The following is a 57,097-nucleotide window of genomic DNA, read 5'->3' on the forward strand; positions in this document are numbered from 1 at the left end:
TTGCGGCTGGCCTCGCTTTGACGTATCAGCGACAGCAGACGCTGCTGACGCTTGCCGTAGTCGCTGAACGCGTTGGCGGACTCTTCCAGTGCCAGCAGCACCTGTTGCTCATAGTTGGCCAAGGCACCCTCGGCATCGGCCTTGGCTCCGCGCAGGCGGGCCCGCACGCTGCCCAGGTCGAAAGCGGCCCAGGTGATGCTGGGGCCAAGCGCCCAGGCATTGGCGGCGGACGAGCCGATCTGCGAGCCGCGCGCGGCGGTGAAACCGAGGAAACCGCTGAGGCTGACCCGCGGGAACAGGTCGGCAGTGGCCACCCCGACGTTGGCCGTGGCGGCGGCCAGCTGGCGCTCGGCGCTGCGGATGTCCGGGCGGCGGCGCAGCAGCTCACCCGGGTCACCCACCGGCAATGCCTTGACGATGGCCGGCAGTGACTTGGGCGAGAGGTCGACGCTCAAGGCATCCGGGCGCTGGCCCAGCAGGGTGGCGATGCGGTTGCGCGCCCGGACCTGCTCGGCCTGCAGTTCTGGTACGGTCGCCTCGACCCCAGCCAGACGTGCATCGGCGCGCACCACGTCCAGTTCGTTGCCGACCCCGGCGTCGCGCAGGGTTTCGGTGATGTTGCGCGACTCCTGCTGGGTCTTGAGGTTGGCCAGGGCGATCTTCTCGCGCAGTTGCGCGCCGCGCAGTTGGCCATAGGCATCGACCAACTCGGCGATCAGGCTGACCTGCAACTGCTGAAGGTCGGCCTGGGCCGCCGCTTCCTGGGCTTCGCTGGCCTCGATCTGACGCTGGATACGGCCGAACAGGTCAAGCTCCCAGGCCATGTCCAGGCCCAGGTCGTAGCGCTCGCTGTTGACCCGCTGTTCGGTCTCGCCAGGAATCTGGCCCTTGCCGATGTCGCTGCTGACGCGGCTGGTGACCACCGGCAACTGGTCGTTCGAGGCATCCTCACGGATGGCCCGTGCCGACTTGAGCCGGGCGAAGGCCACGCGCAGGTCGCGGTTGCCATCCAGCGAGGCCTGCACCAGTTGGTTCAGCACCGGGTCGTCGAACTGCTTCCACCACAGGCTTTCAAAGCGGCTGCGGTCAAACGCCTGGGCTTGCATCTGGCTGTCCAGCTGCGCAGGTTCGGTGTCCGGCGTCTTGTAGTCCGGGCCCACCGCACAGGCCGCCAGGGCCAGTGCCAGCAGGCTGGGCGTCAGGGGTTTGAGCAGGTTCATGCGTGGCTCTCCAACGATTGCACGTGCGCGGCCTTGCGGGCCTGGCGACGTTCGACGAAACGGCGGATCAGGAAGAAGAACACCGGGGTCAGGAACAAGCCGAACACGGTCACCCCGATCATCCCCGAGAACACCGCGACACCCATGGCGTGGCGCATTTCCGAACCGGCACCGGAGGAGAACACCAGCGGCACCACACCCATGATGAAGGCAATCGAGGTCATCAGAATCGGCCGCAGACGCAGGCGGCAGGCTTCCAGTACCGCAGCCAGCGGGTCGAGGCCCTTGGCCTGTTCATCCTTGGCGAATTCGACGATCAGAATCGCGTTCTTGCACGCCAGGCCCACCAGTACGATCAAGCCGATCTGGGTGAAGATGTTGTTGTCGCCACCCGAGACGATCACCCCGGTGATGGCCGACAGCAGGGTCATCGGCACGATCAGGATCACCGCCAGCGGCAGGCTCCAGCTTTCGTACTGGGCGGCCAGCACCAGGAACGCCAGCAGTACGCACAGCGGGAACACCAGCAGTGCGGTATTGCCCGAGAGGATCTGCTGGTAGGTCAGGTCGGTCCACTCGAAGGTCATGCCGTTGGGCAATTCCTCTTTCAGCAGTTTCTCGATGGCGGCTTCGGCCTGGCCGGAGCTGTAGCCCGGGGCTGCCGCGCCGTTGATTTCCGCGGTGATGAAGCCGTTGTAGTGCATCACGCGATCAGGTCCGGAGGTATCGCTGACCTTGAGGAAGGTCGCCAACGGAATCATCTCGCCCAGGTTGTTGCGCACCTTCAACTGGCCGATCTGCTCGGCATCGAGGCGGAACTGCTGCTCGGCCTGGACGTTGACCTGGTAGGTGCGGCCAAAGCGGTTGAAGTCGTTGGTGTACAGCGAGCCCAGGTAAACCTGCAGGGTGTCGAAGATATCGGTGATCGCCACGCCATGGGTCTTGGCCTTTTCCCGGTCGATGGCGGCATCGACCTGCGGCACGTTGACCTGGTAGCTGGTGAACAGGCCTGCCAGCTCTGGCACGTTGTGGCTCTTGGCGATGATGTTCTGGGTTTCTTTGTACAGCGCTTCGTAGCCCAGGTTGCCGCGGTCCTCGATCTGCAGGCGGAAGCCGCCAATGGTGCCAAGGCCTTGTACCGGCGGTGGCGGGAAGATCGCGATGTAGGCGTCCTGGATGTCGGCGAACTGGGCGTTGAGCGCGGCGGCGATGGCCGCTGCCGACTGGCTCGGGTCCTTGCGCTCATCGAACGGCTTGAGCGGAGTGAACACGATGCCGCTGTTGGGGCTGTTGGTGAAACCGTTGATCGACAGGCCCGGGAAGGCTACCGAGTCGGCAACGCCGGGTTGCTTCAGGGCGATTTCACTCATGCGCTTGATCACCGCCTCGGTACGGTCGAGGCTGGCGGCGTCAGGCAGCTGGGCGAAGGCCACCAGGTACTGCTTGTCCTGGGCCGGCACGAAACCGGTCGGGGTGGACGAGAAGCCCAGGTAGGTCAGGCCCATCAGGCCGGCATAGACGAACAGGGCGATGCCGCTGGAGCGGATGACTCGGCGCACACCACCCACGTAGCGGTGGCTGGCACGGTCGAAGAAGCGGTTGAACGGGGCGAACAGCCAGCTGCCCAGCAGTTTATCCAGGAACCGCGAGAACCGGTCCTTGGGTGCGTGATGGTCCTTGAGCAGCACTGCAGCCAGCGCAGGCGACAGGGTCAGCGAGTTGAACGCCGAGATCACGGTGGAGATGGCGATGGTCAGGGCGAACTGCTTGTAGAACTGCCCGGTAAGGCCGGAAATGAACGCAGCAGGGACAAACACCGCGCACAGCACCAGGGCGGTGGCAATGATCGGTCCGGTCACTTCGCCCATGGCTTTTTGCGTAGCCTCGAGCGGTTTAAGGCCAAGCCCGATATTACGCTCGACGTTCTCCACCACGACGATGGCGTCGTCCACCACGATACCGATGGCCAATACCAGCCCGAACAGCGACAGGGCATTGAGCGAGAAGCCGAACAGGTGCATGACCGCGAAGGTACCGATCAGCGACACCGGTACGGCCAGCAGCGGGATGATCGAGGCGCGCCAGGTCTGCAGGAACAGGATCACCACCAGTACCACCAGCACCAGCGCTTCGAACAGGGTGTGCACCACCGCTTCGATGGAGCCACGCACGAAGATGGTCGGGTCATAGACGATGCTGTAGTCCATCCCTTCGGGGAAGTCCTTTTTCAGCTCGGCCATTTTCGCCCGCACTTCGTCGGAGATTTCGATGGCGTTGGAACCAGGGCGCTGGAAGATCGGGATGGCCACTGCCGGCTGGTTGTTCAGCAGCGAGCGCAGGGCATATTGGCTGGAACCCAGCTCGACCCGGGCGATGTCCTTGAGGCGCGTGATTTCGCCATCGGCACCGGCGCGGATGATGATGTTCTCGAATTCTTCCTCGTTGACCAGGCGGCCCTGGGTGTTGATCGACAGCTGGAAGCTGGTGCTACCGGGGGCGGGCGGGGCGCCCAGCTGGCCGGCGGCCACCTGGCGGTTCTGCTCGCGAATGGCGGCCACCACATCACTGGCGGTCAGGTTGCGCGAAGCGGTCTTGTTCGGGTCCAGCCATACCCGCAGCGAGTAGTCGCCCATGCCGAACAGTTGCACGTCGCCCACGCCGCCCAGGCGCGCCAGCTCGTCCTTGATGTTGAGGATGGCGTAGTTGGACAGGTAGAGCATGTCGTAGCGGTTGTCCGGCGAGGTCAGGTGCACGACCATGGTCAGGTCGGGCGAGGCCTTGTCGACGGTGATGCCGATACGGGTCACTTCCTCAGGCAGCTTGGGCTGAGTGCGGGTGACGCGGTTCTGTACCTGCACCTGGGCATTGTCCAGGTCGGTGCCCAGGGCGAAGGTGATGGTCAGGGTCAGCTTGCCATCGGCGGTGGACTGCGAGGACATGTACAGCATGTTCTCGACACCGGTAATGGCCTGCTCCAGCGGTGCGGCGACGGTTTCGCCGATCACCTTGGGGTTGGCGCCGGGGAAGTTGGCGCGCACCACCACGGTAGGCGGTACCACTTCCGGGTATTCGCTGATCGGCAGCTGGAACAGCGAGATCGAACCCGCGATCAGCAGCACCAGCGACAGCACGGCGGCGAAGATCGGCCGGGTAATGAAGAATTTCGAAAAGTTCATCGGTGTGATCCCTTAACCGCGTGGCGCCTGGGCGCTGGCGACTTTCTCAGTGGAGCCCGCTACCTTCTGCGCCGAGTTGCTGGCCTCGAGGGCCTGGCGCTGCTGGGCGAGGGCGGCGAGGGTCTGTTCGCTGGCCATGGCGGTTTCTTCCGGCGTCACGGGCGAGCCCGGGCGAACACGCTGCAGGCCCTTGACCACGATGCGGTCGTCTTTGCCCAGGCCGCTGCGCACGATGCGCAGGCCTTCGAGCTTCGGCCCCAGCTCCACCGGGCGGTAGGTGGCCTTGTTGTCCTTGTCCATGACCAGCACGAACTTCTTGCCAAGGTCGGTGCCCACGGCTTCGTCGTTGATCAGCACGGCGTCGTACTGGGCGCTGCCGACCAGCTTCAGGCGCGCGTACAGGCCAGGGGTGAACTGCCCGTCGCGGTTGTCGAACACAGCGCGGCCACGGATGGTGCCGGTGCGCGGGTTGACCTGGTTGTCGACGAAGTTCATCTGGCCCAGGTGCGGGTTGCCGGTTTCGTTGGTCAGGCCCAGGTACACCGGGGTGCTCTGGCCGCGCTGGCCTTCACGGGCCAGCTGGGTGTACTTGAGGTACACGCGCTCGTCGGCATCGAAGTAGGCATACACCTTGTCGGTGGAGACCACGCTGGTCAGCGGCGTGACATCGGCAGTGACGATGTTGCCAGCGGTGAACTGGGCGCGGCTGACGCGGCCGCCGATTGGCGCGGTGACGCGGGTGAAGCTCAGGTTCAGGCGGGCCAGGTCCAGTTGCGCCTGAATGGCATCGACCCCGGCACGGGCTTCGGCGGCGGCGCTGCTGCGCGACTCGGCCAGTTCGGCGGAGATCGCGTTGCTGTCGCGCAGACGCTCGCCACGGCGGGCTTCGTTGGCACTGCGAATGGCGGTGGCCTTGGCTTGTTGTAGCTGGGCTTCGAGGCGGCGGACTTCAGCCTGGAACGGGCGTGGGTCGATCTGGAACAGCAGGTCGCCTTTCTTGACCTGGGCACCTTCGGTGAAGGCCACCAGGTCGATCTGGCCAGAGACCCGAGGACGAACTTCGACGGTCTCCGGCGCTTCGAGGCGGCCGGTGAACTCGTCCCATTCGTTGATCGGCTGCTCGATTACCTTGGCAACGCTGACCTTGGGTGCGGCGGGGGCCTGCACGGCGTCCGGGGTTCGACCGCATGCGCTGAGCACCACCACTGCCAGGGCAGCGAGGGGAAAGCGCAAGGGTTTGAGTGATTGTTCCATGGAGAACTCCGCCAATGTATTAGTAGTGGGCGGAGTGTGAGTGTCTTGCGCGTGACGCACGAATCGAACGGAGCGAAGGTTATTATCACGCGCAATGATATGTCGGGGTTAATCATCGATGCGGGGCATGATCAGAGCCAGGCGGCATCCCAGTGGGGGTACTCTGCCACCGTGTCGGCAAGGCCCGCCCTCAATGGGTTGGCCACGATGTAGCGGGCGACGTCCTTGATGTTCTCCTCACGACGTACTGCCCGGTCGTGGTATCCCTTTTGCCACAATGCTCCGCGGCGTTCCAGGGCGGTATTCACCAGATGAGTCGAGCGGTATTTGACCTGCCGCATCAGGGCGTCCAGCGATGCATTCTGCAGTTCTACCAGCCAGTGGAGGTGGTCGGGCATCACGACCCAGGCGAGTGATTTCGCCATGGTGTGCTCATGGGCTAGACGTAGTTGAGAAACCAGAATTCGTGCCGTGCGCAGATCGCGGAAAACAGGTTCGCGGTTTCTGACCGTCGTGGTCAGCAAATAGAGTTGGCCTGATATGGAGGTTCGGCCAATGCGTAAACGATGTGAGGCTGGGCTATCCATAGCACGCTCCTTGAGGGGACGTACTCAAGGTAGCTGCGTGGCTGGAGTTGGTCTGGTGGACATTGGAACAGTTTGTGTCGTGCACTCTGCGAGCGCTGCGCGCTCGATCGCAGGCTTCGCCAGCTCCCACGACTACCCCCGTGGGAGCTGGCGAAGCCTGCGATGGGGCGCAACGCGCCCCCAGCTTGTCTAGATCAGCACCCGGAACCCATGGGTACCATCCCGCTCCAACTGCGCGATCAGGCCGAACTCCCAATCCAGATACCCTTGCATGGCTTCGCGCGGGTTATCGGTGCCTTCATAAGGCCGACGGTAGCGATCGGTGCGTGGCACTGCCAGGTGGGTCTCGCCACTTTCCAGCGGCTTGCCCGCAGTAATCCAGCTTGCGGTGCCCCCGGCCAGAAGAAACACGGGCGTCTGGGTCAATGCTTGCAGGTCGACAGCCGCGAAACGCGCCAGCAGGCTGCTGCCGCAGGTCAATACGTAACGTTCGGCGACAGGCAAGCGCTCCAGCACCTGAGGCAGTTGAGCCCGGATGGCCCAGTGCGCGCCGGGGATATGCCGTTTGACGTAGTTGGCGCTGGCGGTAAAGTCCAGCACCACGGTCCCCGGCGCTTCAAGCCAGCCCTGCAACTGCTCGACACCGATTTCCGTCACCTGCGCGAGTGCTGGCAATGGGGCATTCCATTCGCCCGCTTCGCTGAAGTCCGCCGCTGTGAGCCCATCCAGTACCGCCACCTGCCAACCCATCTGGGCCAGCCAGGATGCACTCATGTTCGCCCGCACACCGTCGTCATCGATCAGCACGATACGTGCACCGCGCACGCTGGCCACATGGTCGGTCTCTTGTACCAATTGCCCACCGGGTACCGAGCGGCTTCCAGGCACATGGCCCTTGGCATATTCCTCGGGGGTGCGTACATCGAACAGGTAGCTAGTGCGGCTGGCTTCGGCCTGCCAACCCTGCAGCCCCGCACGATCAAGACGCAGCACGCCAGCCTTGTCGGCCACCTTGCGCGCGCGTTCCGTGGCGGCTGCGCGGTTGTTGTCGCTGACCTCGGTGAAACGGCGCTCCTGCCCATGGGCCAGTTGCTGCCCGGCCAGGGTCCAGCCAATGGTGCCATTGCGCAGCGCGGCCACCGGGTTGGGGATGCCGGCATTGACCAGCGACTGGGTGCCGATGATGCTGCGAGTGCGCCCGGCGCAGTTGACGATGACCTGTGTAGCCGGGTTCGGCGCCAGTTCGGCCACACGCAGCACCAGTTCGGCACCCGGCACGCTGATACCGCCGGGAATGCTCATGGTCTGGTATTCATCGAAGCGACGGGCGTCGAGCACCACGACGTCGGCCTTGTCATCGAGCAACGCCTGCACCTGTTCGGCGGCCAGCGATGGGGTATGGCGCACGCTCTCGACCAACTCGCCAAAGGCCTTGCTCGGCACGTTGACGTCGCGGAACAGTTCGCCGCCTGCGGCGCGCCAGCCGGCCAGGCCGTCCTGCAGCAGCGCTACATCGCTGTAGCCCAACGCCAGCAAGCGCTGAGCTGCCTGGGCAGCCAACCCTTCGCCGTCGTCGTACAGGGTGATGGCGGTATCACGGCGCGGTACGCGGGCGTATATCTCCAGTTCCAGTTTCGACAACGCAATGTTGGCGGCGAACAACGGATGCGCCTGGGCGAACGGGTCTTCTTCACGGACATCGATCAGCGCCAGTTCCTCATGGGCCAGCAAGGCCCGACGGATATCCTGGAAGGTACGGCTGGTCACAGTGCTCATGGGGCAGGGTTCTCTTTGGACAGGTCCCAGATATTGGGCAAAAGGGTGTTGGAATAACCGGAGATGAAGGCTTTTTCGCTGCCGTCGGCCAGGTAGACGGCACGGTGCACGGCACCGATGTTGGCGCCATAGACATGGATGCTGATCGACACCCTGTCGTCGAAGGCATTGCTCACCTGGTGGATGTCACCGATGCGTGGCGACACCGCTTCGACGTGCCCTGGAGCGAGGCGCACCGGCTCGCCCGCAGGCACCAGCGCGCCTTGTTCGGTGCGGGCGAAACCTTGGGAGTACTCGGCGCCGCGCAACATGCCGATCAGGCCCCATACCCGGTGGTCGTGGATCGGGGTCTGCTGCCCAGGCCCCCAGACGAAGCTGACGATGGAAAAGCGCTGACGCGAGTCGCAGTGCAGCAGGTACTGCTGGTAGCGGGCAGGGTCCGGTTGGGCCAGTGCTTCGGGCAGCCAGTCGTCGTGAGCGACCAGGCTGCGCAGCAGGCTTTGGCCTTGGTCGAGGAGGGTGGCCTCGTCGGTTTCCCGGTCCAGCAGGTCGGAAAGTTCGCCGATGAACAGGCGCAGGCGGTCATGGCGCAGCGGTTGGCTCATGGTAAAGGCTCGTTTGACGGTTCTGGTTAACCCTAGCAAAACCAATGAATATTCTCAAAATGCAAAATATTCATAAGCTAATATGCGATAACTGTATTTAACGGGTGCGTCTCGAAGGCATTAGGTTATGCCTAAAATGCATTTCACAGGGTCAGTTTCAGTCGTTAGCTTATAAGCAGGCTTCTATTTAGATTCAAAACACATAATCAATTTGCGAGACCGCACGGGCGGATCGATATGCCATGCCGTGCCCCAAGGGCACCTGGAGACGAACGTGCGATACCTCAAACACCTGGCCGCCGGTGTGCTGGCCACTACCTTGAGCCTGGCCGCCAGCGCGCAAACCCTGGTGGTCGGTGACCAGAGCTTCAATGCCCGCTCAGTGATGGAAGCCGCCGGTGTGCTCGACGGCCTGCCCTACACCCTTGAATGGAAGCAGTTCACCGCCGGCTCGCCGGTGGCCGAGGCGTTGAACGTCGGCAGCCTGGACGTCGGCCTGCTGGGCGATGCGCCGCCATTGTTCCTTGGTGCCTTGGGTGCGCCGATCAAAGTCATCGCGGTGAGCCGACAGAACCTGGAGGGGGTGGCGATCCTGGCGCGCAAGGACTCGAACATCCACAGCCTGGCCGACCTGCGTGGCAAACGCGCGGCAATCTGGAAGGGCTCGTGGAGCCAGCAGCTGTTGTTCAGCGCCTTGGACAAAGCCAAGGTGCCCCGCGACGCGCTTGAGCTGCGCTACCTCAGCGCACTGGATGCCTCCCACGCCCTGGACGGCGGCTCGGTTGACGTGATCGCCACCTGGGAACCCTACGTCACCCAGCAAGAACGCCAAGGGGCGCGGGTGCTGGCTACTGCTGAAGGGCTGATTCCGGCGCAGAGTTTCGTGGTGGCCAATGCCAAGTCGGTCGAGGCCAAGCGCGCGCAGATCGCCGACTTTCTGCAGCGCCTGAAGAAAGCCCGCGAATGGGCTCTGGGCGACCCGGCCAACACCGAGGCTTATGCCGATGATTGGGCCAAGCGTACCCGCGCCGACCGCGATATCGCCCGCGCGTGGTTCGCCCGCGCCCGCACCGATCTGGCGCCGCTGAACCCGCAGGTGGTGGTCGATGCCCAGAAGACCGTGGACTTCTTCGCAGGGCTCGGGCTGATCAAGGCGTACCCCGCCGCGACCCTGTTCGACACCTCGTTCTCTGCCGCCCTGCAGTCGCCGACCACGGCACAGGCCCTCAACCCGTAACTGCAAGGAGGGGAGCCCCATGAGCAAAAGACAGATCAAACTGGGCGCGCTGACCATGGGCTGCGGCGGCCCTGGGCGGCACAACCTGTGGCTGGACCCGCAGCTGCCAGCCGATGCCAGCGTCAACATCGACTGGTACATCGATATTGCCCGTCAGGCCGAGGCCGCGCTGTTCGACCTGATGTTCATCGTCGACAGCCAGTTCATCACCCCCGGTTCGCCGTCGCACTACCTCAATCGCCTGGAACCGCTGACCCTGTTGTCGGCACTGGCGGTGAGCACGCGCCACATCGGCCTGGTCGGTACCCTGACCACGTCCTACAACGCGCCTTACAACGTGGCCCGGCGCCTGGCGTCGCTGGACCTCATCAGCAAAGGCCGCGCTGGCTGGAACGTGGTCACCAGTGGCGATGCCGGTACCGCCGGCAATTATGGTCGCGACGAGCACTACGATTACGACACCCGCTACGCCCGGGCCCAGGAGCACGTCCAGGTGGTGCAGGGTCTTTGGCACTCCTACGAGGACAACGCGTTTCCCCGCGACCGCGCCACGGGTCAGTTCCTCGACCCGTCCAGGCTGCATGCGCTCAACCACAAGGGCGAGCATTTTCAGGTGGTGGGGCCGTTGAACATCCAGCGCTCGCCTCAGGGCCAACCGGTGATATTCCAGGCCGGCGACTCTCGACAAGGCCGCGACCTGGGCGCTGCCACTGCCGATGTGGTGTTCACCCACGCTGCCAGCATCGAGCAGGGGCAGGCGTTCTATCAGGATGTGAAGGGGCGGGCAGCGCGCCTGGGGCGTGACCCGGAGCAGTTGCTGGTGTTGCCGGGTGCTGAGATTTACGTCGGCGATAGCGACGATCACGCCCGCGAGATCGAGCGGCATTACCACCAGCAGGACCACAGCTTCGAGCTGGCACTCAAGGAGTTCGGGCGTAACTTTGGCTGGCACGACTTCAGCCAGTACGACCTGGATGCGCCGTTTCCGCAGGAAAGCCTGGAGTATGCGCGCAGCAGCTTCTTCACCAATGCCAAGCGCATTGCCGACCAGGCACGGGAGAAGGGCTTTACCTTGCGCCAGGCTGTGGAGTTCGGCCGCCAGTTAAGGCCGGGGGCGTTCGTGGGGTCGGCTGAAACCGTGGCGGCGAAGATGACCGAGTGGTTCGAGGCGAGGGCGCTGGATGGGTTCAATATCTACATTGGGCACCCGGGGCAGTTCAAGCGCTTTACCCAGGAGGTGATACCGCTGTTGCAGGAGCGCGGGGTATACCGCACTGAATATGAAGGCACCACATTGCGTGAGAGCCTGGGGTTGCAGATTCCGCGTTTTGGCCGATGAGGTGGCTGCCATGAGGGATGTAGTGGCTGTGAGATCGAGCGCCGCCCGCGCGGCGCATCGCGAGCAAGGCTCGCTCCTACGTCTGTTTCGGGCCAGTTATTCCTGCAGGAAATGCGCGCGACCGCCTTGTTTGCACGGCTCGATTTCGCGTCGTGCAATCAAGGCGGTCGCGCGCGCCTGTCACAGGCGTTATTGGCCGTAAACAGACGTAGGAGCGAGCCTTGCTCGCGATGCGCCGCGCGGGCGGCGCTCGGTCTCGCGAACACTGAAAATGCAAAGGCGAACGCTCTCAGAACGCCCCTCTCACAATCAATGCGGCGCGCGCACAATGGTCTTGAGCAAGTCTTCCGGGCTGATATGCCCCACCACCTGAGCCACCGCGCTGCCCGGTGTCGGCAGGTCGATGATGTGCGACTTCATCTTGCCGATCACATGCATCTCGCATGGCTTGCAGTCGAACTTCAGGGTCAGCACTTCATCCCCCTGAATCAGCTGCATCGGCGCTACCTTGGTCCGCACGCCGGTCACACCCTTGGCCTGTTTAGGGCACAGGTTGAACGAGAAGCGCAGGCAGTGCTTGGTGATCATCACCGGCACTTCGCCGTGTTCTTCGTGGGCCTCGTAGGCCGCATCGATCAATTGCACGCCATGGCGATGATAGAAGTCGCGAGCCTTCTGGTTGTACACGTTGGCCAGGAACGACAGGTGCGACTCCGGGTACACCGGTGGCGGGTTGGTTTCCGCCTTGCGCCCACCACGGGGGTGAGCCTTGACCCGCGCTTCGGTCAGCGCCTCGATGGCTTCGCGGCGCAGGGCCTTGAGCTGCGAGTTGGGAATGAAATAGGCCTGCGGCGCATCCAGCTCGATGGCATCGGCGTGGTACTGGGTAGTGCCCAGCTGGCCGAGCAGGTCGTGCAGTTGCTCCAGCGCCTGCTGCGGCTTGTTGGCCTCACCGAACGGGCCGTCCAGCGCCACTTGCACGCTCACGCCTTCTTCGCTGCTGACGGTCAGCACCAGGCGCTGCTCACGCAGTACGGCGTGCCACTCGACGCCCACACGGCGCTCGGACGAAGTGCGCAGCAGGGCCTGTTGCCAGTTGTGGTCCAGGTTGCGCGACAGCGGATGGTTCGGGCGCAGCTTGTGCAGGCCTTCGGGCATTTCGTTGGGTTCGACGCGGTAGCGGTAGCGCTTCTGGCCGTCTTCTTCGAATTCGCCACGTGGCTCGGCGATGTTGGCGCGGAAACCCACCACCTCACGCTTGACCAGCACATTGAGGCCGTCGCCGTTGGTCAGCGGCACCTCGGTGACCACCTGCATGTCGCGCTTGCCGACTTTCTCCACCACGCCCACCGGCAGGCCGGTGAAGGTCGGCGAGTCGAAGGCACCGATGTCGACCTTGCGGTCGGTGACGAAGTAGTCGGTGCTGCCGCGGTGGAAGGTCTTGTCCGGGTCGGGTACGAAGAAGTGCTGGGTGCGGCCGCTGGAGGCCCGCGCCAGGTCCGGGCGGTCTTCGAGAATGGCGTCGAGCTCTTTGCGGTAGTGGGCGGTGATGTTCTTCACATAGCCCATGTCCTTGTAGCGGCCCTCGATCTTGAACGAACGCACGCCGGCGTCCACCAGGTCGCGCAGGTTGGCGGTCTGGTTGTTGTCCTTCATCGACAGCAGGTGCTTCTCGAAGGCTACCACGCGGCCCTGATCGTCCTTGAGGGTATACGGCAGGCGGCAGGCCTGGGAGCAGTCGCCACGGTTGGCGCTACGGCCAGTCTGAGCGTGGGAAATGTTGCACTGGCCGGAGAACGCCACGCACAGCGCGCCATGGATGAAGAACTCGATGGCCGCGTCGGTTTCGGCGGCGATGGCGCGAATCTGCTGCAGGTTCAGCTCACGGGCCAGCACCAGTTGCGAGAAACCGGCCTGGTCGAGGAACTTGGCCCGCTCCAGGGTGCGGATGTCGGTCTGGGTACTGGCGTGCAGCTCGATGGGCGGAATGTCCAGCTCCATCACCCCCAGATCCTGGACGATCAGCGCGTCGACGCCGGCGTCATACAGCTGGTGGATCAGCTTGCGTGCAGGCTCCAGCTCGTTGTCGTGGAGGATTGTGTTGATGGTGGTGAACACCCGCGCATGGTAGCGCCGGGCGAATTCCACCAGCTCGGCGATATCGCCGACTTCGTTGCAGGCATTGTGGCGCGCGCCGAAGCTCGGGCCGCCGATGTAGATGGCGTCAGCGCCGTGCAGGATGGCTTCGCGGGCAATGGCCACGTCGCGGGCAGGGCTGAGCAGTTCCAGGTGATTCTTTGGAAGGGACATGTCGTTATAGTCGGGCTGTCACGGTCAAGGCGGGCATTGTAGCGGTGAAATGGGTTGGCGGCATCCTTGGGCTGCTCAGTGGGGGAAAAAGGCACCACGCCCCTTGTAGAAGCCGGCTCCTGCAAGGGCCGTGGTGCTTGTGGTCTCGCTGATCAGCGCTTGGCCGCCATTGCCGTCACTTCAACGCGCATGTTCGGAAACGCCAATGCCGCCACACCCACGGCAGCCCGTACCGGCCAAGGCTTGCTGAAGAAGCGCTGATACACCTCGTTGAACGCCGGGCGGTCAGCCATATCGGTGAGGTAGATGGTCAGGTGCATGACGCGGTCCATGCCGCTGCCAGCTTTTTCCAGCGCGTCTTTCAGCGCCTGCAGGGTGCTTTCGCTCTGTGCGGTGATGTCGGCGTCGTTATCGGCCGGAATCTGCGTGGTCACCAGAATGCCATTGAACTCGGCCACGTCGGAGGAAATGGAATCGGCGTCAGCGTCCGGGGTGTAGATGAGGTCTGCCATGGGATATTTGCCTTGCAACGGAAGGAAAGCGGCAAGCCTACGCGAGCGCGTCGGGCGGGTCGAGCGACACCGTTGAGCCAGCATGCGTTGTAATGCCGGGCGCTGGCCGTCAGAATCGCGCCCGATTGTTGAGCTAGGGGCTTCACGTTGAACGAACAGACTTTGTCGATGCGCCTGGAGCGTGTCGCGGCCCATGTGCCGCAAGGCGCACGGCTGGCCGATATCGGCTCGGACCATGGCTACCTGCCCGTGGCGCTGATGCTGCGGGGCGTCATCGAAGCCGGGGTGGCCGGTGAGGTGGCGCAGACGCCTTTCGCCTCGGCCCAGCGCAAGGTGCGCAAGAACGGCCTGGACGGCCGCATCACCGTTCGCCTGGCCAATGGCCTGGCTGCCATCGAGCCCTCCGACCGGGTTACCACCGTCAGTATTTGCGGCATGGGCGGTGAAACGATTCGCGACATTCTCGAACAGGGCAAGGCACGCTTGCAGGGCGTGACGCGGCTCGTTCTGCAGCCCAATGGCGATGAGCGGGAACTGCGTGAATGGCTGATGGACAACGGTTACCGGATCTGCAGCGAAGAACTGCTGCGGGAAAACCGTTTCGATTATGAAATCATCGTCGCCGAGCCTTGCGAGGCCGTGAGCTACACCGCCGAACAGCTTTACTTCGGTCCGCTGCTGCTGCAGGAAAAAAGCCCGGCGTTTGTCACCAAGTGGCAGCGCATGTTGCGTCAAAAACAGCAGACGCTGGCCAATTTCGAACGCGCCCGAGACGCGATACCGCAAGAAAAGACCCGCGAATTCAACCGGCAGGTCGCCTGGATCACCCAGGTGCTGGCCTGAATCACTGCTGCGAGCAGTTACCCATTTCCCGGTAGGCGACCTCGTGGGTCTGGCCCTGGTGGTCGACGTACTTCATGTGCGCGGTGCCTACCTGGCAGTCGGCGGCGTTGCTGGCCGGGGTGATGGAGATGACCTTTGCCACATCCAGCGGCATGCCGTACTCGTAGGCATCGTTGCTGGCCGACGGCTGGCTGGAGGCCTGATCGGCGAAGGCACCGAACGAGGTGAGGGCAGCGGACAGGGCAATAAAAGCAATCGAACGTTTCATGGCAGGCTCCTTCTTCAATGTTTTACCAATGATGTATTCATTGGTGATCCACAATAAATGGCCTAATTCGTGATAGATTCCTGCCTGGGATGTACGAATAAGACCGAGAAAGGAGCTGAAGCCCATGGACATGCTGCACGCCATGCGCACCTTCGCCCGGGTGGTGGAGTGCGGCAGCTTTGCCGCCGCCGCCAATGCCCTGGATATTTCCGCGGCGCAGGTGTCGCGGATCGTTGCCGAGCTGGAAAACCAGTTGCAGACCCGCCTGCTGCACCGCACCACCCGCCGCCTGCGCATGAGCGAGGCGGGCGAGCGGTTCCTTGAACGTTCGCGGCATATCCTGTCGTTGACCGACGAGGCGATGGATGAGGCCCGTGGTGCCCACCTGAACCCGCGTGGGCGCTTGCGCTTCCACTGCACCCATGGTCTGGGCTTGCTGATGATGCCGCTGGTGGCGCGCTACAACGCCGCGTGCCCGGAAGTGGTGATGGAACTGACCCTGTCGCAGCGCAACCCCGACCCCCTCGACGAAGGCCATGACGTGGTCATCACCATCGGCAAGGGCCTGCCGGATTCGCAGTTGATCGCCATCCCGCTGGGCAGCATCTACAGCATCCTCTGCGCGTCACCCGAGTATCTGGCCCGCAATGGTGTGCCGACCAAGCCAGAAGACCTGAACGAGCACGAATGCCTGCGCATGGTCGACCCGCTGTTCGAAGAAGACTGGTCATTCGAGCAGGATCAGGGGAAAAGTGTGATCGTGCCCCAGGATACCTTCCTCACCAATGTCGCCGACGCCATGCTCAAGGCCACTGAACTGGGCATGGGCGTGGGGTTGCTGCCGTATTATTCTGCCAGCCATGCCATCGAGGAAGGGCGCCTGTGCCGCTTGTTGGCACCGCATCGGCTGCGCCAGCGTGAAATCTACGCGATCTACCCGTCGCGGCATTATCTCGACGCCAAGGTGCGCACCTGGCTGGACTTCCTGAAGGAACAGTTACCGGTGCTGTTCGAGGCCCATCAACGGGTGGTGGACGATTCAAAATACTGGCGCTGACTACGCTCTTTGGGACGCGACTGTCTTGTGTTGCCTGCACTGGCCTCATCGCCGGCAAGCCGGCTCCCACAGGGACCGCGACGACCTCAAGTCCACCGCAGCACCTGTAGCAGCCGGCTTGCCGGTGATAGGGCCCGATCGAATCAATGCCCATACCGCCCGACCAGGCTCTGCGCCCCCAGCGCATGCCCCTGCAGGGCCTCCAGCAACCCCTGTCGATCCAGGCCCTCGGCCAGACTGCCCGGTGGCAGGTCGGTGGCGATGAGGGTCAACGCATAATGATGCGGATTGTCCCCGGCAGGCGGGCACGGTCCACGATAGGCGAGGGCGCCACGGGAGTTACGCCCCACCGTCACGGCCTGGGTAGTCTGCCCGGCCGCGCCTTGTTCCAGGCCGTCGAGGGCGGGGTCGATGTTGTAGGCCACCCAGTGCACCACGCCAAGGCCCTTGCCGCCATCGGGGTCGAACATCACCAGGGCCAGCGAGCGCGTGCCTTCGGGCAGGTTTTCCCAGCTCAGCTGTGGCGTGCGTTCTTCGCCACTGCCGCAGGCCGGGTCGGGGCCGACCTGGGAGAGGGCGATCATGCCGCCATCGGTGAACGAGGACGAACTGATCGACAGCGCCCCGGTGTTGCCGGGGGCTGCCAATGCCGAACAGGGAAGCAGGGCTGCGAACAGCCAGGGCTTGAGGTTCATGGCCACTCCTTAGCGATAGAGTGGCCGGCAGTTTAGTACAGCGTTGCACTCAGTGGGCCTGGGCTTCGGCCTTCTGCTTGGCGGCGAGCGGCTCCAGCGGCGGATGCTCCTGTGCCGCGTGCATCAAGTCTTCGGTCACGCGCAACTCCGCACCGGTTGGCGAAAAGGTCGTCGCTGCGGCGAACGGCGCTGGGTGTTGTGGAGCCGGGCGCTTGCCCCGGCGCCACAGGAAGAAGCACACCATGGCCAGGTTGATGACCGCGAAGGCCCAGAACAGCCCGACCTCGCCGAGGGATGTCATTACCGGCGAAATGGCCAGCGGGGCCAGGGCCGAGCCCAACGAGTTGATCAGCAGCAGGCCCTGGATCATCGGCACCAGTGCATCGGACGGCGCCCGGTCGGCAGCGTGGCTGACCGCCACCGGATACACCGCGAATACACCGCCGCCGAGCAGGAACAGCATCACCGGCAGCAGCACCGACTGCGACGGCAGCAGCACGATCACCACCGACAGCACCGTGCACAGCAAGGCCAGGGCGATCAGCACGTCCTGGCGGTCCTTGCGGTCGGACCAGCGGCCCACCGGGTACTGCAGCAGCATCGCACCCAGAATCACCCAGGCCATCATGTTGCCGACCTCGCCCACGCCCAGGCCGATACGCTGCAGGTACAGCGGCAGCAAGGTATAGACGCCGGCAATCGCCGCGCCCGAGCCGAAGCAGCCGACCAGCCCGGTGGGGGCCACGCCCAGCAATTGGCGCGGCTTGAGTGGCTCGACCTGCTCCAGCAACGGCGACACCTGCGGCAGAATCACGATCGGCATCACCGACAACGCAGCAAGCATGCCCGCGACCATGAATGGCGCCGTATCGCCCCAACCGGTGATTTCACCCAGGGCCGCCTGGGCCAGCACACCGGCACCGTAGAAGGCGATCATGTAAAGCGCCAGCAGACGCCCGCGGATCTTCGCGTCACCCGCCATCAGCAACCAGCTTTCGATGACCAGGAACACCCCGACCGTCGCCCAGCCGTTGATCAGACGCAGCGCGATCCACCAGGTGGTGTCGTAGCACAGCCCCTGCAGCAATATGGTCGCGGCGATCAGCGAAGCGAAGCTGCTGTAGGCGCGGATATGGCCAATACGCAGGATCAACCGGTCGTTGAAGATTGCGCCAAGGGTCAGGCCGACGAAGTACGCCGAGGAGACGATACCGATCATCGACGGTGATTCGCCGGCGGCGCCCAGGCGCAGAGTGGTCAGGGAAGACAGAAAACCGTTGCCCAGGGCAATGATGAACAGCCCGAGCAGGGGTGCCAGCGCCATGGCCAGCAAACGCGGAGACATACGTACCTCAAGGTGAGTGAGCGAAAGTGACGGCCTTTTCGGACGCGCACGCGACCACGGCCGGGAACGGCCAGCGGGTTGCACGGGTGTGCCTTCGTGGATGCGACCTGGGCAAGACTCAACCGCTGGACCTTGGCAAAGGAAGGTCGGGCGGGGTCGGTTGAGCCTATTTCACATGTGCGGCCATGTGTGCAGGCACGGACTCTGTCATTGCTGCCGGTTGCCACCGTTCAAGGCGACGGGCGAAAAGGAGGCGCGATTCTAAGGCCTGCGAAGGTTTTGCCCAAGTGCCTGCCGCCTGCGGCATAATGCCGCCTTTGGCCCCAGGATATTGCCCGCCGTGTCGAACGAACCCCGCAATGAGCTGTTGATCCAGGGCCCGGTCGGGCAGATCCAGTTGCTGATCGACTACCCGGACGCACCGGCCAAAGGGGTGGTGGTGCTCAGCCATCCGCAGCCACTGTTGGGTGGCAGCCCTCGTCATATCGTGCCGCTGACCCTGGCCCGGCGGCTGTGTGCGGCAGGTTGGCAAGTGGTGCGCCCTTGCTATCGCGGCGTCGGCAAAACCGAAGGCGAACACGCGGACGGTATCGGTGAATGCGACGACACCCTGGCCGTGATTCGCCATGTGCAGGGCCACTTCCCAGAGTTGCCCCTGGCACTGGTCGGGTTCTCTTTCGGCGCCTACGTTCACGCTCGGGCCGTGTGTGCCCTGGCCGAGCCGCCCTGCGCGGTGGCACTGCTCGGCCTGCCAGTCGGCGATGTGCCGGGTGGGCGCTACTACGAACCGTTGCCGTTGCCTGGCGATGTGCTGTTGCTGCATGGCGAGCAGGACGAGATGGCGCCACTGGCCAACCTGCTTGATTGGGCCCGGCCCAGGCAGCGCGCGGTGACGCTGTACAGCGGGGCCAACCACTTTTTCAAAGGTTGCCTGGAGAGCGCGGCGCAGCAGGTGATTGCTCATCTTGCGTCACGCCTCTGAGGGCACATGGCAGCTCCACGGAGGGCAGGGTAGATGTTCGCTTCGTTGTTCGCGGTACTGGCACCGGTTTTCATCGTCGCCGGTATCGGCTATGCCTGGGCCCGCAAAGGTCTGAGCTACCCCACAGAATTCATCGCCAGCCTGGTGATGACCGTCGGCACGCCGTCGTTGGTGTTGTCGACCCTGAGCCGCACCGAACTGGACCCGACGGCGTTCACCAGCATGGCCTTGGGTTGCCTGTTGTGCATGGTTGGCATGGTCGTGGTCGGCTTGCTGGTGTGCCGCATCTTTGGCCAGCACTGGCGTGTGCTGCTACCGGCGTTCATGTTTCCCAACACCGGCAACATGGGGCTGCCGATCAGTCTGTATGCCTTCGGCGAGCATGGCCTGGCGCTGGCCGTGGCGTTCTTCCTGACCCTGTCGATCTTCCAGTTCACCCTGGGCATGGCCATTTCCGGCACGGCGGCGTCACCCAAGGCGCTGCTTCGCAACCCCATCGTCATCAGCCTGGCCGGGGCGATGCCGATCATCTTTTTCGATGTGGAGCTGCCGCGCTGGCTGGCCAATACGGCGGACTTGCTGGGTGGCATGACCATCCCGCTGATGCTGCTGACCCTGGGGGTATCGCTGGCCAGCATTCGCCTGCGCCACGTTGGCAGCGGCATGCTGCTGGGAGGCCTGCGCATCGTGCTGGGTGCCGGGGTGGGGTGGGCAGTTGGCGCGCTGCTGGGCATGGAGACGTTGGAGCGGGCGGTGCTGATGGTGCAGTCGGCCATGCCGGTGGCGGTGTTCAACTACCTGATGGCGGTGCGGGCCAATCGCTCGCCAGAGCAGGTGGCGAACCTGGTGATGTGTTCGACCGTGCTGTCGTTTGCCTGGTTGCCGCTGGTGTTGGCGTGGTGGCTGTGATCCTGCACTGGCCTTATCGCCGGCAAGCCGGCTCCTACAGGTAATGCGGTGATCTTGAGGTCATCGCGGTCCATGTGGGAGCCGGCTTGCCGGCGATGAGGCCAGTGCAGGCAAGCATCATTTGTCGAACAACCGCTCGTGCACCCAACCCTGGTTGGTCAGTACCATCACCCGTTTTTCCTGGGCCGGCGTCTCGTTGGTCGCCAGCGCCTGATCCAGGCCACGAATGTTGGCCCTGACCTCGTCATTCGTTGCCCACGCCGGCAATCCGGTGATCTTGTAGGCATAGGTCACGTTGGAAACAGTGCGCCCCATCTCCTCGCCCGGCTCGCTGAACTGTTCGATGGCGGTGACCTGGGCCTTGCCGAAGCACAGCCCGCCGCTGGTCTTGCCACTGATCAGCCGCTGGGCGTCGGCTTTGTAGTACTTGCGGCCTTCTTCGGTGAGGTCGTAGGCGTAGTAGATGTCGGTGCGGGCAGGCTGCCACAAGCGCTCAGGCACTTGCGTGCGGGAAATTTCCTTTTCGCTGACCACGCCGACCTGGGCCAGGGCATGCAGGGCCTTGTTGGTGCCGTTGACGTCGAAGTCCTGGGTCTTGGTCGGGAACGAACTGACCACGAAACAGTGAGGGTATTGGGTGTCGAGGTAGGCCTGGGCGGCCTTGTGGAAGTTGGCCTCAGTGGCGTTTTCGGTGTCGGAGCAGCCAGCCAGGGTGGCCAGCAGCGCCAGCGGTACGATCTTCCTGTACATGATGAAGCTTCCTTGGATTGCGAAGACAAAACCGGTGGGTCGGAATTAGAACCCACGCGCTAGAGCGGGTGCAATCGTGGCAGGACGGCATCTCGACAGGGGTCTCAAAACTATTCGGGCGTTTTCTGCGGCTCATGGGTGTCGATACTGACCACCACCGACATGCCCGGGCGCAACCGCTTGGCTTCTGGTTGGTCGGGGTCGACCGTGATTCGCACCGGGATTCGCTGGGCAATCTTGACGAAGTTTCCGGTGGCGTTGTCCGCCTGCAGCAGCGCGAATTCAGAGCCGGTGGCCGGCGATATCTGCTGCACCTGGCCGCGCAGTTGCAGGTGGTTCAAGGCGTCGACGGTAAAGGTCGCGGGTTGGCCAATGCGCACGTTGGCCATCTGGGTTTCCTTCATGTTGGCAATCACCCACAGGGTGTCGGGCACCAGCGCCATCAGTTGCGCACCGGAGTTGACGTACGCGCCCAGGCGCGTGCCGATCTGCCCCAGTTGGCCATCGCGGGGCGCGGTGACGCGGGTGTTGTCCAGGTCGATGCGCGCCAGCTCCACTGCCGCCTTGGCGTTTTCCACCGAGGCCTCCAGGGCGGCGCGGTTGACGATCACCGTTTCGCGGTCCTGGCGGGCGATTTCCAGCGCCGCCTTGGCCTGGGCCAGTGTGGCGACTGCGGCGGCATGGCTGGCTCGGCTCAGGTCCAGGTCCCGGCGCGACACCGAACCATCACCGACCAGCGCCTGGTTACGCTGCAGGTCGGACCTGGCCTTGTCGGCCTGGGCCCCAGCATCGGCGATGGCCGCCTGGCGCTGGGCGATGCCGGCCTCGGCACTGTTTCGCTGCTGCTGGTTGTTGGCCAGTGCCGCCTGTTGCTGCTGCAACTGGGCGATGGCCTGGGCCAGGCGCTGCTTGTAGATACGGTCATCCAGTTGCACCAGCAGGTCACCGGCCTTGACGAACTGGTAGTCGTGCACCGGCACGTCGACGATGTAGCCACTCAACTGCGGCCCGATAATGGTCACCTGGCCGCGCACCAGGGCATTCTCGGTGCTTTCGATGGCGCTGGTGAACGGCGGCAGGCGCCAGGCATACAGCACCAGCAGGATGCCGGCCAGGGCCACGCTGGCGAAGCTGATGGACGACAGCACGCGCATGCGCCGGGTGCGCGTCGGGCTGGTTGGCTCGCTGGGCGGTGTGCTGCCTTCCGGGGTGTCGGCGATGGCGGTGGTCGTGGTACTCGGTGTGTCCTGGTTCATCGGGTCGAGGCGCCGGAGGTGGAGTCGGAAGAAGTGGCGGTGCGGCCTGTATGCCACACCCAGGTACTGCGGATGACAATCCATATCATCGTAGCAATGGCTATCGCGCCGATCAGCATGAAGACATCGTTGTAGGCCAGCACGTTCGCTTCACGGCTAGCCGCGCTGGCCAGCAGACGCATGCCGGCCTCACCACGCAAGGCCGGGTCGGCAAGCAGCCCGGCGTAGCCCGCGCCGCCGCTTTGCACGCGAGCGCTGACCAGTGGCTCCAGCGCACTGAGCTGGTCCACCAGATGGGCGGAGTGGAATTTCTCCCGTGCGGTCTGGAAGGTGCCCAGCAGCGCGGCGCCAATCAGGCCGCCGAGGTTGTTGCAGATGCCGAACAGCACCGAAAAGCTCACCAGATTGCGCGGGTTGGTGCGTACATGGCTGATCCCCAGGGCCATGGACGGGCCCAGGAAGAACGTACTGCCAAACGCCAGCAGAAACTGGCTCAGGTACATTTGCGCCGGGCGTGTCAGGTTGCTGGAACTGCTGTCCATGAACGCCCCCGTGGCCATCGCCAACAGGGAAATGAACAGCGGAATCACCAGGTGGCCGGGGTTGATGGTCAGCGCGCTGCTGGCCAGGCCCGCCACTGCGCCGATCAGCATGACCCAGTACAAGGTGCGCATCTGCTCGCTGCCCATGTTCAGCGCCTGCAGAAAGCCCACGGCGCCCGTGGACTGTTCCGAAGTGACCATGCGGATCAATATGACGCACAGCGCCAGGCGAAGCACCGCACCGCTGCCCAGCCAATGGGTCATCAACAGCGGGTTCTGGCGGTTGTGCTCGATCGCAAGCCCGCTGAGCACCAGGGCGATCGCAGCGGCCAGGGCCATGCCGATCCAGGGCGCGTCCAGCCACCAGTCGATACGCCCCAGCGACAGCACGGCGCACAGCAGGGCGGTGCCGCTGGCAATCAGGGTGAAGGTGAGAAAGTCCAGGGGCTCGAAGGTCTTGAAACGGTCGCCGGGGGGGAGTTTGAGCATCAGTACGCAGCCCAAAGCCGCCAGTGCCAGGCCCAGTTCGAACAGGTACAGGCCCCGCCATTCGGCGATCTGCAGCAGGTCTTCGGAAAAGATCCGCGCCAACGGCAGGGCCAGCTGCGAGGCGCCAAGGCCCAGCACCATTGCCTTGAGCCGCCACTGCGCGGGGAACGCCTGGATCATGTAGTACAAGCCCAGTGAACTGAGCGCGGCGCCGACCATGCCATGGGCGGCGCGCACGGCGATGGCCGAGTTGAGGTCGTTGACCAGCAGGTGGGCGAAGGTCACCAACGCGTAGAGCACCAGAAACACCTCGGTGAAGGCGCGCAGGCCAAATTGCTGGCGGAACTTCACCAGCAGCAGGTTGATCGACACGTTGGTCATCACATAGGCCGCAGGCAACCAGGCCATCTCGGCGCTGGTGGCGCCCAGGGCGCCCTGCAGGAATACAAGGTTGGCGGTGACCAGGGCGTTGCCCAGGCCGCCAGTGATGGCCACCAGCAGGCCGACCACGGCGTAGGCCAGCCGCTTGCCTGGGGTATGCAACGGCGTGGAGGGTGAGCCCGGCAGGCTGGGTTTTTCGTGCGGGAGCCACTGGCGGGGGGCGTATTTGTCCATTGCGCAGGCTGCAGGTGAGGGGTGATTGGAATTATGGTGTCTGTTGGGTGTTCGCCGGGAGTTTTTTAGTGGGGTTGAGATCGAGCGCCGCCCGCGCGGCGCATCGCGAGCAAGGCTCGCTCCTACGTTTGTTTCGGGCGAGTAACGCCTGTGACAGGCGCGCGCGACCGCCTTGTGTGTACGACGCGATACCGCGCCATGCGCCAAGAGCGTTCGCGCACAGATCTCACAGGAATAATTGGCCCGAAACAACCGTAGGAGCGAGCCTTGCTCGCGATGCGCCGCGCGGGCGGCGCTCGATCTCATGGCGCATGAACATCTGCCGCCGAACACCCACGCGCCTCAACACGCTCTCAGCTCAAAAATCAACGCCGACCGATAGCCGCAAAATGCGTGGCGTACCCTGGGTCAGGTAGTTGTTCGACGTCGATGCCGAAGCCCAATACGCCTTGTTGGCCACGTTCTCGACATTCGCCCGCAAGGTCACCTGCTTGTCGTCCACCTTGAAGCTGTAGCGCCCACCCAGGTCGACGCGGGTCCAGGCCGGAATGCTCAGGCTGTTGTCGGCATTGACATACTGGCCACCGGTACGCAGCAGGCGCGCATTGAGCGCCGCACCGGCAATACCGGGCACATCCCAGTCGGCGCCAAGGTTGTACTGGAAGCGCGGCACGCCAGCGGCGCGATTACCATCGTTGCTGCCATTAGCGGTGTTGTTCAGCTCGGTGTGCATGAACACGGCACCGGTCAGCAGGCGCAGGCCATCGATTGGCTCACCGAACAGGTTCAGCTCCACCCCCTTGTTGACCTGCTCACCGTCCATGCTGAAGGTGTCCTTGCTGGCACCGGCGGCGCGGAAGGTGGTGCTGTTGGGCTGCTCGATGCGGTACACGCCCAAAGTCGCGCCGAAGCTGTTCCAGTCGAGCTTGACCCCAGCCTCGACCTGCTTGCTGCGCTTGGGCGGGAATACTTCGTTGGGGTTGCTGACGGTCGAAGGTGAAGTCGGGCCCTGGGCCAGGCCTTCTATGCGGTTGGCGTAGAACGACACGTGCTCCCAGGGTTTGATCACCAGGCCGTAAACCGGTGTGGTCAGCGACTCGTCGTAGTCGGCATTGCGCACGCCGGTGGCGGTGGCCCAGCCGTCGACACCGATCGATTGCTTGCGCACGCCCAGGGTCAGCAGTACGCGGTCGTCGAGAAAGCCCAGGGTGTCGGAAACCGCCACGCTCTTGATGCGGTTCTTGCCGACGATGCGTGGGTCGTGCAGGTCGCTGCCGAAGTAGGTGTTGGTCGGGCGTGGCACCTTGACCGGGTGGTACAGGTTGGTGTCATAACGGTTGGCCGCGCGTATGGCCTCATAGGCCGAGCGCTGCTCGCCCCACATCCCGGACAAGCCGAAGTTGACCCGGTGGCTGACCGGCCCGGTGGCAAAGCGGCCATTGAGGCCAGCCATCGCGCTCTTGTTGTCTTCGTCGTGCGGTGAATACAGGAACCCCCCGCGTGCGGTGCCGTCCTCGTCGCTGACGTACAGCGAGGAATACTCGCCGTTTTCGCGGGTGTGCTTGGCGCCCGCGCCGGCATACAGCGTCCAGTTGTCGTTGAGGTCGTACTCGCCATTGACCATGCCGTAGGTGTCTTCGAGCTGCGACCAGGTCCAGTCCTGCGAGTAGTTGTCGCGCGCCGAGGGTGCATGCGGCACCTTGGAACCGGTTGGGTAGATCACCGCGCGGCCCTGGTTGATGCGCTCCTTCTGGTAGCCGAAGTCGGTGGAAAGCCGCAGGCGTTCGCCTCGGTAGTCCAGGGCCACGGCAACCAGCGTGCTGTGCTGCGCCTCATCGTGCACGCCGGTGCCGCCATCGTGCTGGGCCAGGTTGATACGCGCGCCGAAGCGGTTGTCCTCGCCGAAGCGCTTGCCCAGGTCGAGGTGGCCACCGACGTTGGCGCCAGTGGCGTAGTCGAGGCTGACATGCCGGGTCGGGGTGTCTTCGGCGCGCTTGGGTACCAGGTTCACCGCGCCGCCGATGCCGCTGCCCTGAGGGGCGACGCCGTTGAGGAAGGCATTGGGGCCCTTGAACACCTCGACCCGCTCCAGCGCCTCGGTGGTGATGATTTGCCGTGGCAGCACGCCGTACAAGCCGTTGTAGCTGATGTCGTCGGTGTTCAGCGGCAGGCCGCGGATGGTGAACACCTGCGAGAAGTTGCCAAAGCCGGCCGACTGACGCACCGCGGCGTCGTTCAGCAAGACGTCGCCGAGGGTACGCGCCTGCTGGTCGGCGATGGTCTTGGCGGTGTAGCTGGTGACGCTGAACGGCACGTCGCTGATTGCCTGGTCGCCCAGCACGCCAAGCCTGGCGCTGCGGGCCACCTGGCCGCCTTGCCAGGTGTCGCTGTCGGCTGCCAGGTTGCTGTTGATGGTGGTGGCGCCCAGTTCCAATGCTTCACCCAGGTCCACTGTCGGGGCCAGGGTATAGCCGCCGCTGTCAGTGGCCATCAGGCTGTAGCCGCTGCCGGCGAGTAGACGCGCAAAGCCGTCCGCTACGCTGAAGCTGCCGTCCAGGCCTTGGCTTTGCACACCCTTGAGCAGGGCCGGGTCGAACGACAGCGGCACACCAGCGCTGGCGGCAAAACGCGCCAGCACATCGGCCAGCGGGCCGGCGGCGATGTGGTAGCTGCGCGGGCTGTTGCTGACAGCGAGGTCGGCGGCCATCAGTGCCGAGGCCGGGACCAGCGAGCCAATGGCCATGGCCAGGCTCAGGGCTTTGAGGCGAAAACGGGGGCGGTGCGGCAGGCAAAGCGTCATGCGGGCGTCCTGTGGGTGCAGAAATGAAGGTTCTGCACTCATCACCGGACGACGCAGCAAAAGGTATCAGTCGATTGCAAAAAAAAGTTAAACGTTGGGTTCGACCGTTACCCAGTAACGGGTCAGGCCATGGATCGTCACCGGCAAGGTATCGCCGAGCAAGCGCAGGCTGGCATCGGTGTCATTGAGGGGGAAGGCGCCAGATACTTTCAGGTCGCGTACGGCCGGGTGGCAGCGCAGCACGCCGGGACGGTAACGGCCCAGCGCTTGCAGCAGGTCGGCCAGGCGCATGTCGCGGGCCAGCAGCATGCCGTGCTCCCAGGCCAGGTCATCAACGTCCAGCACGCTGGCGGGCTGCACAAGGTTGGCATCGAAGGCTGTACGTTGATTGGCCTTGAGCAGCAGGCCTTGGGCAGCGTGCAGTGGGCGGGCGTCCACGCGCCCTTCGAGGACGGCGACACGGGTCTGCGTGCCGTCCAGGCGCACACTGAAGCGTGTACCCAAGGCCTGGGCCTGGCCGTGCAGCGTGCGCACCCGCAATGGACGGGCGGGCACAGCAGGGTCGGCGGCACTGCTGATGAGGATCTCGCCGGCCAGCAGGTCGATGCGCCGCTCGCGGGCGTCGAAGGTGATGTCGATGGCGGTGTCGGTGTTCAGTAGCACCTCACTGCCGTCGGCGAGCGTCATTCGGCGTTGCTCGCCTACGGCGGTACGCACGTCGGCGGTCCATTGTTGCCAGGGCGTTTCGCGCCAGGCCAGCCAGGCTGCGGGGGCAGCCAGCAACCACAAGCCCAGGCGCTGCATGGCCTGGCGGCGGCTGACCGCGCCATTGCGGCTAAGCCGGCGCAGGGTCTCGCCGGTAACGGGCGATGGCAGCCGGCGCAAATCGCCGAGGATCGCCTCGGCACGCTGCCAGGCCTGGGCATGCTCGCTGCTGCGCTGGCACCAGGCCTGGACGGCGCGGTGATCGTCTTCGGTGGCGCAGCCCGATTGCAGTTGCACCAGCCAGTCGGCGGCTTCGCCGAGGATTTCCGGGTCGATGCGTGCGGTCATGGGTCAAGGCTCAGGCATGCCAGGAACGCGGTGCGCATGTCGCGCTTGATGGTGATCAACGACACCTGCAACTGCTCGGCGATTTCGCCGTAGGTGAGGCCATCGAGTTGCGACAAGAGGAACACCTGGCGCACCCGCGCGGGCATCTCACGCAACATGGCATCGACACGCGTCAGGGTTTCGAGAATCAGCCAGCGCGTTTCCGGCGACGGTACTTGCGGCTCGGGCAGGTGGGCGATGGCCTCCAGATAGGCGCGCTCGACTTCCTGGCGCCGCCAACGGTCGACCAGCAAGCCCTTGGCAATATGTGTGAGCAAGGCCCGCGGCTCGTTACCCCAGCGCTGCGCGGCCTGCCGGTTGAGCAGGCGCAGGAAGGTGTCGTGGGCCAGGTCGGCGGCGTCGCAGGCGTTGCCCAGCTTGCGCCCCAGCCAGCCCTGAAGCCAACCGTGGTGCTCGGTGTACAGCGTCTGGACCTGCAGGTTGAGGGTTGGGTCGGCGGGCGGCATTGGGAAGAGGGGTGCAATTAAGAATTGATCGCATTCTAATCACAGGGTCCTGTTCCCGGCAATCCCCGTTGCTACGGGCTGGCCCGCAAAGAGGCCGGTGCAGGCGCAGCGGGGTCAAGAGCGCGGTTCGCGCGTGCCCAATACATCGCGGATATTGTCCACCACGTTGCTGTCCTTGATCACATCGCTCAGCCAGCCTTCGAGCGGCATGTTGCCCCACTTGATGGCTCTTTCGATCAAGTAAGGTACCGGGCTTTGCGGCTCGCTCTGTTTGAAGAACTGGGCGATGCCCGCCAGCATGGTGAAGGCTTCTTCGCGGGTCAGCGGAGTAGTGCGCATCTGGGCGGGAGCATTCGGCTGGGCGGCGGTGGTCATCGTTTCACCTGTATCGCTGGTGGTGGTAACGGCTGGGGCAGGTTCGGCGACCACAACGGGCGCAGGGTGCAGTTCGATACCTCGGTCCTTGAGCAGCTTCTCGGCCAACTGGCTGGCCCTGGCCAGCATGTCGTGAAGGCTGGCGAAACTCGGTGCCTCGGCTCCGAACAGGCGGTCGGTGGTGGCCTGCAGCTGGGCACAGGCGGCCAGGCAGTCGGCAATTTGCAGGGCCTTGTCGCGCAGGTGCTCGGCGTCGCTGAGCAGCACTGCCCGCTGGAAGATTTCGGCGTTGATCTTGCCTTCATCCAGCGCGGTCTGCATCGCCTTGGGGTTTTGCAAGGCGAGGTTTTCTACATGGCGTGATTCGTCGTAACGCAGCACGCCGAAAGGTTGCCCTTGGGTGATGGGCAAGCCACCGGCAATGTCGGTGAGCGTGGTCTTGAGCCAGGACAGTCGCGCCGCGCGCTCGTCCAGGCCGTCTTCGAGCGAAGGGTAGACCGTGTGCCAGAAAGCTTGCAGAATCCGCTCGGTCAGGCTCAGGCCAAAGGTGATGCCTTCGAAATGGTGCCGTTGGGCCAGGCCTTCGTTGAGCCAGGCCACCAGCATCAGGTCTTTGCTCTGTTCGGCAAGCCCGGCGGCGGACAGGCTGATGACCTTTTCCCAGTCGGCGGTCTTCAGGTCAGTCTGCCAATCGCCTTGTGTCAGGTAGTCAGGGTCTGCCCGGCGCGCCTCCTTGATCTGGTCGAACAAGGCGGAGAAGCTCAAGTCTTCGCCGCTGCCACCGTCAATCGGCGCGGCCAGCTCGGCCAGCGAAAGGTCGTTGAGAAGTTCAGGCATAAAACACTCTGATCAGGGAAGGGGAGCAGCGCGCCTGCATGGCCGGCGCGCTGCAAGGTACGGGCCGCGCAGGCGGCCCGAAGCAAGTGCTTAGGCAAACACTTTGTTCGCGGTGCGGTCCCAGCCACCGACGATGTTGCCGCCAGCCTGGCCGTCGGTACGGTTCTGCTGGGTGTAGGTGGTCTTGATACGTGCAAAGTTAAAGCTGATCTCTTCGATCGGCAGGTCGCTGACCGCCTTGTCTTCACCGCCCTGGTTGCCACCGGCGACGAACTTGACCGACGACACCACCACTTCTTCCATGTCGATGGTCAGGTAGGTGACCTTGTCACCACCGGCACGGTTGACGTTCAGCTTCAGCTTGGCGATGTGCTTGCCGGTGCAGCAGTGTTCGAACAGCTTGGCCGAGGCCTTGTCGACGGCTTTGCGGATCTTGAAATCGCTCAGTGCCACGCGCTCGGAGGAGGCACCGCCCGAGGAACTGGCAGTGGCCGAGGTGGCCTGGGTGGCGCCGTACTCGTAGCCCAGCACTTCGATCCAGTCCTTGTGCTTGTCATCCAGTACTTCGCCCGGGATGCCGTCGATTTGGATATACGCGTCAAATGCCATTGTAAAACTCTCCATTAACATCATTTAAAGGTCGCTCATGCGTCCCTTCGTTTTGACCTCGCCGACTGCATCGGTCGAGGTAGCTTGCCGCCACTCGGGCTTCCTCCTGTGAGGCCCGGGTGGCCGGTTCTTGCGGCGCCGCCTCAGTTGAGGCCGCGCACTTCGATTTCGACCCTGCGGTTGGGCTCCAGGCACTTGATCAGCTGCGCCCGGGGTTGCTGCATGTCGCAGTTGACCAGCGGTTTGCGGCTGCCTTCGCCTTGGGCGGTGACCAGTTCGGCCGGTACGCCCTTGCCCACCAGGTAGGTGCGGATGGTTTGCGCCCGTTGCCGGGAAACCTGCAGGTTGCCTTGCGGGTCGCCCAGCTGGTCGGCATGGCCCGAGATGATGATCTTGCCGATATTGGGGGTGTTCAGAAGCTTGCTGGCGATGGCGCTCAGCTGGCTCTGGCCTTCGCTTTTCAGGCTCTGGAAGTCGGCGCGGGCGAAGGCGAACAGGGTGTCGGACTCCAGGGTGATGGTCTCGATCGAGCGCAACGATTGGGTCAGCAGGCTGTTGATGTAGTTGCGCGAACTGGACATCAGGAAGGCGTTGTCGAGAATGCGCGGCACATCAGGCTCGCGAATCTGGTCGCTGTAGAAAATCACCTGGCGGCTGGCGTACAGGTAGTCCTGGTTGGCATCGCCGGCTGCCATCGGCTGGCCGGTCTGGCGGGCGATGGCCGGGTACCAGTAATCCGGCAGCCTGGCCTTGAGGAAGGCCGGTTCGGCTTTTTCACGTTGAGCGGGCGCAAGCATGGTGTAAGTGTCGAGCGCCGCCTTGCCGAAGTCGGCGATCGACTGGGCACGGTTGTCGTGGGGCAGGGCTTCGGCCTCGACGCTGTCCACGCCAGCGACGGGCATCAGCTCGCGGGTATTGCGCTGGTACACCTTCAGGGTGGTCAGCAGGTACAGCGTGCGGGTGAGGTTGTCCGCGGTGGGTTTCAGCATCACGCTCTGCAAGGTGGTGAAGTAGCGCGCCCGCAGCAGTGGCTCGACCTCATGGCCCTGGTACAGCCCCAGGCGCAGGCTTAGCGGTACGGCCTGGTCGTGGTGCTGTTGGTAGTAGTGGGCCGCCCACACGCGCAATCGGTCGAGGCTGTGCCAGGCGGCATACTGGCCGCTGGCGCGCTGGTCTTCGGCCTTGGCCTGGGCCAGCTCGTTGGAGATGCTGTTCAGGGTGCTGCGGTTGTTCACATATGACCACCCCCAAAGGCTGCACAGCAGCAGCCCGGCCAGGCTGGCGCTGGCGACCCAGGCGGCCTTGCGCCGGCGTTCGCGGCGGTTGCTGGTGTACAGCGCCACCAGATGCTGGTCGGGGATGATCACCTTGCGGAACAGGCTGTTGATGAACAACGGCGCAGGATGGCTGCCGTGGCTGGCGGCGTTCTCATCCTGTTGCAGGGCGAAGCGTGCGGCGACCGACTGGCCATGGCCGCCCCAGTGGGCTTCTTCGGCCTCCAGCGCAGTGGTGAAGTAGAAACCGCGCAACAGCTCGGCATTCTGGTACGGGTTGGCCCGCAGCAGGCTATCGACGAACTGGCGCAGGCGCGGTTTGAGTGCGGCCAGCTCCAGCGGGAAGCGGTAGGCGGCATCGTTCTGGCGGGTCACCTGGATGTCCTGCTGTACCAGCTGTTGGCGCGCCACTTGCTGCCAGTGACCGACCAGCTCGTCCATCGCCGCGCTGAAGCGCTGGCCCCAGTCAGCTTGCTCGAAGCCTTTGTGCGAGAACGTCTTGCCCATGACTTCGCCGCGGGCTGCGTCATCCAGCTGGCGATAGAACGGCGTGAAACCGGGGATCAGGTCGCACTTGGTGAACACCAGGTAGATCGGCAGGCGCACTTCCAGCAGCGCGCAGCTTTCCTGAATGCGCTCGCGCAGGCGCTTGGCCACACGCTCCTGATCCTCGGCCGAGCCGTGCAGGATATCGTCGATGCTGACGCTGACGATCAGGCCGTTGAGCGGCCGACGCTGGCGGTGCTGGCGCAGCAGTTGCAGGAAACCGCGCCACTTGCCGGCTTCCTCCGGGCTGTTCATGTAGCGCCCGGCGGTATCCAGCAGCACGGCCTCGGAGCTGAAGAACCAGTCACAGTTGCGTGTGCCGCCAAGGCCTGCCACCCGTGCGCCCTCGCGTTCCGCGTAGGGGAAGTTCAGCCCCGACTGCAGGATCATGGTGCTCTTGCCCGCAGCCGGTTGGCCGATCACCAGGTACCAGGGCAGGGCGTACAATGCGTCTTGCGCCGAGGTGCCACGAGGCTTGCTGCCGTGCAGGCGCTCGATGCTTTGCAGCAGGCGTTCGCGCAGCAGGCTGATTTCTTCGCGGTCGGCGGGCGCCGCGTTGAGCACGGCCTGGTCGGCATCGTCGCGCAGCAGTGCTTCGAGGTTGTGGTGCTGGCCTGCGCCACGGTACAGCAACAGCACATAGCCTGCCGACAGCAGCAGGAACAGACCGATGCCTGCCAGCAGACTGTGCAACGAGGCGAAGCCCAGGGTGCGTCCGCCTGCCCAGACCAGGAAGATCGCCAGGAAGAAAGCCACCCCCAGCAAGTAGGGTTGATAGCGCAGGCAGTAATACTTGATCTTGTTCATACAGGCGTCGCATCCAGCGTATCGACGAACAGGTCGATGACGCGTTCCAGAGGTCGGTCGTAATCGTGTGTGTGCGGCACCAGTGGCAGCGGGCTGAGCAGCTCCAGGTGCAACGGGGCCTGCGCCGTGCCGCTGAGCAAGCGGTAGGCATTGCTGCTGTGGCGCGACGGGAAGCAGAACAGCGTCGGGTGCATGAAGTCGTCGGCCAACAGGCTCACGGCGGGCACACCACGGCTGGCGCCCAGGCGCGTCAGCCAGGTCTGCCACAGGTCTGCGGTCGGGTTTTTCAGGCCGCGCTCGGCGGGCAACGGCAGCTCGATGCCACCCTGGTAATCGCCGTTCAACGCGCCGGCCACGCTTCGCAGGTGGGCCAGTGCCGTGGTGCTGTCAAACGTCGGCCAGGAACCCTGCAGGGCGCGGGCGATGTCGCTGAAGCTGAAGTCATGCAGGAACTTGGCATGAACCCGGCGGAACAGGTCCAGGTCCTGGCCATGCAACGGTCGCAGGGCCTTGATGCGCTCGAACAGCGCAGCACAGTCGGTGCCTTGCACGGCCTGGTGCAGCAATGGCTTGATCTGGGCGCTGAACAGTTCACCCAGGGTGAACGGGTTGTGCAGCGCTTCACCTTCCTGGCCCTTGAGCAGTTGGAAGATGAAGAACGGGTAGCGCCGCTCGCTGGCATCCCGCGAGCTGAGCAGTCCACCCAGCAGGCGGTTGCCATTGCGCGCCTGGTAATTGAAGAAGCACATCGGCAGCCCGTCGAACAGCGCCTGCCAGTCCTCGCGGTGGCGCATGGCCGCCAGCGAGGCCTGCAGCCAGGCGTCGAACTCGCACACTTCCTCCGCCGCGCCATGCAGGCTGACGAAGTCGGCGCTGGAGGGGAGCTTGCCGAAGCAACCGATCATCGTGCGCCCCTGCTGTCATTGAGCGCGCTCAGGGCCTTGACCTCGCCCAGGTCGGTCAACTTCACCCCACCGAAGTTGCGCACCACCAGGCTCACGCGGCCATTGGCGGTGTTCCAGCTGAAGCGCTGCTGGATGCCATCGAGGTCATCGACGCGGGCGCTTTCGTTCATCCGCAACAAGCCCCAGCGGCCCGGGAAGTCGAACACGGTGACGCGGGCGCCGCTGAGGGTGACCACATCCAGGCGTGCGCCCGGGGCGTTGCCGGTGCCTGGCCAGGCGAAGCGGCTCCAGCTGGTGCGGCCGTTGCGGTAATGCTGCTCCTGGCCATCGAGGGTGAAGACGATGTCGGTGAAGTTCGCCGAAGGCTCCAGCATGATCTCGAAACCATTGTCGCGGTCGGACAGGCTGGCGATAACCTGGCCCACGGAGCTGGCCTTGTCGATGCTGGCGAGCATGCCGGGGTTGACCAGCGCCGGCGACTTGCCGCTGCTCAGGCCCAGGCCCTCGCCAGCGGACAGGTTGCCGATTTCGTTGCGTTTGAAGGTCGGCAGCAGGCCGCTGTCAGGGTCGACGAAACGTTGCAGGTCTTTGACCGACGCTTCGTTGCGGCTGCCGCTGGCAATCGGGTAACGGTGCGCCATGACCTGTTCCCAAGGCTTGGCCACCTGCTGCGCCCAGGCCTTGGCAATCTGCTGGCCGGCCGGGTCGCGCAGGGTCTCCCAGGCATACTGGATGGGCAGGCTGAACAACCCCTGCAGCGATTGCGACAGCCCGTCCTGGCTGGTGTCGACGCTGGTTTCCACGTAGTTGCGTACGGTGGTCACTTCACTCGGCTGGCCTTCCAGGGTTTCGCTGATCAGCAGCTTGCTGCTCTTGCCCACGTCCTGGGAACGCTGGATGTTGTTCATGCGCACCTTGAGTTTGCGCAGGGCGGCCAGGTAGCGGTCCATGATGGTGCTGTCGGCGCCTTCGGCATTGTGCTCGGCGAACACCCGCGACACCGGCTCGAAGCGCTTGGCCAGGCTGCCATCGTCAACGGCGGGCAACACCGGCGCCACGGCGGCGGGCAGGGCGTCCTTGGCGTCGAACAGGCCGCTGACCTTGCTCCAGAAGCCGTCCTCGCGAGGGCTGCCTGGGGCCAAGGCCTCACGTTGCAGCGGCAGGTCCCAGCGGGTGTTGTCGTTGACCGCCGCCAGCAGGTTTTTCACGGGCGAGTTCTGCACGTCGCTGAGCAGTCCGAGCTGCTCGGTGGCCGACGCCAGGTCGGCGAAGTGGCGCACGCCGACGCTGCTGACCATCTTGTACCAGGCCTGGGTGTAGTCGCGTTTGTAGCGGGCCATGAACTCGCGCACGAAGTTGGCCTTCTGCACCAGGGCATCGCCGCCTTCGCCATCGAGCACCCAGTCGGACTCGTTGCGCAGGTTGCCCGAGACCAGCTTGATCAGCTCGGGTTTGACGAAGGTGTCCCAGCCCTGGCGGGTGTAGATCGCCGGCACACCGGCCGAGCTGAACAGCAGCGCGCGGCCAGGCATCGGCACCAGGTCATTGAGGGACAGGGCCGGGAACTGACGGCTCGACTCAAGCTGCAGGCGCAGGTATTCACGGTCGACCAGGGAGCTGGAGATCATGAACGACTTCAGGTTCTGCCGGGTTTCGCTGATCAGTTGTTCGTTGCGGGGCAGCGAGGGCGCCTGGCCCTGTTCCAGCAGCTGGACGTAAAGCGGCGCGTTCTCTGCGATCACGCCCGGGTCGGCAGGCGTGCCCTCGCTGCTGGCGCTGGCGCTGGCCCAGGCCTGGGGCAGGCTGGCGGCGACGAAGGCAGGGTCCGGGTGGGCCTGGGGTTCGGTCAGCAAAAGGTACAGCTTGAGGGTGTTATAAGCCTCGATGATCGACGCCACCTGTTGTTCGTCCAGGCGCCCGAGCATCTCTTCGGACAGCGACAGCCCACCGGTGGTGGCCGATAGCTCGGCCGCGTCGCTGGCGGTGGCCAGGTTGACCTTGGCCGCATAGGCGCCGGCGCGGGTAGTGTTCAGTGCCGCCTGGGCCTTGGCTGCCAGGCGCGGCGCCTGGAGCTTGCCGTTGCGGTTTCTGCGCGGCGTCGGGGCGGGGGTGAACTCCAGCGCCTGGTTGATACCGTTGGCGAAGGTGTTGAAGGCGCGCATCTGTACTTGCAGGTTGCGGGCGATCGGCTCCAGGGCCTGGCTGCGCAACTGCTCCAGGTAGGCGCTGCGGGCGACGTCGTGAATCGCCTCGCCATGGTACAGGCCGGCACTCATCGACAGCGGAACACCCTGCAGGCGATGCGCTTCATAAGTCGCCATTTGCCCACGCAGCACTTCCAGGCCCTTGCCGGCGGCCAGCAATTGCTCGCGGTCGGCCGCTTGCTCGATTTCGACCAATTGCCCGCGCACCTGCGCAAGCCATTGACGGTTATTGGCGAACGACAGCGCCTGCCAACCGATGAACACCACCCCGGCGGCGGCCGCCAGGCCCAATAGCAGCGGGCTGAACGAAGCCTGACGGCCCAGGCGCGACTGGTAGAGGGTGAGGTCGCGATCCGGGAAGATCACCCGGCGGAATGTGTCGGTAATGAAGTAGCTGCGGTTGCTGGTGGCCTTACCACTGCTTTGGCCAGCGTTATCCTGGGCCGTCTGCAGGGCGAAGGTGTCGGCGATGGCATCCTCATACACCTGGCCCAGCTGCTGGTTGGTCTGCAGGGCGCTGGTGAAGTACAGGCCGCGTAACAGCAGTGGGGCTGCACCTCGGTGGCCTTGGGTGAAGTGCTCAAGGAACTGCTCCAGCACGCCGCCCAGTTCGGCGAAGTACTGCGGGAAGCTCAACAGGCTGCTGTCGGCCTGCGCGCCCAGGGCTACCAGTTGCGCATCGACATGCTGGCGAACGTGGCGCTGCAGGTTCTTCAGGCGCGTGGCGAGCACGGTGTGCAGGCCTTGGTTGCGGATTTCCGCCAGGCCGAAGGTCATGCCCAGCGGTTGCTGGCGATCGTGCAGGTCCAAACCTTCGAAGGCCTGGCTGAATCCGGGCAACTGGTCGGTCTTGCTCAGCATCAGGTAGACCGGTGGGTTGGCGTCCAGGCACTCGGCGTACTCTTCGACCCGCGCCACCAGTTGCGCGGCCAAGGCGTTGCGTTCATCGCTGCTGGCAGCCAGCAGCTCCGGCAGGCTGACCACCAGCACCAGGCCATTGATCGCGGCCTTGCCACGCTGCTTGCGCAGCATGCGCAGGAATGCCGAGAACTCGCTGGCCGACTGGTCGTCGCGCAGGTAGCGGCCAGCGGTGTCGATCATCACCGCGTCCGGGCTGAAGTACCAGTCGCAGTGCTGGGTGCCGCTTTCGCTGTCGCTGGCCGTGGCGATGCTGGCCGACAGCCCCGAGTGGGTCAGCAGCGAGGTCTTGCCGGCTGCCGACATGCCAATTACCAGGTACCAGGGCAGGTCCGACAGCGCCGCCTTGCCGCCACCCCCGGCAGAACGGTCGGTGCGCAGCATGGCAATGGCGTGCTTGAGGCGTTCGCGCAGCACCTGCTGGTCACGGAACTCGCCGGTGGCATTCCACGAACGGTCGACCTCGATCTGCAGCAGGTTCTCCAGGTTGTGCTCGGCGCGGATGCGCTGGTACTGGCGCAGCACGATCACCAGCAGGAAGCAGGCACTGACGATGGCCAGGGCTTCAGGCACATGGTGGCGCACCCAGGGCAGCAGCGGGGCTGCCAGCCAGCAGATCAAAAGGCTCGCCAGCCACAGCAGTGGCAGGAGAATCCAGAAACTCTTCAACAGACGCAGTAATGTTTTCATGTCTTCCTGACTCGGCTACCTGGAAACGGCTCAGGCACTGAACAGCTGGCGGATTTGCTCGGCGAGGGCGGCGACGTCCTTGTCCAGCAACCAATCGAGGGTCAGGTACACCGCAAGGCAGACCAGGGCGATGAAGGCCAGGTAGACCCACAGCGGTACTTCGTGACGCAGCATCTGTGACACCTGGTCAGGCAGCGCCCAGTCCGGCGACAGGGTTTTCGGCGGTTTGCGGTAGCGGGCGATGTCCTGGCCCAAGGTGTTGGCCAGATAGCGCAACTGGTCTTTCTGGCCGAGGCTGAACTTGCCTTCGAAACCCAAGGCCAGGCACAGGTGGTAGACCTCCAGCACATCGAGGTTCTGCCGGGTGTCGACGCGCAGCGCATCGACCTTCTCGAAGAAGCCTTGGCCGGCCAGGTGCACGCCGAAGTAGCGGAACTGCAGCGGTTGCAGCTCGAAGTGGCGGCGCAGGTCGTTGTCGCCGGAGCGCAGCACGCTTTCGTCGAGGAAGGCGCACAGCGCGTACTGGGTGTCCTTGACCTGCTCGACGCTGTAGTTGGCGGCGCGGGCATCACGCTCAAGCTGGTCGAAGAAGCGTTCGACGCTGGCCTCGAACGCCTTGACCGAGGTGACCTGACGGCCACGGCGGACGATCAGCGCCATGCTGATGAAATCCTGCACCAGGTCCTTGAGGGACGGTTTGTCGTCGGCGGCCGCGACGGCGCCCTGCAATACAGCTTCGGTCATTTGAGCACCGCCATCAGTTCAAGCTTGAGGTTGGTAAAGGCGCTGGGCGCGTAGAAGCAGATGGCTTGCGCGTCCATCATGCGTTCGTACACCGGCCCATGGGGTTCGATGGCGAAGTACTGGTTGTCCAGACGCACCGGAATGGCATTGGGTAGCCGCGCGGCATGGTTGAGGGTGACGCCGGGCATGGCGCTGTTGACCACCACTTCGATGTCTTCCGGCGAGCCGACCTTGAACGCCCGTGGTACCAGCTCCAGCAGGCTGGCGCCGGGCATGTCGGCATGCACCGCGATGTAGAAGTCCGCCTCGGCCAGGCGTGGGTCGCGCAACTGGCCTTGCCAGTGCGACGGCTTGGTCTGGTTGAGGCTGATGACGATGCACTGGTTCGGCACCACATTGTCGAGCATCACCCGGATCATCTCGTCGAGCTTGACCAGCGACGCAGCGGGGTCGTGGTGGTCGTACTCGGGGATATCGCTGAGCTGGACATCGAGGCTGAAGGTCAGCAGTCCACCGGCAAGGTCGGCCAGGAACAGATACAGGCGCTCCGGGTGCAGCCGTGGGTGGGCCAGCAGATGCGCCAGTTGTGGGTGGGCGCGGTTGACCGTGTTGAGTAGCCAGAACAGCGTCACGTCGCTGGAGCCGAACTCGGCGATCTGGTCGGCGCGCTCGCGGCGACGGCCCGACAGCGCTTTGCTCTTGGACTGCAAGGCGCCCAGCAGGCGCTTGCCGATGCTCGCCAGGGTCTCGTGGCTGCCCAGGTGCAGAGTAGGGTGAACGAAGTGCGGGTCCAGGCTGAAGCCGCCCATGCTGTTGCGGGTCAGCTTGGCCAGCGGGCAATGGCTGTAGCCATCGAGGCTGTCGCCGTCGACCAGCAGCACCACGTTCAGGCGCAGGCTGGTGATCTCGTTTTCCAGCTCGCCTTCGTTGAGGTCGGGCAGGGTGTCGAACTGCTTGCGAAAACGCCGGGCGGCCTGTTGCACCTGGCCGTCCTCGACGTAGTTCAGGCCAAACGGCTCGGGCAGCTTCAGTGCGGCATACACCTTCAGGTCATTGGCCTTGAGCAGGTCCTTGAGGTCACGGGCGGCGGGCAGCGGGTCGTGCTGCGGCGCGTCGTAAAGGCTGCCGTCGGGGAACACCAGTTTCAGGCGTTTGAGCTGCAGCGATCCGTTGGCCAGGGCATCTTCGTCCACCTGCAAGGTCTGCACGCCCCAATGGAACGGGGTGCCGCGCAAGGTGGCCTCGGCCAACTGGTGCTGGTGAAATTCATCCTGGTACTGGAAGTGCTGGGGCAGCAGGAACATGCCTTCCGACCACATCACCCGGCTCTGCTTGCTCATTTGACGCTATCCACTAAAGAGTTGAAGGTTGAATCCACGGCGTTCTGCGCCGATTGGCCGGCGACATCAGCGGCTTTGTCGATCGCCGCGTCCTGCACTTTTTCAGCCAGGGTCTTTTCCAGCGCCCGCTGCTTTTCGGCGGTGGCCACCTGTTCGGCGGTGGGGGGCTTGTTCAGCACATCGACACCCCGCACGGCGGTGATGTCGGTGTTGTCCACCAGAATGCGCAGGCCGTCGGACGAGAACCAGATACCGTCCTTGCGCAGCGATTCGGCGTCGAAAGCCACCTTCCAGCGGGCGTTTTCCTCGTTGCGGAAGAACGCCGCGACGCCCACGTAACGCGCAGTCTTGGCCAGCGGCCACTGGTCGATCTGGCCGATGCCTGGCAGCAGGGTGATTTCGCGGGCCTCCACCAGGGTGTTGCCCAGCGCTTTATCCGGCGCCTCCCACAGGGTGTCGGCGTCGCTGGCGGCGAAGCGCTCGAGGTCGGTCAGCTGGTACACCCGCAGCACTACCGACAGCGGTGTACCGCTGGCGTCTGGGTTGAGATGGTTGCCGCCGTCGGAGGTGAGGATGACCTTCTCGCTGTCGGCCAGCATGTCGGCCGCCCAGCTGTCGTCCATACGCTTGCCGATCCGGTCGGTAACGCCGCAGCCAGCCAGCGCCAGCAGCAATGCGGCGGCGGTCAGGCGTTTGAGGGCGGTGTGTCGGTTGTCCATGACTGCTTGGCTCCAGGTTTGCTTCAGGCCAGGCGATAGGCGAAACCGCCGTCGCTGCCCAGCTCTACGGTCAGGCGCTCGATTGGCGCGTCCTGGGCCATGCGTTCAAGCACATGCTGGGCAAGCTCGGGCATCAGGCTGCGCGACAGGATGTTGTCGATGTTGCGCGCGCCGCTGTCGACTTCGGTGCAGCGTGCGGCAATGGCCTTGACCAGGGCGTGGTCGTAGCTGAGCTCGGCCTGGTGGTTGCGGGCGAAGCGCTTGGCGATGCGCTCGAGCTTGAGCCCGACGATGCGTTCGAGAATCTGGTCCTGCACCGGGTAGAACGGCACGATGCTCAAGCGGCCCAGGAAGGCGGGTTTGAACACCCGGTTGAGTTCGTCGCGCAGGCCTTCAACAATGGTCTCCGGTGCTGGCAGAACTGGAACATTCAGGCAGGTCTGCATGATGTGCTCGGTGCCAGTGTTGGAGGTGAGGATGATCACCGTGTTGCGGAAGTTGATCTCGCGGCCCTCGCCATCGTCCAGCACGCCCTTGTCGAACACCTGGAAGAACAGCTCCAGCACATCGGGGTGGGCTTTCTCCACTTCATCGAGCAACACCACGCTGTAGGGCTTGCGCCGTACGGCTTCGGTCAGCACGCCGCCTTCGCCGTAACCGACGTAGCCGGGTGGCGAGCCCTTGAGGCTGGAAACGGTGTGGGCCTCCTGGTACTCGGACATGTTGATGGTGATCAGGTTGCGCTCACCGCCGTACAGGGTGTCGGCCAGGGCCAGGGCGGTTTCGGTCTTGCCAACGCCACTTGGGCCCAGCAACAGGAACACGCCGATGGGTTTGTTCGGGTCTTCCATGCGCGCGCGGGAAATCTTGATGCGCTTGCCGATCTCGTGCAGGGCATGGTCCTGGCCCAGCACGCGTTCGCCGAGCAGGGCCGGCAGGCGTTGCACGGTGTCGATTTCGTCGCGCAGCATCTTGCCCAATGGAATACCGGTCCAGCCACTGATCACCTGGGCGATGGCACTGGCGTCCACCAGGGCATGCACCAGCGGTTGGTCACCTTGCACCTGGGCCAGTTCGCTACGCAGCGCGTTCAGTTGCTGGGCGTCGGCCTCGCTGGCGCTGTCCAGGGCCTTGAGCTGTTCGACCAGCTCCAGTTCCTGCTGCCATTGTGCGGCCAGGCGTTGTTCCTGGAGTTGTTCGGCCTGCAGGGTTGTTTGCAACTCGGCCAGGCGGCGGGCATGGTCGTGGCCCTTGTCGGCTTCGTGGCCAAGCACGGCAATTTCAGCCTGCAGGTTGTCGATATGGCGGCGGCTGTCTTCCAGTGCGCCGGGTTGCGACGATTGCGCCAGGGCGATGCGCGCGCAAGCGGTATCGAGCACGCTGACGGCTTTATCCGGCAACTGGCGGCCGGTGATGTAGCGGCTGGACAGGCGTACGGCCTGCACCAGCGCTTCGTCCATCACTGCAACCTTGTGGTGCTCGCGCATCTTGCCGAGCAGGCCGCGCAGCATATGGATGGCCTTGTCTTCGTCGGGCTCCTCGACCTTGACCACCTGGAAGCGGCGGGCGAGGGCGGCGTCCTTTTCGAAGTACTTCTTGTACTCGGCCCAGGTGGTGGCGGCGATGGTGCGCAGCTCACCACGGGCCAGCGCGGGTTTGAGCAGGTTGGCGGCGTCGTTCTGCCCGGCCTGGCCACCGGAGCCGATCAGGGTGTGGGCTTCGTCGATGAACAGGATGATCGGGTGCAGGCTGCGCTTGACCTCTTCGATCACGGCCTTCAGGCGGTTCTCGAACTCACCCTTGACCCCGGCACCGGCCTGCAGCAGGCCCAGGTCCAGGGTATGCAGGGCCACATCCTTGAGCACGGCCGGCACATCACCTTGGGCGATACGCAGGGCCAGGCCTTCGACCACCGCGGTTTTGCCCACGCCGGCCTCGCCCGTAAGGATCGGGTTGTTCTGGCGACGACGGGTGAGGATGTCGACCATCTGGCGCACTTCGAACTCGCGGCCAAGCACCGGGTCGATGCGGCCTTCGCGAGCGCTTTGGGTGAGGTTGACGGTGTACTGGTCAAGCGCCGGCGTCTTGCCGCCGACCTTGCCCGCACCCAGCACCGGCGCTGCCGGGCTGGCCAAGGGGCTGGCGAGCCTGGTTTCGGCGCTGCCTTCGACCAGGGCGGCAAGGTTGACGCGCAGGTCATCGGCGTTGATCTTCTCAAGCTCGGGGGCCGAGGCGACCACTACCCGGCGCAGTTCGGCGTCGTCGAGCAAGGCCTGCAGCAGGTGGCCGGTGCGCACCTGGCCGACACCGAATTCGATCGAAGCCAGTAGCCAGGCCTGTTCGATCATGCGGGTGATGTGTGGCGACAGCGCCGGGGTGCGGGTGTTGCCTTTCTTGAAGGTGCCCAGCGCCGTGACCAACTGCGCCTGCAAGCGCTCGCTCACCACCTGGTAATGACGCAGGATCGCCGGCAGGTCGCTGTCGCTGTTGTCGAGCAGTTGCAGCAGCAGGTGCTCCACCTCGACGTCGTAATGGTGTTCCGACAGGCACAGGGCCGCCGCGCTTTCGGTGGCCGTGCGGCTGGTTTCATTGAGCTTGGCGAACAGAGACTTCAGGTTCACAAGGCGACCCCATCGTAAGGAATGTGGAAGACGGCGCAACGGGACGGTTCCGCGTCGCGGCCAGGGCGTTTGAGCCAGCCCAGCCAACCCAGGGCGACATTGCCGGTGCGGCCCAGTCGGGCAGGCGGCACGGCTTCGCGTTTGAGCAGCGGGGCGATTTCGAAGTCCAGCTCGGCACCTATATAGAAGCGCACCAGTTCGACCAGCTTGCGGTGGTCGTCGGTTCCCGGCTGAAAGCGCTGGTAGTTCGAAAGCGTCAAAGGGCCGATTTCGATGCGAATGCACGACTGGTAGTCCCAGACACGCTGGCCGGCGACCGCGCTGTGGCCCAGCTGCGCGTTCTTGCGGCCGAGCTGGGTGCATTGCGCGGGCTCCAGATTCAACCAACGGCCTGCGAACTGCCTGACTTTGAACGGCAACGAGAAGTAGAAGCCGAGCATTACCTCAAGGTTCAGCGCATTGCGCGGCTTCTGGCTCAGCAACCCGGAAAAGTAACTGAACAGGTCCTGGCGCAGCGCCGAAGGCCGGCGTTCGAACTTCTGCTGCTGGGCCTGTGGGCCCAGGCCCACCAGGTTGAGCAGGTAACGGTCGAAGCCCGAAGTGCCATTGCGCTCGTGTTCGATGTGGAACTTGTACTTCTGCCACGCTTCGTAGAACAGCGTGGTCATGCGGTGCGAAAAGATATCGAGAAACGCATGGGCGGCATCGTCGCGGTGCTGGACATGCCGCTCCAGCAGCAGCTCGGTGTACGGGCGCGGCAGCACGCCCGATGGCCCGACCAAACCCATGAACGTGACCTGGACTTCCGACAGCGGCAAGCCGGTCGGCGACACTTTGCCGTCACGTTCGAACTGCAGGTCGCTGACCTCGCTGGCCGGAAACGCCAGCGACAGCTGTGAGCGAAAACGCAGCGGGTCTTCGTGCGGCCGGGTTGCCAGGTCCATGCGCCCGGTACGGCTGTAGTGCAGGCGGAGCAGGCGCACCAATTGAAAGAATTCGAATCGGTACGGCTCGGCTCGGGCCTGGTCGATCAGACCAGGGGCTGTTCGCCGGTTCGTGCGGGCCATTGGACGACTCTCTTTTCACGTTGCAGGGTGCGCAGGCTGAGTTGGGTGAAACTGTTCATCGAGCAGTACTGGCCAAAGAAGTGGTCCAGCACCATGCCGAACAGAAACACCCCACTGCCGGTGTACTGGCTCTCGTCGAAGGTCAGGGTGATGCCCACGCCCCTGACGAAGTTGGGCCGTGGGTGGCCGATTCGCGCCACCACCGGTTCGCTGCTGATGGCCTTGATGCCGTTGATCTGTTTGCGGATGGCCGAGACGTTGCGGTAGTTGTACAGCGACAACAGCTCCAGCAGCACTTCACGACCCTGGGCTACCAGCGACAGGTGATTGAGCGACAGGTGCGAGATCAACCGCCAGATCAGCCCCTTGCCCAAGGGCACGCGTACTGTGGCGGTGGGCTTGCGCAGGCAGCGGATGTCGCTGATCACCGAATTGCCCGGAATGCTGAACACTCCGCGCTCACCCCCGAACGGCAGCGACAGCGGTATATCGCGGTTGCTGCAGGTGAGGGTGATGCTCAGGGTGTCGCTGTTGCCGTCGATCAGTTCCAGGTCGCGGTCGACCACGCGGATTTGCACGCTGGTGGCATCGCCCTGGTTGCGCCGACGGGCAATCCAGAAGCTGTTGGCCTGGTCCTGCTCGCCACGTGGCTCGAAGAACGGCTGGCAAGTGCCCACCTGGTCGATGCCACCGAGCTTGCGCACGCGTCGCACACGGTCGATGGACACCACTTCGGCGGCGTTGTGCAGGCGAATGTCCGGCGTCACCGGGTACTCGTGCTGAGTGTGGGTGAGCTTGATCGGCTCGGCCTGCTGGCGGAACAGGTTGATGATCGGCGTGCAGTTGAGCTTGAAGTTGTGGCGCCCGATGTTCTGGGTCAGCCGCGCCAGGCGCTCGCTGAGGTCGTAGTCGGAGAAATAGAAGTTGATCTCCACCTGTTCCAGCGCTTTGCCCTGCAGAATACGGGCGAAGCCGGACAGGTCGAAGAACATGAACTTGTCAGGGAAGGTGAAGTACTCGTGCAGCAGGCGATAGCCGAGGAACGAACGCTCTGAGTAATCCACCAGGCCTTCGTCACGGGCGTAGCCCACGGCCTTGATCGCACCCTGGGGCAGTACCACTTCGCGATTGCGCCCCTGGTCCTGGAAGCACAAGGTGGCCTTGGCCAGGTTGTTGAACAGCAGTTCGTACAACTGCAGCATCACGCTGGCTTCGCCATCGAGGAAGAACCGCAGGCTGTCCAGTTCCATCTGGCCGAAGCGGGCGTCGCCTTTCGCGCTCAGACCAATGCGCAGGCGCGCGACCAGGTCGGCGCTATGGCCGTTGAATGCCGAGCGCTCCAGCTCGACGAACGAGGCCTGTTGCACGGCAATCGGCCACAGCTCCACGGGGTAGCAGGTGCGGAATTTGCAAACCACCCCTTCGGCGGAGCTGGCCTGCATTTCGGTGTGGCGAGCCACGCGGTACGCTTCAGTGACCTTCTCGTGCTTGCCCAGGCTCAGCTCGGCAATCGACATCGACGGGGTAGGGCGCAGGTAGTGCGGGTAAAGCACTTCCAGAAATGATTCGACGATTTCCGGGAACTCATCGTCGAGCTTTTTATGCACCCGCGCAGACAGGAACGAGAACGCCTCGATCAGGCGCTCGGTATGCGGGTCTTCGCAGTTGTCGCCCTCGATCAGCAAGCGCGAGGCGATTTTCGGGTACTGCGCGGCAAACTCCTGGCCGAGGAAGCGCAGGTGCGACAGTTCCTTTTCGTAGTAAGGCAGCAGTTCGTCGAGCATCAGTTCAGGTTCTGCACTTTGTATTCCTGGGTGTTGACCTGCAGCACCGCGTCGAACGAGACGTGGCGGCTGACGTCCTGCAGACGCAGCACGGCGTCTACCCGGAAGGTCAACATGCGGTGGCCGTTCTGCTGGGCCATTAGCTGAACGCGCACTTTGCGAAAGCGCCGGTCGCCGGTGCTGATCGCCTTTTCCAGCTGTTGCTGGATGACGCGGCGATCTTGCGGGTCGAGCACGCTCTTGCTGATGAAGTCGGGCATCCCGTAATCAAGGATGGTGCCACCGAGTTGCGGGTAGCCTTCGAGCTCCTCGGCGACCAGGGACTGGCGAGTGTTCACCAGAATCTCCAGGTCGCGAACGATGCTGGCCTTGTATTCGGCCAGTGAGCAGCTGCGCTGCGACGCGGTGTCGACCGACTGGTAGGGACGGTCGTCCAGCAGTCGGTCGAGCAGCGAGGGCAGCAGGCGGGCCTGGTTACTCATGTGTCATCCCTGTACACACGGGCCGGTCAGCCGCGGGCGCCTTGCGGCAGCTCTGCGACCAGGCGCAGCGAAGCGGTCAGTTCGTCGAGCTGGTAGTGCGGGCGCAGGTAGGTCACGGCCTTGTACACGCCCGGCTTGCCCGGTACCTCGAACACTTCGGCGCGGGCTTCGCGCAGGGGGAACTTGGCTTTGGCCTCCTGGCTCGCGGTGTCGTCGAGCAGCACATAGCTGGCCAGCCATTTGTTGAGGAACAGTTCCACGTCCTTGCGCGAGGCGAAGCTGCCGATCTTGTCGCGCATGATCGCCTTCATGTAGTGGGCGATGCGCGAGGTGGCGAAGATGTACTGCAGCTGGGCCGACAGGCGTGCGTTGGCGTTGGCGATGTCGGTGTTGTACTGCTTCTGCTTCTGCGTCGACTGGGTGCCGAAGAAGGCGGCGTAGTCGGTGCCCTTGCAGTGCACCAGCGGAATGAAGCCAAGGTCCGACAGCTCTTTTTCGCGGCGGTCGGTGATGGCGATTTCGGTCGGGCACTTGAGGGCAATTTCGCCGTCATCGGTGTTGAAGGTGTGGGTCGGCAGGCCTTCGACCAGACCGCCACCTTCCACGCCGCGAATCGCCACGCACCAGCCGTAGCGCGAGAAAGCGTCGGTCACGCGGGTGCCGAGGGCGTAGGCGGCGTTCATCCACAGGTACTTGTCGTGGTCGCGGCCGTCGACATTCTCGACGAAGTTGAATTCCTCCACCGGCGTGGTATCGGGGCCATAGGGCAGGCGGCCGAGCACGTGGGGCAGGGTGAGGCCGACGTAGCGCGAGTCTTCCGAGGCGCGGAACGACTTCCACTTGGCGTACTCGACGGTGTCGAAGATTTTCGCCAGGTCACGTGGGCCGGACATGTCGGTGAACGAGTCCCAGCCGAACAGCTCGGGCGAGGCTGCCGAAATGAACGGTGCGTGGGCCGCGGCGGCGACGTGGGAGACCTCTTCGAGCAGGTACATGTCCTCGGGGTTACGGTTGAACTCGTAGTCCCCGATCAGCATGCCGAACGGTGCACCGCCAAAGGTGCCGTACTCTTCTTCGTAGATTTTCTTGAACAGCGCGCTCTGGTCGAATTCGGAGGCGGCCTTGAGGTCGCGCACCAGGTCTTTTTTCGAGGCGTTGAGCAGGTGGATTTTCAGCGTGGTGCTGGTCTCGGTCTGGTCGACCTGGTACTTCAGGCCACGCCAGGAGGCTTCCAGCTGCTGGAACTCACGGGCATGCATGATCTCGTTCATCTGCTCGGAGAGCATGGCGTCGATTTCGGCGATGCGCGCATCGAGCACGGCGATCAAATCCTTGCTCGGCGTCATTTCGCCTTCGAGCACCTGGCTCACCAGTTCGCCGATCAGGTCGCGGGTGCGGGTGCGCTCGGTCTCGGAGCGGGCCACACGGCTTTGCGAGATGATGCTGTCGAGCAGCGAGGACTGGGGTGCGAAGTTTTCCACCTCGACCAGGTCGGTGTCCTGTTGTGGCAGTGTTTGCTTGTCGGTCATCGTCTGGCTCCTGCTTACTCTTTACCGTCGGCGGCTGCGGCTTCGCGGCCGAATTCCTTGCCCAGGGTTTTCAGCTTCTCGGTGTTTTGCAGCACGTCCATCAGCAGCTCTTCGAGCTTGTCGTTGCCGCCCATCTTGTTGCGCAGGTCCGCCAGCTTGTTGCGCACCTCCAGCAGCTTGCGCAGCGGCTCGACCTGCTTGACCACGTTCTGTGGCTCGAAGTCTTCCATGCTGTTGAAGTTCAGCTCGACGCCCAGCTGGGTGCCGTTCTTGGCCAGGGTGTTGTCGACGCGGTAGGTCAGGCGTGGCTTGATGCCCTTGAGCACGCCGTTGAAGTTGTCGCGGTCGATGAACACGAACTTGCGGTCTTTCAGCTTGGGCAACGGCTCGAGCGGGTTGCCGGAGAAATCACCGAGCACCCCGACAACGAAGGGCAGTTCCTTTTTCTCGATGGCATCGCCGATGTCCACGTCATAGGTGATGTGGACCCGAGGCGAGCGGACGCGGTCGAGTTTGTGCTGGGTACTTTCCTTCTTCGCCATCGTGTTCTCCAATGCATGCGATGCGCTGCGAATCATTGCGCGGCCCCGGTGGGGCGCGCGTTACAGTCCTTCGATCGTCAGCAGCAGGCGCTGACGGATGTCGTCGTTCATTTCCATGATGTTGTCGCGGCTCACCAGCTCTTCGAAGCTGGCGTTGCCGGCGATCTGCGTGCTGCTACGGATGACCGAATCGTCGGGAAGTTCCGAACGCAGGGGCGAGCTGATGATGCAGAACGGAAGATCGCCGAAGCCCTTGAGGCGCTCGAAACTCAGCGCGAAGCGCAGCCCATCGAACAGCCGACCCAGCCCCGGCGCCTTGCTCAGGCAGTAGAACAGCACCAGGTAGTGCACGACGAAACGGTACAGCTCGGCGCTGCTGCGATTGGGGTCTTTGACCACGTTGCGAAAGTGGGCCAGGTCGAATGCGTTGAAGCCCACCACCCAGCGCACCGGGCTGGTGATACGCACGGTCTGCCCGCTTGGCGCGAGGACCTTGTCGTATTCCAGCGGGAACAGTTCGGGGGTGGTGCTGATCAGGTTGAGCGGTACTTCCAGCTCGCTGACCAGTTGGAAAGGCGTGGCCGAGCCGATGCGTTCGTAGAGTTCGATCAGCGACTGGAAGTGGTGCTGGGTTTCGCGGCCGCTGCTGCGCTGCGCGCCCTGCAGGTATTCGCCGAACAGCGTTTGCGGACGGATCAACGGCGCCACGGTGGCGAGATAATCGGACGCCTGCGCCTTGAGCGCATCGGCAATCGCCCGCGTCTGGCCACGCAGCTTGATCAGTGCTTCGACGTCAAACGTCTGTGTCATCGGTACATCGTCCATGAAGCTTGGTGTTCGTCCCAAAACGCCGTTGGCGCGGACCTGAATCTGGGTGCTGGCACATGAATATTGAGTTGCCAGCAATGCCGAGTAGGGCAGCCCGCCGGGGAAGAAGTTCCGGCGAGGGGCGCGATTTTTTCCCTGTTTTGTGATGGGGCGCAATGATGTCTCATTGCTATTGGTTGGCCGTTTCGAGTGCGGAAAATCGGGGTTTTAGCCCGCAGGGAAGGGGTTTGAGGTGCTGAAAAATGCCTGGAAAATGGCGTCAAAAATATTTTTCAAAAAGTGAACGAGGTCTCATTTTCGGGCGCCGGCGTCCTGCTGATGGACCGGGTGAGGACGGTGAAACGATGATGGCAATGCGACGGAATGTGGCGCAGGGCGGCCAGGTTTTCTCTCAGTTGGATGTGCCTCTGTGGCTGCCCGGTGGGAGTATGTATTGGCCTGACTTGAGCTTTTTGGTGGTGCGAAAATCGAGCGCCGCCCGTGCGGCGCATCGCGAGCAAGGCTCGCTCCTACGTTTGTTTCGGGCCAGTTTTTCCTGTGGGATTTGCGCGCGACCGCTTGTGTGCATGGCGCGGTATCGCGTCGAACTAACAAGGCGGTCGCGCGCGCCTGTCACAGGCGTTATTGGCCGTAAACGAACGTAGGAGCGAGCCTTGCTCGCGATGCGCCGCGCGGGCGGCGCTCGATCTCGCGGGCGCGGCATTTCTCGCGCCAAGCAGCCCCTGTGACCAACAACCGGATTGCGCGGCTTCAGGCTCGCTTGAAAGTTTCCCAGAGTGTTTGCCGGATACCATCGAGCTGGATATTGGCAAGCACGCGTTCCTGGGCTGTAGCGGCATCGACATACACATCGGAAAATCCGGACTTGGTCACTGCCATGGTTCTGTAAGACGAGGCGGCATGCTGCCACAGTGCGCCACTCTGGTCCGGGCTTCTGGAGAGCAGGTCGATCATTGAACCAATCCCTGCGTCGAAGTCGAAACAGCCTTCTCGATGGTAGATGGCTGAAAGCGTTTTAAGCAGGTCGACGAGTTCGTGATTGGTCATGCTCGCTCCTTCACTGTATTTCGCCATGCCCGGATTCCACTCAGCGCTCCCCAGGCAGGCGAATTTTCAAGCCATTGGCGCACTGTTCTGCGATGTAGTAAACGTGAGACAAGGCCACCGCAAGCTCCTTGTCTGTGGGCTCGAACTCTTTGCTGGCAATGGCGCCGATCGTGAGCCTGTGTAGCTTGGATTTGTCCTTTTCGGTGCCGTCGAGTACGGCCCTGATGTATTTCAACTGATCGATGACAGTCGCGTACACCGGAAAGCCCGGGGTCTGATTTCGCCGCTCGGTTACGAGCATGAGTGCGCTGTCCAGGTACTCAAGTGGTGAGGAGGGCTTCATCGATCAGGGTTGTTCATGTTTGCTTGAAGCTTTTTGAAGGCTTCCGAGCTTCTGGCGTCAATCAGCTCTACGTAAAATACCGAGTAAGCGGCTTCGAGCTCGGTATATCCACCCAGGTTGGTTTCCGTGAAGTAGCGGTGCCCCGGAATGTCTCCTGGCTCCATAGGCACGGTAATTTCTTCTCGCTCGGCTCGCGCAATCAAATTGCCAAGGGCGTGCAGCAGGTCCGCGGCGAGCGGTTCGCGCATTTGATGGTGCTCCAACAGCTTGCGTAGCTGTGTGGCGGCGTGATGCAGGGCGTCGATATTCATGATGTTTGCCTGGTTACTAACGCCTGGAAAAGCGTGGGCTTGCTCTAAATGGCAGTGCCGCGATTCGTCCCTGGTTTGATGATCAGCAACTCATCCAGCTCTCTGCGGCGGCATTTCATGACAAAGGCAAGGGCTGCGTCAGGGTCATCCAGAAACCGCTGGAACGTCTGCGGGTCAACGGCATAGTACTCCTCGTAGTCCACCATGCCGTTACTGACCGGGAAGGATACAAAGTGCTGTCCGGAGTCTTCTTCAATACCCATGGAGAACATGTGCTGGCGGCTGACAAAAAGGTCTTTGAATTTCATGGTGAACCTTAGAATAGGGGGGTTGTGCGGAACAACTCCGCAGAAATAGCGCCGGCATCGATCACGGCTTCGCTGTTTCCGTCGGGAAGCTTGCCGCCGGGGATCCAGAACTCGTTGGCGCCTGCTTCGTTCCCTGACGGAATGCGCAGGTTCAACTGCCTTGGGTCGGGGATATCGACACGTACCAATGTATTGGTTTCCAGGAAATCGTCGGGTAGCCCAAGTGCCTTTTCAAGGGCACGTTTATCGCCGGCGGTATTGGCAAACAGCTCGCTCGCTTCATGGCCGGGCATTATGAATGATGTGCCATCCCGTTGAGCAATGCCGTATTTTTCGAGGTTGGTTTGCGTCATGAAACGTGAGGCGCCATTGTCGAACTGGGCCAGATGTTGAGCGACGTAATCGGGGTCCAGATAGGTTGTGGGGTCTGGTCTTTCCCCTTTGGCGATAGCCAGGATATCGGCTTCTGTGAAGCCTGGCTTGTACTTCGGCTTCAGCAGTTGCGCACCCTTTGCCATCGGCTGTTCAACGGCCTGCTCGACAAGCGGTTGAAGCTCTGGCTCGCTGCGCTTGAGCGGTGTCACTTCTTTGGCCTGCAACTCCGGCTGCGCCAACAGCTTCTGCTCGTTCTTCGCCAGCCATGCCGCCAACTGCCGGTTGGAAATATCCGCCTGCAGCTTGGCGCTGCGCGCGGCAATGCTGTCCATGCTGCTCATCAAGCCGGCCTTCATCTGCCCACGGGTCAGGTAGGTGACGATGGCCGTCAGCAACAGCAGCACCAATTGCTCCTGGCCTCGGGCCAGTTGGCGGGCAGCTTGTTCGATGCGGTCCTGGCTTTGTGCCGCAGCGCCGCCGCTTGGGTCCAGACCTGCCGGCTTGAGGCCGTCTTCGGCGAACCAGGCAGTGGCCATGCCCTGTTGCAGCGTCGCAAGGCAGTTGGGCAGGCCCTGATAGAAATACTCGGCAATGGCGTGCAGCCCAAGCCCCATGAGAATCAGGTTACCCACCTGCAGGCCGATACCAGCCCCCGCTGCGGCGCCCGGCGCTGCGCCCACACCGAAGGCGAACGCCCCCGCGACACCCCCGGCCAGCGAGCCCACGGCCACGCTGCCACCGAGGATCATCGACACTTCTTTGACCAGTTGCAGCAACACCGGCAGGATCTGCTCGATGCCGATCGAGGACCACTTGCGCTTGAGGTTGTCCTGGATGATCGGGTAGGAGAGGGTCATGGCCTGGCGCACGTTGTCGATGCGATGGCCACCGAGGTAGCCATAGGCCTGGTTGGCGCCATTGCCGACGCGCCGGCTGAAACCGTCCCACGCGTCATGGGCGCTGTTCAGGCCGCTATCGACGCTTTGGTTCAGTTCGCTGAATTTCTGTTCGAGGTTGCGCTCGATATCTCCCCAGCTGGGGATGTTGGCTAAAAGGTCCATTTTTTACATCAAAGTCCCTGGATGAAAGCAGTGCGCTCGTGCGTTCTTCTGACCCGCATGCACTCAAGAAAGATTCCGCAGGGCACGCATTTTTCGCGTCATGGCGCGGATCATCAATGATGGCAAATAGGCATTGCTTGCTGGCATGGCTGTGAATCTGCCGCCCGCGCCGGGCTTTGCGTGACCCGGATGAACCAGAGCGCCTGGCAACAAAATGCGAAAAAGGTGAAGCAGTCCACGTTATGAAACATTTTTCCGCCAAACCCCAGGTGGCCCTGAGGGCTATCTGGGCGTGTTGTCGCGAACGCAATACAGCGCATTTTCAGTGTCGGGGATACACAGCCGCAAACCCTTATGTGGCAATCGATGCACGCTGATGCACAGCAGTCGGCGATGTAGGAAAAAACGCCGAGATGATGGCTATTTGGCATTGGGCTTGAGCGCTGCAACCCACAGAGTTCGCGGGCTTGCGCGAGTTGACAGGGCAGCATTCACCGGTGTCTCCTTTGGGCCTTTCTGGCTGCCCGGCGTTCAGAAGTGTGATGCAAGTCGCATTATCGACGGCGAGCCATGGCACTTTCAGAAGTGCTTGCAGTCGCAGATTGGCGCGGGACGCGCGCGCGTGATGCGCACCAGAGCGCCCGCACGAACTGAGTTGTAGCTGAGCATCGCATGAGCGTGCTGGCCGTGCTTTCAAGGAGATACGTGATGATCATGGACCTGGCCTCGATGCTGCTGTCGCCGCAGAACCGCCGTCTGTTCAAGTTTCACAACCTGGCCAACCCCGAACAGCAACTGCTGCTCGAAACCTTCAAGGGCGTCGAGGCCCTGTCGCGTGCCTTCAACTACGAACTGCTGCTGGTGTGCGAAGATTCCGGTGTGCCGCTCAAGTCGATGATGGGCCAGCAGGTAAGCATCGAAATCGAACTGTCCGAAGGTGGCCCGCGCTACATCACCGGTTACCTCACACGCTTTGCCAGCATCGGCAGCGACGGTGGCATGGCCCGTTACACCGCCACCCTCAACCCTTGGTTCTCGATGCTCAAGAACCGCTTCGACACACGGATTTTCCAGGGCAATACGGTCGAGGAAGTGGTCACCGAAGTGTTCGCCCTGTGCCCGGCGTTTTCCCGCCACGAGTTCCGCCTGACCCGCCCGCAGAAGCGCTACACCTACATCACCCAGTACCGCGAAACCGACTTCAACTTCGTCCAGCGCCTGCTGGAGGAAGAGGGCATGTTCTATTACTTCGAGCACACCGCCGAAGGCCACACCATGATCATCTGCGACGACTCCAGCACCCTCGTCGACCTGCCCGAGCAGCCGCAGATCCGCTTCCACAGCGCCTCGGTCACCGAGACCGCCGACTCCATCACCCAGTGGAGCGGTAACCGCCAGCTGCAGTCCGGCAAGATGGCCACGCAGACCTTCGACTACCGCCAGCCCAGCAACCGCCTGCCGGTGGCGATGAACAGCGTCAACAAGCAAGGCGAAGTCGAGACCTTCGAAATCTACGACTTCCCCGGCCAGTACACCCACGGCACCTACGACGAAGGCGAAACCCTGTTGCGCCTGCGTATCGAAGCACTGGAATTGCGCGGCAAGAAATTCGAAGGCGCCAGCAACTGCCGCGCCATGAAGCCGGGCTACACCTTCGAGTTGTTGCAGCACTACGCCCACGAGCAGGGCGCCGTCGAAGACCGCCAGTTCCTGCTGATGAGCGTGGAAAGCGAAGGCCACAACAACTACCTCAGCGGCCAGCAGGCCAGCTACTTCAACACCTTCAGTTGCGTGCGCAAGAAAATCCCGTTCCGCCCGCAGCTGAGCACACCCAAGCCGACCATCTCCGGCCCGCAGACCGCGATCATCGTCGGCCCGCCAGGCGAGGAGATCTTCACCGACGAACTGGGCCGGGTGAAGATCCAGTTCCACTGGGACCGCAACGGCAAGTACAACGACCACAGCTCATGCTGGGTGCGCGTGGCGCAATCCGGCGCCAGCGGTGGTTTCGGCAGCATCCAGATTCCCCGGGTGGGTGACGAGGTGGTGGTGGTGTTCCTCGACGGCAACCCCGACCGCCCGTTGATCATGGGCAGCCTGTACAACAGCAGCAACACCCCACCCTGGTCGCTGCCGGCGAACAAGACCCAAAGCGGGTTCCTGACCCGCTCGATGAAGGGCGACGGCGGTACCGCGAACTTCTTCCGCTTCGAAGACAAGGCCGGCGCCGAGCAGATCATCATGCACGCCGAGCGCAACATGGACACCGAGATCGAGCTGGATGAGACCCACGATGTGGGGAACAACCGCAGGATCACGGTGGGTGGGACGCATACCGAGGTGGTCAAGAAGGACACCTCGGTCCAGATCCAGGAGGGCTCCTACACCTTACAGGTAGACCAGAAGTTCATTCAGATCGGAGCCAACGAAAGCATCCTGCTTCAGGTGGGTACGAGCACGATCAAGATGACGCCCAACAACATCACCATCCAAGCTGAAAACATCGACATCCTCGGTAAGAACACCTTCGTCAAAGGTGACCGTGTCGACATCAACGAGTAGGGCGTTTGCAGATGGCCAGAGCCAGCATCTACGACAGAATTTCTCAGAAGCGTGAGGCAGCCGAAGCATTGGCACGGCAACAGGCCGAGCAGGAGCGTGAGGCTGCCGAAGCCCAGAGTCGGATGCCAATAGCTGTTCCTGTGTTGCCTCTCAATGCACAACAAAATGCATTGCGAATTGCGGGCTTGCATCTGCAGATGCCTGAAGGCTGTGGCTTTCGCAGTATCGAAACCACCCTTGAGCTGGCCGGTTGCGAAGCCACCTTTGCGGCGCGCTACAGGCGCGCGCCAGAGGGGCTGGACCTGCCGCATGCGGTGGAGCTGTATGTGAAGAACCTGCGCGAGCGGCATGTTGATATGACGCTGGTTCGTCAGGGCGAGGCGTTATTGGCGGGGCACTCGGCAATCGCGGTCGATTACGTGTTCACCTCAGGCCAGGAGCGTCGGCATGGGCGCAGCGTGTGCGCAATTATCAGTAATGACGAGGGTGCGCCACGTCAATGGCTGGACGTTTCCACACAAATCAACCCTGACCAGTCGCGCATGGCTGACTGGTTGATCGAGTTCGACGCCATGCTTGCCGGAATGACCGCGCAGTAAGGCCATTTTCCCCGTTTTAATGGAATTTCAAACAATGGATTACCAGCTTCAAGAAGGATCTATCACGTTGCCGGACGGCTTTCAGGACCGAACGGTGAACATGTTCATTCTGGGCAACAACATTCCCGCGCCACTGAACATCACCCTTTCTCGTGACAACCTTCTGCCCGCCGAAGATCTCCAGGCCTATGTGAACCGCCAGGTGAAACTAATCGCAGCAAAACTGCGCGGCTACACCGTTCTGGCCAAGAAACCTGCGCAGTTGTCTTCCAGTCAGTCCTTGGCCGGGGTCCAGATTGAGGGCTACTACATGAATGAAGGCCGGCCGGTGTATCAACGCCAGGCAGCCTTTGAAATTGCCCCAGGGCGCATCCTGGTGTTCTCCACTACCAGTCAGAAAGACTTCAGTGGCGGGCAAAACGAGAGCTGGTTGCAGCTTTTGAACAGCTTCCAACCGCGCCGGGATGCCACTGCATCGACTGAAAACGACACCCAGGACTGAGCTTATGTTTGAAGCAGCGCGTTGGGGTGACGAGGTCGAACACACCGGCGCTTTGGCCGGATTTCTTGCCGGAGCAGTGGTTGGGCTTGCGATCGCGACCGCCGCAGCCTTTACCATTTGTACTGCTGGCCTTGGCGGTTTTCTGCTTGGCGCGGCCATAGGCTTGGGCGCAGGCCTGTTACCGATGCTAGGCGAGAAATTTGGCTCAATGTTTAGTTCACCGGCAGGGCAGATACAGCTTGCCGGGTGTTCGACCAATGTGTTCATCAACAAGCGCAATGCTGCCCACGCCGAGCTGAGCACCGCTACGTGCGACAAGCACCCACCACCAGTGCAGGTAGCTGAAGGGTCTTCGAATGTATTCATCAACGGCGTAGCTGCCGCACGCAAGGGTGACAAGCTCACCTGCGGTGCGAAGATTTCTGGTGGCTCGAACAATGTGTTCATTGGCGGGGGAACGCATCGTTATCTGCCGGTCAACGAAGAAGTTCCCGAATGGCTGCGTGTCACCGTCGACATACTGATGATCGCTGCTTCCATGGGCAGAGCGGTGCTCGCAGTTGCCCGCTTGGGACTGCAGGCGGGCCTCAAGGCTGCAGGCCCCTGCGCGCTGCAAACTGGCGCCACGATCGCCGGTAGCTATCTTGCGGGGCGCTTCATTGTAGGCCCAGCAATTGAGCGAGCGATTGGCGGCTTTACCGGCAACCCTGTAGATATGACTAACGGCCGCAAGCTGTTGGCCCATGAAACCGATTTTGTACTGCCGGGGATGATGCCAATCGAATGGGCGCGGTTCTACGCCAGCGACCTGGCGGTCGATAGCGTCTTGGGCCAGGGCTGGGTGCTGCCTTGGGAACAAAGCCTGCGCCGTAGCGGAGGGTTCGTTTATTACACTGATAATCAGGGACGCAGTGTTCCGTTCATTGATTTGGAACCGGGCGAAAGCATCTATAACCCCAATGAGAAAGTTCACCTGATCCGTACCGAAGGTGGGCATTATCTGCTGCAGACTTTGGATAATGTGTTTTTCTACTTCGGTGAA

At 63.3% G+C, this 57,097-nt stretch carries 47 protein-coding genes (2 of these 47 only partly in view); 10 read left to right on the forward strand and 37 right to left on the reverse strand.

Translation table 11 applies throughout. From position 1 onward, the window contains the following. From PspTeo4_RS06435 to PspTeo4_RS06460, 6 genes are all read right to left on the reverse strand, one after another. Positions 1 to 1,220, reverse strand: partial view of a TolC family protein gene (locus PspTeo4_RS06435; RefSeq protein WP_322362871.1) — the 5' portion only. 196 nt of this gene lie to the left of the window's left edge; only the first 1,220 of its 1,416 coding nucleotides appear in the window; it begins with the start codon at positions 1,218 to 1,220; the stop codon falls past the left edge of the window. Then, the gene (locus PspTeo4_RS06440) at positions 1,217 to 4,396 is read right to left on the reverse strand and encodes an efflux RND transporter permease subunit (protein ID WP_322362872.1); all 3,180 of its coding nucleotides are present in this window, start codon (positions 4,394 to 4,396) and stop codon (positions 1,217 to 1,219) included. Before PspTeo4_RS06440 ends, PspTeo4_RS06435 begins: the two co-directional genes overlap by 4 nt. Before the next feature lie 12 nt (positions 4,397 to 4,408). Continuing rightward, positions 4,409 to 5,650 carry a multidrug efflux RND transporter periplasmic adaptor subunit MexE gene (gene mexE, locus PspTeo4_RS06445; protein WP_322362873.1) on the reverse strand — a complete coding sequence of 414 codons (1,242 nt, stop codon included), beginning with the start codon at positions 5,648 to 5,650 and terminating at the stop codon, positions 4,409 to 4,411. 131 nt (positions 5,651 to 5,781) lie between these two features. After that, positions 5,782 to 6,237 (reverse strand): REP-associated tyrosine transposase, encoded by a 456-nt coding sequence (locus tag PspTeo4_RS06450; RefSeq protein ID WP_322362874.1) that lies wholly within the window; start codon positions 6,235 to 6,237, stop codon positions 5,782 to 5,784. 189 nt (positions 6,238 to 6,426) lie between these two features. Then, positions 6,427 to 8,013 carry a rhodanese-related sulfurtransferase gene (locus tag PspTeo4_RS06455; protein ID WP_322362875.1) on the reverse strand — a complete coding sequence of 529 codons (1,587 nt, stop codon included), beginning with the start codon at positions 8,011 to 8,013 and terminating at the stop codon, positions 6,427 to 6,429. After that, positions 8,010 to 8,618: a cysteine dioxygenase gene (locus tag PspTeo4_RS06460; RefSeq protein ID WP_322362876.1), complete on the reverse strand. Its 609-nt coding sequence runs from the start codon at positions 8,616 to 8,618 to the stop codon at positions 8,010 to 8,012. The genes PspTeo4_RS06455 and PspTeo4_RS06460 overlap by 4 nt, the downstream gene beginning before the upstream one ends. 274 nt (positions 8,619 to 8,892) lie before the next feature. Between PspTeo4_RS06460 and PspTeo4_RS06465 the strand changes: the two genes are divergently transcribed. Next, on the forward strand, positions 8,893 to 9,855 hold the full coding sequence (locus tag PspTeo4_RS06465) for an ABC transporter substrate-binding protein (protein ID WP_322362877.1): 963 nt from the start codon (positions 8,893 to 8,895) through the stop codon (positions 9,853 to 9,855). Between the two features lie 19 nt (positions 9,856 to 9,874). Then, positions 9,875 to 11,194 (forward strand): LLM class flavin-dependent oxidoreductase, encoded by a 1,320-nt coding sequence (locus PspTeo4_RS06470; protein ID WP_322362878.1) that lies wholly within the window; start codon positions 9,875 to 9,877, stop codon positions 11,192 to 11,194. 309 nt (positions 11,195 to 11,503) lie between these two features. On the opposite strand, the gene PspTeo4_RS06475 is transcribed toward PspTeo4_RS06470, so the two are convergent. Both PspTeo4_RS06475 and PspTeo4_RS06480 read right to left on the reverse strand, forming a co-directional pair. Beyond that, positions 11,504 to 13,504 carry a U32 family peptidase gene (locus tag PspTeo4_RS06475; RefSeq protein ID WP_322362879.1) on the reverse strand — a complete coding sequence of 667 codons (2,001 nt, stop codon included), beginning with the start codon at positions 13,502 to 13,504 and terminating at the stop codon, positions 11,504 to 11,506. A gap of 152 nt (positions 13,505 to 13,656) precedes the next feature. Further along, a complete protein-coding gene (locus tag PspTeo4_RS06480) occupies positions 13,657 to 14,016 on the reverse strand; it encodes a RidA family protein (protein ID WP_322362880.1) in 360 nt (119 codons plus the stop codon). 147 nt (positions 14,017 to 14,163) lie between these two features. On the opposite strand from PspTeo4_RS06480, the gene PspTeo4_RS06485 reads away from it, so the two are divergent. Further along, entirely contained in the window at positions 14,164 to 14,859 is a 696-nt protein-coding gene (locus PspTeo4_RS06485) for a tRNA (adenine(22)-N(1))-methyltransferase TrmK (RefSeq protein WP_322362881.1), read from the forward strand. Between the two features lies 1 nt (position 14,860). Here the strand turns inward: PspTeo4_RS06485 and PspTeo4_RS06490 are convergent, their stop codons facing one another. Continuing rightward, complete coding sequence (locus PspTeo4_RS06490) at positions 14,861 to 15,127, reverse strand: DUF2790 domain-containing protein (RefSeq protein ID WP_322362882.1); 267 nt, start codon at positions 15,125 to 15,127, stop codon at positions 14,861 to 14,863. Between the two features lie 124 nt (positions 15,128 to 15,251). Here PspTeo4_RS06490 and PspTeo4_RS06495 point away from each other — a divergent pair, with 124 nt between their 5' ends. Further along, positions 15,252 to 16,184, forward strand: a complete 933-nt coding sequence (locus tag PspTeo4_RS06495; protein WP_322362883.1) for a LysR family transcriptional regulator — start codon at positions 15,252 to 15,254, stop codon at positions 16,182 to 16,184. A 143-nt stretch (positions 16,185 to 16,327) separates the two neighbouring features. On the opposite strand, the gene PspTeo4_RS06500 is transcribed toward PspTeo4_RS06495, so the two are convergent. Both PspTeo4_RS06500 and PspTeo4_RS06505 read right to left on the reverse strand, forming a co-directional pair. Further along, complete coding sequence (locus tag PspTeo4_RS06500; protein WP_322362884.1) at positions 16,328 to 16,879, reverse strand: YbhB/YbcL family Raf kinase inhibitor-like protein; 552 nt, start codon at positions 16,877 to 16,879, stop codon at positions 16,328 to 16,330. 49 nt (positions 16,880 to 16,928) lie between these two features. After that, on the reverse strand, positions 16,929 to 18,224 hold the full coding sequence (locus tag PspTeo4_RS06505) for an MFS transporter (protein WP_322362885.1): 1,296 nt from the start codon (positions 18,222 to 18,224) through the stop codon (positions 16,929 to 16,931). Positions 18,225 to 18,564: 340 nt separating this feature from the next. Between PspTeo4_RS06505 and PspTeo4_RS06510 the strand changes: the two genes are divergently transcribed. Both PspTeo4_RS06510 and PspTeo4_RS06515 read left to right on the forward strand, forming a co-directional pair. Then, the gene (locus PspTeo4_RS06510; protein ID WP_322362886.1) at positions 18,565 to 19,206 is read left to right on the forward strand and encodes an alpha/beta hydrolase; all 642 of its coding nucleotides are present in this window, start codon (positions 18,565 to 18,567) and stop codon (positions 19,204 to 19,206) included. A 33-nt stretch (positions 19,207 to 19,239) separates the two neighbouring features. Then, the gene (locus PspTeo4_RS06515) at positions 19,240 to 20,115 is read left to right on the forward strand and encodes an AEC family transporter (protein ID WP_322362887.1); all 876 of its coding nucleotides are present in this window, start codon (positions 19,240 to 19,242) and stop codon (positions 20,113 to 20,115) included. A 117-nt stretch (positions 20,116 to 20,232) separates the two neighbouring features. Here PspTeo4_RS06515 and PspTeo4_RS06520 read toward each other — a convergent pair whose 3' ends face one another. From PspTeo4_RS06520 to PspTeo4_RS06645, 26 genes are all read right to left on the reverse strand, one after another. Next, positions 20,233 to 20,865 (reverse strand): hypothetical protein, encoded by a 633-nt coding sequence (locus tag PspTeo4_RS06520; RefSeq protein WP_322362888.1) that lies wholly within the window; start codon positions 20,863 to 20,865, stop codon positions 20,233 to 20,235. A gap of 110 nt (positions 20,866 to 20,975) precedes the next feature. Then, positions 20,976 to 22,121 (reverse strand): HlyD family secretion protein, encoded by a 1,146-nt coding sequence (locus PspTeo4_RS06525; RefSeq protein WP_322362889.1) that lies wholly within the window; start codon positions 22,119 to 22,121, stop codon positions 20,976 to 20,978. Beyond that, the gene (locus PspTeo4_RS06530; protein ID WP_322362890.1) at positions 22,118 to 23,767 is read right to left on the reverse strand and encodes an MFS transporter; all 1,650 of its coding nucleotides are present in this window, start codon (positions 23,765 to 23,767) and stop codon (positions 22,118 to 22,120) included. The genes PspTeo4_RS06525 and PspTeo4_RS06530 overlap by 4 nt, the downstream gene beginning before the upstream one ends. Positions 23,768 to 24,125: 358 nt before the next feature. Beyond that, positions 24,126 to 26,567: a TonB-dependent receptor gene (locus PspTeo4_RS06535; protein WP_322362891.1), complete on the reverse strand. Its 2,442-nt coding sequence runs from the start codon at positions 26,565 to 26,567 to the stop codon at positions 24,126 to 24,128. An 87-nt stretch (positions 26,568 to 26,654) separates the two neighbouring features. Next, the gene (locus PspTeo4_RS06540; RefSeq protein ID WP_322362892.1) at positions 26,655 to 27,620 is read right to left on the reverse strand and encodes a FecR domain-containing protein; all 966 of its coding nucleotides are present in this window, start codon (positions 27,618 to 27,620) and stop codon (positions 26,655 to 26,657) included. Next, positions 27,617 to 28,126 (reverse strand): sigma-70 family RNA polymerase sigma factor, encoded by a 510-nt coding sequence (locus PspTeo4_RS06545; protein WP_322362893.1) that lies wholly within the window; start codon positions 28,124 to 28,126, stop codon positions 27,617 to 27,619. The genes PspTeo4_RS06540 and PspTeo4_RS06545 overlap by 4 nt, the downstream gene beginning before the upstream one ends. A 114-nt stretch (positions 28,127 to 28,240) precedes the next feature. Beyond that, positions 28,241 to 29,338 (reverse strand): type VI secretion system protein TssA, encoded by a 1,098-nt coding sequence (gene tssA, locus PspTeo4_RS06550; protein WP_322362894.1) that lies wholly within the window; start codon positions 29,336 to 29,338, stop codon positions 28,241 to 28,243. Positions 29,339 to 29,428: 90 nt separating this feature from the next. Continuing rightward, on the reverse strand, positions 29,429 to 29,947 hold the full coding sequence (locus PspTeo4_RS06555) for an Hcp family type VI secretion system effector (RefSeq protein WP_016499518.1): 519 nt from the start codon (positions 29,945 to 29,947) through the stop codon (positions 29,429 to 29,431). A 143-nt stretch (positions 29,948 to 30,090) separates the two neighbouring features. Continuing rightward, the gene (gene tssM / locus PspTeo4_RS06560; protein ID WP_322362895.1) at positions 30,091 to 32,574 is read right to left on the reverse strand and encodes a type VI secretion system membrane subunit TssM; all 2,484 of its coding nucleotides are present in this window, start codon (positions 32,572 to 32,574) and stop codon (positions 30,091 to 30,093) included. After that, the gene (gene tagF, locus PspTeo4_RS06565; RefSeq protein ID WP_322362896.1) at positions 32,571 to 33,479 is read right to left on the reverse strand and encodes a type VI secretion system-associated protein TagF; all 909 of its coding nucleotides are present in this window, start codon (positions 33,477 to 33,479) and stop codon (positions 32,571 to 32,573) included. The genes tssM and tagF overlap by 4 nt, the downstream gene beginning before the upstream one ends. Next, positions 33,476 to 37,291 (reverse strand): type VI secretion protein IcmF/TssM N-terminal domain-containing protein, encoded by a 3,816-nt coding sequence (locus PspTeo4_RS06570; protein WP_322362897.1) that lies wholly within the window; start codon positions 37,289 to 37,291, stop codon positions 33,476 to 33,478. Before PspTeo4_RS06570 ends, tagF begins: the two co-directional genes overlap by 4 nt. 30 nt (positions 37,292 to 37,321) lie before the next feature. Further along, positions 37,322 to 38,035 carry a type IVB secretion system protein IcmH/DotU gene (gene icmH / locus PspTeo4_RS06575; RefSeq protein ID WP_322362898.1) on the reverse strand — a complete coding sequence of 238 codons (714 nt, stop codon included), beginning with the start codon at positions 38,033 to 38,035 and terminating at the stop codon, positions 37,322 to 37,324. Continuing rightward, positions 38,032 to 39,375: a type VI secretion system baseplate subunit TssK gene (gene tssK / locus PspTeo4_RS06580; protein ID WP_322362899.1), complete on the reverse strand. Its 1,344-nt coding sequence runs from the start codon at positions 39,373 to 39,375 to the stop codon at positions 38,032 to 38,034. The genes icmH and tssK overlap by 4 nt, the downstream gene beginning before the upstream one ends. After that, the gene (gene tssJ, locus PspTeo4_RS06585) at positions 39,372 to 40,094 is read right to left on the reverse strand and encodes a type VI secretion system lipoprotein TssJ (protein ID WP_322362900.1); all 723 of its coding nucleotides are present in this window, start codon (positions 40,092 to 40,094) and stop codon (positions 39,372 to 39,374) included. The genes tssK and tssJ overlap by 4 nt, the downstream gene beginning before the upstream one ends. A 23-nt stretch (positions 40,095 to 40,117) precedes the next feature. After that, positions 40,118 to 42,715: a type VI secretion system ATPase TssH gene (gene tssH, locus PspTeo4_RS06590; protein WP_322362901.1), complete on the reverse strand. Its 2,598-nt coding sequence runs from the start codon at positions 42,713 to 42,715 to the stop codon at positions 40,118 to 40,120. After that, positions 42,712 to 43,782 (reverse strand): type VI secretion system baseplate subunit TssG, encoded by a 1,071-nt coding sequence (tssG, locus tag PspTeo4_RS06595; protein ID WP_322362902.1) that lies wholly within the window; start codon positions 43,780 to 43,782, stop codon positions 42,712 to 42,714. Before tssG ends, tssH begins: the two co-directional genes overlap by 4 nt. Further along, a complete protein-coding gene (gene tssF / locus PspTeo4_RS06600) occupies positions 43,746 to 45,566 on the reverse strand; it encodes a type VI secretion system baseplate subunit TssF (protein WP_322362903.1) in 1,821 nt (606 codons plus the stop codon). The genes tssG and tssF overlap by 37 nt, the downstream gene beginning before the upstream one ends. After that, positions 45,566 to 46,048: a type VI secretion system baseplate subunit TssE gene (gene tssE, locus PspTeo4_RS06605; protein WP_322362904.1), complete on the reverse strand. Its 483-nt coding sequence runs from the start codon at positions 46,046 to 46,048 to the stop codon at positions 45,566 to 45,568. The genes tssF and tssE overlap by 1 nt, the downstream gene beginning before the upstream one ends. A 26-nt stretch (positions 46,049 to 46,074) precedes the next feature. Continuing rightward, on the reverse strand, positions 46,075 to 47,577 hold the full coding sequence (gene tssC / locus PspTeo4_RS06610; RefSeq protein ID WP_322362905.1) for a type VI secretion system contractile sheath large subunit: 1,503 nt from the start codon (positions 47,575 to 47,577) through the stop codon (positions 46,075 to 46,077). Between the two features lie 14 nt (positions 47,578 to 47,591). Next, positions 47,592 to 48,119, reverse strand: coding sequence for a type VI secretion system contractile sheath small subunit (gene tssB / locus PspTeo4_RS06615; protein ID WP_322362906.1), 528 nt, complete (start codon positions 48,117 to 48,119; stop codon positions 47,592 to 47,594). A 60-nt stretch (positions 48,120 to 48,179) separates the two neighbouring features. Further along, positions 48,180 to 48,929 carry a hypothetical protein gene (locus PspTeo4_RS06620; RefSeq protein WP_322362907.1) on the reverse strand — a complete coding sequence of 250 codons (750 nt, stop codon included), beginning with the start codon at positions 48,927 to 48,929 and terminating at the stop codon, positions 48,180 to 48,182. A gap of 768 nt (positions 48,930 to 49,697) precedes the next feature. Then, positions 49,698 to 49,994 (reverse strand): hypothetical protein, encoded by a 297-nt coding sequence (locus PspTeo4_RS06625; protein WP_322362908.1) that lies wholly within the window; start codon positions 49,992 to 49,994, stop codon positions 49,698 to 49,700. A gap of 40 nt (positions 49,995 to 50,034) precedes the next feature. Further along, the gene (locus PspTeo4_RS06630; protein WP_322362909.1) at positions 50,035 to 50,337 is read right to left on the reverse strand and encodes an immunity protein Tsi6 family protein; all 303 of its coding nucleotides are present in this window, start codon (positions 50,335 to 50,337) and stop codon (positions 50,035 to 50,037) included. After that, a complete protein-coding gene (locus PspTeo4_RS06635; RefSeq protein ID WP_322362910.1) occupies positions 50,334 to 50,648 on the reverse strand; it encodes a hypothetical protein in 315 nt (104 codons plus the stop codon). The genes PspTeo4_RS06630 and PspTeo4_RS06635 overlap by 4 nt, the downstream gene beginning before the upstream one ends. Positions 50,649 to 50,692: 44 nt before the next feature. Beyond that, entirely contained in the window at positions 50,693 to 50,956 is a 264-nt protein-coding gene (locus PspTeo4_RS06640; RefSeq protein ID WP_322362911.1) for a hypothetical protein, read from the reverse strand. A gap of 8 nt (positions 50,957 to 50,964) precedes the next feature. Next, complete coding sequence (locus PspTeo4_RS06645; protein ID WP_322362912.1) at positions 50,965 to 52,392, reverse strand: DUF6861 domain-containing protein; 1,428 nt, start codon at positions 52,390 to 52,392, stop codon at positions 50,965 to 50,967. Positions 52,393 to 53,100: 708 nt separating this feature from the next. Between PspTeo4_RS06645 and tssI the strand changes: the two genes are divergently transcribed. The 4 genes in view from tssI to PspTeo4_RS06665 are tightly spaced (at most 34 nt apart) and all read left to right on the forward strand, a layout consistent with a single transcriptional unit that may run on beyond the window. Continuing rightward, a complete protein-coding gene (gene tssI, locus PspTeo4_RS06650) occupies positions 53,101 to 54,954 on the forward strand; it encodes a type VI secretion system Vgr family protein (RefSeq protein ID WP_322362913.1) in 1,854 nt (617 codons plus the stop codon). Between the two features lie 11 nt (positions 54,955 to 54,965). Next, the gene (locus PspTeo4_RS06655; protein WP_322362914.1) at positions 54,966 to 55,553 is read left to right on the forward strand and encodes a hypothetical protein; all 588 of its coding nucleotides are present in this window, start codon (positions 54,966 to 54,968) and stop codon (positions 55,551 to 55,553) included. Between the two features lie 34 nt (positions 55,554 to 55,587). Then, positions 55,588 to 56,055 carry a DUF1795 domain-containing protein gene (locus tag PspTeo4_RS06660; RefSeq protein WP_322362915.1) on the forward strand — a complete coding sequence of 156 codons (468 nt, stop codon included), beginning with the start codon at positions 55,588 to 55,590 and terminating at the stop codon, positions 56,053 to 56,055. A 4-nt stretch (positions 56,056 to 56,059) separates the two neighbouring features. Then, positions 56,060 to 57,097, forward strand: partial view of an RHS repeat-associated core domain-containing protein gene (locus tag PspTeo4_RS06665; RefSeq protein WP_322362916.1) — the start only. It continues 3,189 nt past the right edge of the window; 1,038 of the gene's 4,227 nt are visible here — the first part of the coding sequence; its start codon is at positions 56,060 to 56,062; its stop codon lies beyond the right edge, outside the window.

The organism is Pseudomonas sp. Teo4, from assembly GCF_034387475.1.
Taxonomy (GTDB): domain Bacteria; phylum Pseudomonadota; class Gammaproteobacteria; order Pseudomonadales; family Pseudomonadaceae; genus Aquipseudomonas.

What these genes read in the sequence shown, in the direction of transcription:
- tssC (WP_322362905.1), bottom strand. Translation starts at nt 47,577, where the DNA reads ATGACCGACAAGCAAACACTGCCACAACAGGACACCGACCTGGTCGAG.
- PspTeo4_RS06450 (WP_322362874.1), bottom strand. Translation starts at nt 6,237, where the DNA reads ATGGATAGCCCAGCCTCACATCGTTTACGCATTGGCCGAACCTCCATA.
- tssG (WP_322362902.1), bottom strand. Translation starts at nt 43,782, where the DNA reads ATGGCCCGCACGAACCGGCGAACAGCCCCTGGTCTGATCGACCAGGCC.
- PspTeo4_RS06655 (WP_322362914.1), top strand. Translation starts at nt 54,966, where the DNA reads ATGGCCAGAGCCAGCATCTACGACAGAATTTCTCAGAAGCGTGAGGCA.
- tssJ (WP_322362900.1), bottom strand. Translation starts at nt 40,094, where the DNA reads ATGGACAACCGACACACCGCCCTCAAACGCCTGACCGCCGCCGCATTG.
- PspTeo4_RS06545 (WP_322362893.1), bottom strand. Translation starts at nt 28,126, where the DNA reads ATGCCGCCCGCCGACCCAACCCTCAACCTGCAGGTCCAGACGCTGTAC.
- PspTeo4_RS06475 (WP_322362879.1), bottom strand. Translation starts at nt 13,504, where the DNA reads ATGTCCCTTCCAAAGAATCACCTGGAACTGCTCAGCCCTGCCCGCGAC.
- PspTeo4_RS06635 (WP_322362910.1), bottom strand. Translation starts at nt 50,648, where the DNA reads ATGAATATCGACGCCCTGCATCACGCCGCCACACAGCTACGCAAGCTG.
- PspTeo4_RS06480 (WP_322362880.1), bottom strand. Translation starts at nt 14,016, where the DNA reads ATGGCAGACCTCATCTACACCCCGGACGCTGACGCCGATTCCATTTCC.
- PspTeo4_RS06455 (WP_322362875.1), bottom strand. Translation starts at nt 8,013, where the DNA reads ATGAGCACTGTGACCAGCCGTACCTTCCAGGATATCCGTCGGGCCTTG.
- PspTeo4_RS06495 (WP_322362883.1), top strand. Translation starts at nt 15,252, where the DNA reads ATGGACATGCTGCACGCCATGCGCACCTTCGCCCGGGTGGTGGAGTGC.
- PspTeo4_RS06660 (WP_322362915.1), top strand. Translation starts at nt 55,588, where the DNA reads ATGGATTACCAGCTTCAAGAAGGATCTATCACGTTGCCGGACGGCTTT.
- PspTeo4_RS06460 (WP_322362876.1), bottom strand. Translation starts at nt 8,618, where the DNA reads ATGAGCCAACCGCTGCGCCATGACCGCCTGCGCCTGTTCATCGGCGAA.
- icmH (WP_322362898.1), bottom strand. Translation starts at nt 38,035, where the DNA reads ATGACCGAAGCTGTATTGCAGGGCGCCGTCGCGGCCGCCGACGACAAA.
- PspTeo4_RS06625 (WP_322362908.1), bottom strand. Translation starts at nt 49,994, where the DNA reads ATGACCAATCACGAACTCGTCGACCTGCTTAAAACGCTTTCAGCCATC.
- PspTeo4_RS06540 (WP_322362892.1), bottom strand. Translation starts at nt 27,620, where the DNA reads ATGACCGCACGCATCGACCCGGAAATCCTCGGCGAAGCCGCCGACTGG.
- tssF (WP_322362903.1), bottom strand. Translation starts at nt 45,566, where the DNA reads ATGCTCGACGAACTGCTGCCTTACTACGAAAAGGAACTGTCGCACCTG.
- PspTeo4_RS06500 (WP_322362884.1), bottom strand. Translation starts at nt 16,879, where the DNA reads ATGAACCTCAAGCCCTGGCTGTTCGCAGCCCTGCTTCCCTGTTCGGCA.
- tssE (WP_322362904.1), bottom strand. Translation starts at nt 46,048, where the DNA reads ATGAGTAACCAGGCCCGCCTGCTGCCCTCGCTGCTCGACCGACTGCTG.
- mexE (WP_322362873.1), bottom strand. Translation starts at nt 5,650, where the DNA reads ATGGAACAATCACTCAAACCCTTGCGCTTTCCCCTCGCTGCCCTGGCA.
- PspTeo4_RS06630 (WP_322362909.1), bottom strand. Translation starts at nt 50,337, where the DNA reads ATGAAGCCCTCCTCACCACTTGAGTACCTGGACAGCGCACTCATGCTC.
- PspTeo4_RS06515 (WP_322362887.1), top strand. Translation starts at nt 19,240, where the DNA reads ATGTTCGCTTCGTTGTTCGCGGTACTGGCACCGGTTTTCATCGTCGCC.
- PspTeo4_RS06620 (WP_322362907.1), bottom strand. Translation starts at nt 48,929, where the DNA reads ATGACACAGACGTTTGACGTCGAAGCACTGATCAAGCTGCGTGGCCAG.
- PspTeo4_RS06535 (WP_322362891.1), bottom strand. Translation starts at nt 26,567, where the DNA reads ATGACGCTTTGCCTGCCGCACCGCCCCCGTTTTCGCCTCAAAGCCCTG.
- PspTeo4_RS06530 (WP_322362890.1), bottom strand. Translation starts at nt 23,767, where the DNA reads ATGGACAAATACGCCCCCCGCCAGTGGCTCCCGCACGAAAAACCCAGC.
- tagF (WP_322362896.1), bottom strand. Translation starts at nt 33,479, where the DNA reads ATGATCGGTTGCTTCGGCAAGCTCCCCTCCAGCGCCGACTTCGTCAGC.
- PspTeo4_RS06505 (WP_322362885.1), bottom strand. Translation starts at nt 18,224, where the DNA reads ATGTCTCCGCGTTTGCTGGCCATGGCGCTGGCACCCCTGCTCGGGCTG.
- PspTeo4_RS06470 (WP_322362878.1), top strand. Translation starts at nt 9,875, where the DNA reads ATGAGCAAAAGACAGATCAAACTGGGCGCGCTGACCATGGGCTGCGGC.
- tssK (WP_322362899.1), bottom strand. Translation starts at nt 39,375, where the DNA reads ATGAGCAAGCAGAGCCGGGTGATGTGGTCGGAAGGCATGTTCCTGCTG.
- PspTeo4_RS06440 (WP_322362872.1), bottom strand. Translation starts at nt 4,396, where the DNA reads ATGAACTTTTCGAAATTCTTCATTACCCGGCCGATCTTCGCCGCCGTG.
- PspTeo4_RS06520 (WP_322362888.1), bottom strand. Translation starts at nt 20,865, where the DNA reads ATGTACAGGAAGATCGTACCGCTGGCGCTGCTGGCCACCCTGGCTGGC.
- PspTeo4_RS06570 (WP_322362897.1), bottom strand. Translation starts at nt 37,291, where the DNA reads ATGAAAACATTACTGCGTCTGTTGAAGAGTTTCTGGATTCTCCTGCCA.
- PspTeo4_RS06525 (WP_322362889.1), bottom strand. Translation starts at nt 22,121, where the DNA reads ATGAACCAGGACACACCGAGTACCACGACCACCGCCATCGCCGACACC.
- PspTeo4_RS06640 (WP_322362911.1), bottom strand. Translation starts at nt 50,956, where the DNA reads ATGAAATTCAAAGACCTTTTTGTCAGCCGCCAGCACATGTTCTCCATG.
- PspTeo4_RS06645 (WP_322362912.1), bottom strand. Translation starts at nt 52,392, where the DNA reads ATGGACCTTTTAGCCAACATCCCCAGCTGGGGAGATATCGAGCGCAAC.
- tssB (WP_322362906.1), bottom strand. Translation starts at nt 48,119, where the DNA reads ATGGCGAAGAAGGAAAGTACCCAGCACAAACTCGACCGCGTCCGCTCG.
- tssI (WP_322362913.1), top strand. Translation starts at nt 53,101, where the DNA reads ATGATCATGGACCTGGCCTCGATGCTGCTGTCGCCGCAGAACCGCCGT.
- PspTeo4_RS06555 (WP_016499518.1), bottom strand. Translation starts at nt 29,947, where the DNA reads ATGGCATTTGACGCGTATATCCAAATCGACGGCATCCCGGGCGAAGTA.
- tssM (WP_322362895.1), bottom strand. Translation starts at nt 32,574, where the DNA reads ATGAACAAGATCAAGTATTACTGCCTGCGCTATCAACCCTACTTGCTG.
- tssA (WP_322362894.1), bottom strand. Translation starts at nt 29,338, where the DNA reads ATGCCTGAACTTCTCAACGACCTTTCGCTGGCCGAGCTGGCCGCGCCG.
- PspTeo4_RS06490 (WP_322362882.1), bottom strand. Translation starts at nt 15,127, where the DNA reads ATGAAACGTTCGATTGCTTTTATTGCCCTGTCCGCTGCCCTCACCTCG.